The organism is Paenibacillus sp. 102 (genome assembly GCF_039549175.1).
GTDB lineage: Bacteria > Bacillota > Bacilli > Bacillales > Bacillaceae_G > Bacillus_A.
In genome coordinates this window covers 57,672-102,009 of the sequence record NZ_JBCGHT010000015.1, presented here as the reverse complement: position 1 = coordinate 102,009, position 44,338 = coordinate 57,672, and the positions used below count along the sequence as shown (strand labels likewise).

The 44,338-nt window shown below is 35.7% G+C and carries 39 protein-coding genes, 9 tRNA genes, 2 rRNA genes, 3 pseudogenes and 2 riboswitches; of the genes and pseudogenes, 36 read left to right on the top strand and 17 right to left on the bottom strand.

The genetic code is table 11. The annotated features are described in order from the left end of the window. From AAIE21_RS23290 to AAIE21_RS23200, 19 genes and pseudogenes are all read left to right on the top strand, one after another. Nucleotides 1-114 (top strand): 23S ribosomal RNA (locus AAIE21_RS23290); the annotation flags it as partial. A 49-nt stretch (nucleotides 115-163) separates the two neighbouring features. After that, nucleotides 164-279: ribosomal RNA gene (rrf, locus tag AAIE21_RS23285) — 5S ribosomal RNA — on the top strand. A gap of 9 nt (nucleotides 280-288) precedes the next feature. Beyond that, a tRNA-Asn gene (locus AAIE21_RS23280) sits at nucleotides 289-363 on the top strand. A gap of 4 nt (nucleotides 364-367) precedes the next feature. Continuing rightward, nucleotides 368-440 (top strand) — tRNA-Thr (locus AAIE21_RS23275). Between the two features lie 22 nt (nucleotides 441-462). After that, a tRNA-Glu gene (locus AAIE21_RS23270) sits at nucleotides 463-537 on the top strand. Nucleotides 538-542: 5 nt separating this feature from the next. Then, nucleotides 543-618, top strand: a tRNA-Val gene (locus AAIE21_RS23265). 18 nt (nucleotides 619-636) lie between these two features. Then, nucleotides 637-720, top strand: a tRNA-Tyr gene (locus AAIE21_RS23260). A 65-nt stretch (nucleotides 721-785) separates the two neighbouring features. Beyond that, nucleotides 786-860 (top strand) — tRNA-Gln (locus AAIE21_RS23255). Nucleotides 861-865: 5 nt separating this feature from the next. Beyond that, nucleotides 866-941 (top strand) — tRNA-Lys (locus AAIE21_RS23250). Between the two features lie 5 nt (nucleotides 942-946). Further along, nucleotides 947-1,018, top strand: a tRNA-Gly gene (locus AAIE21_RS23245). A gap of 10 nt (nucleotides 1,019-1,028) precedes the next feature. Beyond that, a tRNA-Ala gene (locus AAIE21_RS23240) sits at nucleotides 1,029-1,101 on the top strand. A gap of 162 nt (nucleotides 1,102-1,263) precedes the next feature. Next, nucleotides 1,264-2,409, top strand: coding sequence for a glycerate kinase (locus AAIE21_RS23235; protein ID WP_343268940.1), 1,146 nt, complete (start codon nucleotides 1,264-1,266; stop codon nucleotides 2,407-2,409). Nucleotides 2,410-2,625: 216 nt separating this feature from the next. Beyond that, nucleotides 2,626-3,519: an arginase gene (gene rocF / locus AAIE21_RS23230; RefSeq protein ID WP_343268939.1), complete on the top strand. Its 894-nt coding sequence runs from the start codon at nucleotides 2,626-2,628 to the stop codon at nucleotides 3,517-3,519. A gap of 255 nt (nucleotides 3,520-3,774) precedes the next feature. Continuing rightward, a complete protein-coding gene (gene cdaA / locus AAIE21_RS23225; protein ID WP_343268938.1) occupies nucleotides 3,775-4,602 on the top strand; it encodes a diadenylate cyclase CdaA in 828 nt (275 codons plus the stop codon). Further along, nucleotides 4,595-6,043, top strand: a complete 1,449-nt coding sequence (locus tag AAIE21_RS23220; protein WP_343268937.1) for a CdaR family protein — start codon at nucleotides 4,595-4,597, stop codon at nucleotides 6,041-6,043. Before cdaA ends, AAIE21_RS23220 begins: the two co-directional genes overlap by 8 nt. Beyond that, on the top strand, nucleotides 6,036-7,382 hold the full coding sequence (glmM, locus tag AAIE21_RS23215; RefSeq protein ID WP_343268936.1) for a phosphoglucosamine mutase: 1,347 nt from the start codon (nucleotides 6,036-6,038) through the stop codon (nucleotides 7,380-7,382). The genes AAIE21_RS23220 and glmM overlap by 8 nt, the downstream gene beginning before the upstream one ends. Before the next feature lie 286 nt (nucleotides 7,383-7,668). After that, nucleotides 7,669-7,851 (top strand): annotated as a pseudogene (locus AAIE21_RS23210) (hypothetical protein). Between the two features lie 12 nt (nucleotides 7,852-7,863). Continuing rightward, nucleotides 7,864-9,666, top strand: coding sequence for a glutamine--fructose-6-phosphate transaminase (isomerizing) (glmS, locus tag AAIE21_RS23205; protein WP_343268935.1), 1,803 nt, complete (start codon nucleotides 7,864-7,866; stop codon nucleotides 9,664-9,666). 110 nt (nucleotides 9,667-9,776) lie between these two features. Further along, nucleotides 9,777-9,991, top strand: a pseudogene (locus AAIE21_RS23200) (heteromeric transposase endonuclease subunit TnsA); the annotation flags it as partial. 51 nt (nucleotides 9,992-10,042) lie between these two features. On the opposite strand, the gene AAIE21_RS23195 reads toward AAIE21_RS23200, so the two are convergent. Further along, a complete protein-coding gene (locus AAIE21_RS23195; RefSeq protein WP_343268934.1) occupies nucleotides 10,043-10,711 on the bottom strand; it encodes a DUF4097 family beta strand repeat-containing protein in 669 nt (222 codons plus the stop codon). 393 nt (nucleotides 10,712-11,104) lie between these two features. Here AAIE21_RS23195 and AAIE21_RS23190 point away from each other — a divergent pair, with 393 nt between their 5' ends. From AAIE21_RS23190 to AAIE21_RS23180, 3 genes are all read left to right on the top strand, one after another. Continuing rightward, complete coding sequence (locus AAIE21_RS23190) at nucleotides 11,105-11,248, top strand: hypothetical protein (protein WP_343268933.1); 144 nt, start codon at nucleotides 11,105-11,107, stop codon at nucleotides 11,246-11,248. A gap of 65 nt (nucleotides 11,249-11,313) precedes the next feature. Further along, nucleotides 11,314-12,072, top strand: coding sequence for a MerR family transcriptional regulator (locus tag AAIE21_RS23185; RefSeq protein WP_343268932.1), 759 nt, complete (start codon nucleotides 11,314-11,316; stop codon nucleotides 12,070-12,072). A 10-nt stretch (nucleotides 12,073-12,082) separates the two neighbouring features. Next, complete coding sequence (locus AAIE21_RS23180) at nucleotides 12,083-12,742, top strand: GAP family protein (RefSeq protein WP_343268931.1); 660 nt, start codon at nucleotides 12,083-12,085, stop codon at nucleotides 12,740-12,742. 422 nt (nucleotides 12,743-13,164) lie between these two features. On the opposite strand, the gene AAIE21_RS23175 is transcribed toward AAIE21_RS23180, so the two are convergent. Continuing rightward, nucleotides 13,165-14,298 (bottom strand): DUF3994 domain-containing protein, encoded by a 1,134-nt coding sequence (locus tag AAIE21_RS23175; RefSeq protein WP_343268930.1) that lies wholly within the window; start codon nucleotides 14,296-14,298, stop codon nucleotides 13,165-13,167. A gap of 423 nt (nucleotides 14,299-14,721) precedes the next feature. On the opposite strand from AAIE21_RS23175, the pseudogene AAIE21_RS23170 reads away from it, so the two are divergent. Further along, nucleotides 14,722-15,159 (top strand): annotated as a pseudogene (locus AAIE21_RS23170) (TnsA endonuclease N-terminal domain-containing protein); the annotation flags it as partial. 115 nt (nucleotides 15,160-15,274) lie between these two features. Then, nucleotides 15,275-17,248 (top strand): S9 family peptidase, encoded by a 1,974-nt coding sequence (locus AAIE21_RS23165; RefSeq protein WP_343268929.1) that lies wholly within the window; start codon nucleotides 15,275-15,277, stop codon nucleotides 17,246-17,248. A gap of 556 nt (nucleotides 17,249-17,804) precedes the next feature. On the opposite strand, the gene AAIE21_RS23160 is transcribed toward AAIE21_RS23165, so the two are convergent. Next, the gene (locus AAIE21_RS23160) at nucleotides 17,805-18,278 is read right to left on the bottom strand and encodes an ASCH domain-containing protein (RefSeq protein ID WP_343268928.1); all 474 of its coding nucleotides are present in this window, start codon (nucleotides 18,276-18,278) and stop codon (nucleotides 17,805-17,807) included. Between the two features lie 328 nt (nucleotides 18,279-18,606). Then, nucleotides 18,607-19,530: an NAD(P)-dependent alcohol dehydrogenase gene (locus AAIE21_RS23155; protein WP_343268927.1), complete on the bottom strand. Its 924-nt coding sequence runs from the start codon at nucleotides 19,528-19,530 to the stop codon at nucleotides 18,607-18,609. 193 nt (nucleotides 19,531-19,723) lie between these two features. Next, a riboswitch (SAM riboswitch) is annotated at nucleotides 19,724-19,829 on the top strand. 167 nt (nucleotides 19,830-19,996) lie between these two features. On the opposite strand from AAIE21_RS23155, the gene AAIE21_RS23150 reads away from it, so the two are divergent. Together AAIE21_RS23150 and mmuM are read left to right on the top strand one after the other, a co-directional pair. Continuing rightward, nucleotides 19,997-21,415, top strand: coding sequence for an amino acid permease (locus tag AAIE21_RS23150; RefSeq protein WP_343268926.1), 1,419 nt, complete (start codon nucleotides 19,997-19,999; stop codon nucleotides 21,413-21,415). A 63-nt stretch (nucleotides 21,416-21,478) separates the two neighbouring features. Further along, entirely contained in the window at nucleotides 21,479-22,438 is a 960-nt protein-coding gene (gene mmuM / locus AAIE21_RS23145) for a homocysteine S-methyltransferase (RefSeq protein ID WP_343268944.1), read from the top strand. Between the two features lie 81 nt (nucleotides 22,439-22,519). Here the strand turns inward: mmuM and yknW are convergent, their stop codons facing one another. Further along, nucleotides 22,520-23,200, bottom strand: coding sequence for a YknW family membrane protein (gene yknW / locus AAIE21_RS23140; protein WP_343268925.1), 681 nt, complete (start codon nucleotides 23,198-23,200; stop codon nucleotides 22,520-22,522). A gap of 132 nt (nucleotides 23,201-23,332) precedes the next feature. Between yknW and AAIE21_RS23135 the strand changes: the two genes are divergently transcribed. The 3 genes from AAIE21_RS23135 to AAIE21_RS23125 all read left to right on the top strand — a co-directional run bounded on the left by AAIE21_RS23135 (nucleotide 23,333) and on the right by AAIE21_RS23125 (nucleotide 27,286). Further along, nucleotides 23,333-25,117: a DUF3981 domain-containing protein gene (locus AAIE21_RS23135; protein WP_343268943.1), complete on the top strand. Its 1,785-nt coding sequence runs from the start codon at nucleotides 23,333-23,335 to the stop codon at nucleotides 25,115-25,117. Between the two features lie 121 nt (nucleotides 25,118-25,238). Continuing rightward, nucleotides 25,239-26,498 carry a multidrug effflux MFS transporter gene (locus AAIE21_RS23130; protein WP_343268924.1) on the top strand — a complete coding sequence of 420 codons (1,260 nt, stop codon included), beginning with the start codon at nucleotides 25,239-25,241 and terminating at the stop codon, nucleotides 26,496-26,498. Between the two features lie 284 nt (nucleotides 26,499-26,782). Then, nucleotides 26,783-27,286, top strand: coding sequence for a hypothetical protein (locus tag AAIE21_RS23125; protein ID WP_343268923.1), 504 nt, complete (start codon nucleotides 26,783-26,785; stop codon nucleotides 27,284-27,286). A gap of 17 nt (nucleotides 27,287-27,303) precedes the next feature. Here AAIE21_RS23125 and AAIE21_RS23120 read toward each other — a convergent pair whose 3' ends face one another. After that, a complete protein-coding gene (locus AAIE21_RS23120; RefSeq protein ID WP_343268922.1) occupies nucleotides 27,304-27,519 on the bottom strand; it encodes a DUF3951 domain-containing protein in 216 nt (71 codons plus the stop codon). A 111-nt stretch (nucleotides 27,520-27,630) separates the two neighbouring features. Further along, complete coding sequence (locus tag AAIE21_RS23115) at nucleotides 27,631-28,101, bottom strand: YusW family protein (protein ID WP_343268921.1); 471 nt, start codon at nucleotides 28,099-28,101, stop codon at nucleotides 27,631-27,633. A gap of 166 nt (nucleotides 28,102-28,267) precedes the next feature. Here AAIE21_RS23115 and AAIE21_RS23110 point away from each other — a divergent pair, with 166 nt between their 5' ends. The 4 genes from AAIE21_RS23110 (at nucleotide 28,268) to AAIE21_RS23095 (ending at nucleotide 31,580) form a co-directional block, all read left to right on the top strand. After that, complete coding sequence (locus AAIE21_RS23110; RefSeq protein ID WP_343268919.1) at nucleotides 28,268-29,167, top strand: helix-turn-helix transcriptional regulator; 900 nt, start codon at nucleotides 28,268-28,270, stop codon at nucleotides 29,165-29,167. Nucleotides 29,168-29,187: 20 nt separating this feature from the next. Beyond that, nucleotides 29,188-29,718: a hypothetical protein gene (locus AAIE21_RS23105; protein WP_343268918.1), complete on the top strand. Its 531-nt coding sequence runs from the start codon at nucleotides 29,188-29,190 to the stop codon at nucleotides 29,716-29,718. Nucleotides 29,719-29,805: 87 nt separating this feature from the next. Then, entirely contained in the window at nucleotides 29,806-30,387 is a 582-nt protein-coding gene (locus AAIE21_RS23100; RefSeq protein ID WP_343268917.1) for a TetR/AcrR family transcriptional regulator, read from the top strand. A gap of 53 nt (nucleotides 30,388-30,440) precedes the next feature. Beyond that, nucleotides 30,441-31,580 (top strand): YhgE/Pip domain-containing protein, encoded by a 1,140-nt coding sequence (locus AAIE21_RS23095; protein WP_343268916.1) that lies wholly within the window; start codon nucleotides 30,441-30,443, stop codon nucleotides 31,578-31,580. A gap of 79 nt (nucleotides 31,581-31,659) precedes the next feature. Here AAIE21_RS23095 and AAIE21_RS23090 read toward each other — a convergent pair whose 3' ends face one another. The 7 genes from AAIE21_RS23090 to modA form a co-directional block, all read right to left on the bottom strand. Next, on the bottom strand, nucleotides 31,660-33,300 hold the full coding sequence (locus tag AAIE21_RS23090) for a peptide ABC transporter substrate-binding protein (protein ID WP_343268915.1): 1,641 nt from the start codon (nucleotides 33,298-33,300) through the stop codon (nucleotides 31,660-31,662). A 360-nt stretch (nucleotides 33,301-33,660) separates the two neighbouring features. Beyond that, nucleotides 33,661-35,301 carry a peptide ABC transporter substrate-binding protein gene (locus AAIE21_RS23085; RefSeq protein WP_343268914.1) on the bottom strand — a complete coding sequence of 547 codons (1,641 nt, stop codon included), beginning with the start codon at nucleotides 35,299-35,301 and terminating at the stop codon, nucleotides 33,661-33,663. A gap of 143 nt (nucleotides 35,302-35,444) precedes the next feature. After that, nucleotides 35,445-35,549: riboswitch (SAM riboswitch) on the bottom strand. 160 nt (nucleotides 35,550-35,709) lie between these two features. Then, nucleotides 35,710-36,543, bottom strand: coding sequence for an aldo/keto reductase (locus AAIE21_RS23080; RefSeq protein WP_343268913.1), 834 nt, complete (start codon nucleotides 36,541-36,543; stop codon nucleotides 35,710-35,712). A 1-nt stretch (nucleotide 36,544) separates the two neighbouring features. After that, entirely contained in the window at nucleotides 36,545-37,348 is an 804-nt protein-coding gene (proC, locus tag AAIE21_RS23075) for a pyrroline-5-carboxylate reductase (RefSeq protein WP_343268912.1), read from the bottom strand. A 158-nt stretch (nucleotides 37,349-37,506) separates the two neighbouring features. Continuing rightward, nucleotides 37,507-38,358: a GRP family sugar transporter gene (locus tag AAIE21_RS23070; RefSeq protein WP_343268911.1), complete on the bottom strand. Its 852-nt coding sequence runs from the start codon at nucleotides 38,356-38,358 to the stop codon at nucleotides 37,507-37,509. A 516-nt stretch (nucleotides 38,359-38,874) separates the two neighbouring features. Next, on the bottom strand, nucleotides 38,875-39,549 hold the full coding sequence (modB, locus tag AAIE21_RS23065) for a molybdate ABC transporter permease subunit (protein WP_343268909.1): 675 nt from the start codon (nucleotides 39,547-39,549) through the stop codon (nucleotides 38,875-38,877). Between the two features lie 5 nt (nucleotides 39,550-39,554). After that, the gene (gene modA / locus AAIE21_RS23060; protein WP_343268908.1) at nucleotides 39,555-40,361 is read right to left on the bottom strand and encodes a molybdate ABC transporter substrate-binding protein; all 807 of its coding nucleotides are present in this window, start codon (nucleotides 40,359-40,361) and stop codon (nucleotides 39,555-39,557) included. Nucleotides 40,362-40,504: 143 nt separating this feature from the next. On the opposite strand from modA, the gene AAIE21_RS23055 reads away from it, so the two are divergent. Then, on the top strand, nucleotides 40,505-41,452 hold the full coding sequence (locus AAIE21_RS23055) for a substrate-binding domain-containing protein (protein WP_343268907.1): 948 nt from the start codon (nucleotides 40,505-40,507) through the stop codon (nucleotides 41,450-41,452). 64 nt (nucleotides 41,453-41,516) lie between these two features. Here the strand turns inward: AAIE21_RS23055 and AAIE21_RS23050 are convergent, their stop codons facing one another. After that, nucleotides 41,517-41,621: a DUF3948 family protein gene (locus AAIE21_RS23050; RefSeq protein WP_174102597.1), complete on the bottom strand. Its 105-nt coding sequence runs from the start codon at nucleotides 41,619-41,621 to the stop codon at nucleotides 41,517-41,519. A gap of 255 nt (nucleotides 41,622-41,876) precedes the next feature. Further along, nucleotides 41,877-42,743: a LysR family transcriptional regulator gene (locus tag AAIE21_RS23045; RefSeq protein WP_343268905.1), complete on the bottom strand. Its 867-nt coding sequence runs from the start codon at nucleotides 42,741-42,743 to the stop codon at nucleotides 41,877-41,879. A gap of 138 nt (nucleotides 42,744-42,881) precedes the next feature. Between AAIE21_RS23045 and AAIE21_RS23040 the strand changes: the two genes are divergently transcribed. Both AAIE21_RS23040 and AAIE21_RS23035 read left to right on the top strand, forming a co-directional pair. Further along, nucleotides 42,882-43,850 carry a DMT family transporter gene (locus AAIE21_RS23040; protein ID WP_343268904.1) on the top strand — a complete coding sequence of 323 codons (969 nt, stop codon included), beginning with the start codon at nucleotides 42,882-42,884 and terminating at the stop codon, nucleotides 43,848-43,850. A 28-nt stretch (nucleotides 43,851-43,878) separates the two neighbouring features. Further along, entirely contained in the window at nucleotides 43,879-44,040 is a 162-nt protein-coding gene (locus AAIE21_RS23035) for a YrzO family protein (RefSeq protein WP_343268903.1), read from the top strand. Nucleotides 44,041-44,090: 50 nt separating this feature from the next. On the opposite strand, the gene AAIE21_RS23030 is transcribed toward AAIE21_RS23035, so the two are convergent. Further along, complete coding sequence (locus tag AAIE21_RS23030; RefSeq protein WP_343268902.1) at nucleotides 44,091-44,186, bottom strand: DUF3948 family protein; 96 nt, start codon at nucleotides 44,184-44,186, stop codon at nucleotides 44,091-44,093. Nucleotides 44,187-44,338 lie beyond the last annotated feature (152 nt).

Below are 44,338 nucleotides of genomic sequence, written 5' to 3'. Positions count from 1 at the left end.
TCCCATAGCGTAAGCTAGTAAGATCCCTGAAAGATGATCAGGTTGATAGGTTCGAGGTGGAAGCATGGTGACATGTGGAGCTGACGAATACTAATAGATCGAGGACTTAACCATATAATATGAAGCACTGTTATCTAGTTTTGAAGGAATATACCTTCATAAGTCTGGTAATGATGGCAGAGAGGTCACACCCGTTCCCATACCGAACACGGAAGTTAAGCTCTCTAGCGCCGATGGTAGTTGGGACCTTGTCCCTGTGAGAGTAGGACGTTGCCAGGCTAATATTATTCCGCAGTAGCTCAGTGGTAGAGCTATCGGCTGTTAACCGATCGGTCGTAGGTTCGAGTCCTACCTGCGGAGCCATTATGCTTCCATAGCTCAGCTGGTAGAGCACTTCCATGGTAAGGAAGAGGTCACCGGTTCAAGCCCGGTTGGAAGCTTGCGAAGAGTATTACAACTTTTGGCCCGTTGGTCAAGTGGTTAAGACACCGCCCTTTCACGGCGGTAACACGGGTTCGAATCCCGTACGGGTCACCACTTTTGGAGGATTAGCTCAGCTGGGAGAGCACCTGCCTTACAAGCAGGGGGTCGGCGGTTCGATCCCGTCATCCTCCACCATATATAGTTTATAATGTCGGAGGGGTAGCGAAGTGGCTAAACGCGGCGGACTGTAAATCCGCTCCTTCGGGTTCGGCAGTTCGAATCTGCCCCCCTCCACCATTTTCAAAAAACAACCTGATAAAGGTTTATTTTTTTGAAAAGACAAGCATACTAGTAAGTATTGATGGGCTATAGCCAAGCGGTAAGGCAACGGACTTTGACTCCGTCATGCGCTGGTTCGAATCCAGCTAGCCCAGCCATTTACGAGCCATTAGCTCAGTTGGTAGAGCATCTGACTTTTAATCAGAGGGTCGAAGGTTCGAATCCTTCATGGCTCACCATTTTTGCGGAAGTAGTTCAGTGGTAGAATACAACCTTGCCAAGGTTGGGGTCGCGGGTTCGAATCCCGTCTTCCGCTTTTTTACTTCGGGGCCTTAGCTCAGCTGGGAGAGCGCCTGCCTTGCACGCAGGAGGTCAGCGGTTCGATCCCGCTAGGCTCCATTATAAATTAGAAAAAACCTTACATCAAAAGATGTAAGGTTTTTTGTTTATCCTGCCTAATAAGGACAAGTTTTTATTCATTTCATTTACAATAGAAAGATAGAATGAAATATACAATTTGGATGGAAGTGTGTTTAGATATGGGGAACGGAGGGATAGGTGTTGAAAATTGTTATTGCGTCTGATTCATATAAAGAAAGCTTACGAGCGATGGAAGTATGTAAGGCCATTGAAAAGGGATTTTCTAAAATTTTCCCTCAAGCTGAGTGTGTAAAAATACCAATTGGAGATGGAGGAGAAGGTACCGTCCAATCCCTTGTTGATGCTACAGGTGGAAAGATTATTTCACTTTATGTAACAGGCCCACTTGGAGGGCTTGTAGAGGCGTTTTATGGCATTTCCAAGGATAAAAGCACGGCGTTTATTGAAATGGCAGCAGCATCTGGATTACATCATGTTCCAGTTGAAAAGCGAAATCCTCTCATCACAACAACAAAAGGAACAGGAGAGCTTATATTAGATGCGCTAGATAAAGGCGTACAGCACATTATTTTAGGGCTTGGAGGAAGTGCTACAAACGATGGAGGTACGGGAATGCTCTCTGCCTTAGGTGTAAAGTTTTTAAAGAAGGATGGGCAAGTAATAGAACCCGTCGGTGGAAATTTACAGTCTATTGATTCTTTAGATTTATCGCAATTAGATTCCCGTTTAGCGCATGTAAAACTAGAAGCAGCGTGTGATGTAGATAATCCGTTAACAGGACAAAAAGGAGCATCTTTTGTATTTGCAAAGCAAAAAGGTGCTAGTAGAGAAATGATTGCACAGTTAGATGATAACTTAAAGCATTATGCCTACCTATTAAAACAGCAGTTACATATTGATGTGGAAAAGGTTTCAGGTGCAGGAGCAGCAGGCGGATTAGGCGCTGCAGTTGTTGCTGTACTGAAAGGGGAATTAAGAAAAGGAATTGAAATTGTATTAGACTATACAAATTTTGATGAACACATAAAAGAAGCGGATCTTGTTCTTACAGGTGAAGGAAGAATAGATGTACAAACGGCTTATGGAAAAGCTCCAGTTGGAGTTGCTAGACGTGCAAAGAGGCTGCATATACCCGTTATAGCTATTGGCGGTTCGATGCTCTCTAATCACATTGCAGTTTATAAAGAAGGAATAGATGCTGTATTTGATGCCACACCAAGTCCAATGACACTAGAGGAAGCATATATAGCAGCAAGAGAAAATATAGAAATGACTGCACGGAATATCGCATCCGTATGGAAAATAGCTTCAGAAAGACGTCTCTAATTATAGGAGACGTTTTATTTTTAATTATTTATGAGTACATGTGTAATGTTTTTTTAGAAAAAGGTTCATTTTATACATAAAATAGATGTGGAATATAGATTTTTCTATAGATATGAATGAATAAGGTGTATATACATACAAAAAAATGTCGAGTTGAGTCAGAGTATATAAAAGATTTAAAATATTTAGTGAAGGCATAAAAGGGGGAGACTATCTATGAAGAAAGAAATTTCAATCGTTGGAGTTCCAATGGACTTAGGGCAAATGCGTCGTGGGGTTGATATGGGACCAAGTGCAATTCGTTATGCGGGAGTAATTGAAAGAATTCAAAATATTGGGTATGACGTAGAAGATATCGGAGACCTATGTATTGAAAGAGAACAGGAAATAGATGAAAATACAAAATTAAGAAACCTTACGCAAGTTGCACATGTTTGCGATGAATTAGCAGGTAAGGTTGATCATATTATAGAAGAAGGTCGTTTTCCACTTGTGTTAGGTGGAGATCATAGTATTGCTATTGGAACACTTGCAGGTGTAGCAAAACACTATAAAAATTTAGGGGTTATTTGGTACGATGCACATGGGGATTTAAATACGGAAGAAACATCACCTTCTGGAAACATTCATGGTATGTCACTTGCAGCAAGCTTAGGTTATGGACATCCTTCACTCGTTAATTTATATGAAGCGTATCCTAAGATTAAAAAGGAAAATGTTGTTATTATTGGTGCGCGTGCATTAGATGAAGGCGAAAAAGATTTTATTCGTAAGGAAGGAATTAAAGTATTTACAATGCATGAAATTGATCGTATGGGTATGACGGCTGTTATGGAAGAAACAATTGCTTATTTATCCCATACAGATGGTGTTCATTTATCATTAGATTTAGATGGACTTGATCCACATGATGCGCCAGGAGTTGGGACACCTGTAACTGGTGGACTATCGTATCGTGAAAGCCATTTAGCAATGGAAATGTTAGCAGAGGCTGATATTATCACATCTGCAGAGTTTGTTGAAGTAAATCCAATTCTAGATGAGAAAAATAGAACGGCAACAGTAGCGGTAGCTTTAATGGGTTCTTTATTCGGTGAAAAACTAAAGTAAATGTAAGAAAAGCAGCTGAAATGCTGCTTTTTTTATTTTAAAATGAGAGTATAATAATGAGTTATATTATACTACTCTGCACAAAAAAGTTCGACATCTTACCAATTTCCACCAAGGTGGTAACGTCGTTTGTAATTGTCGTTTCGTTCATGTATGGTATAATTAACTAGTTGTTGTAAATACATACAGATAGAGCAAAATAATAATATTTCAGTATATAAATAAAATTGCTCATAAGTAGGAGGAAGGGTTAGCATGCCTTTTGGAGATATGAACCTTTTGAAATATCTCAGTACGATATTAGATATCGCCGTTGTGTGGTTTGTTATATATAAGCTAATTCTTGTAATCCGAGGCACAAAAGCTGTTCAACTTTTGAAAGGGATTACAGTTATTATTATTGTTCGTATATTGAGTTATTTATTTGAATTGCATACGTTGCAGTGGCTCACAGACCAAGCTTTGACATGGGGATTTTTAGCGATAATTATTATTTTCCAACCGGAGCTTAGACGCGCGCTTGAACAATTAGGAAGAGGAAGCTTGTTCTCACGTGGAATTGGTCAGGAAGAAGAAGAGCATGAAATCGTTGCGAATGCTGTGGCAAAGGCAACCGAATATATGGGTAAACGACGCATTGGTGCGCTTATTACACTATCTAGGGAAACTGGAATGGGAGACTATGTAGAAACTGGGATTCCATTAAATGCGAATGTTTCATCAGAACTACTTATTAATATTTTTATTCCAAATACACCGCTTCATGATGGAGCAGTTATTATGCAAGGAAATACGATTAAAGCAGCAGCTTGCTATTTACCATTATCGGAAAGCCCGTTCATATCAAAAGAATTGGGAACGCGCCACCGGGCTGCGATGGGAGTTAGTGAAGTAACTGATAGCATTACAGTAGTTGTATCAGAAGAAACCGGCCAAATTTCTTTAACTAAAAATGGAGAATTGCATCGTGATTTAAAAGTCGAACAGTTGAAAGAAATGCTTTTGGCAGAGTTCAGTGGAAATGTGGGAACATCTTCTTCATCTTTATGGAATTGGAATTGGAGGAGAAATCGTCATGGATAAGCTAATGGAGAACCACTGGTTTTTAAAAGGAATTTCATTACTATTGGCGTTCATGCTTTACATGTCAACGAATTTGTCAGACAAAAATACGACAGCGAATAAGAGTGCATCGCCTTTTCCAACGGGAGATATAACAGAAACAGTATCTAACATTGTAGTGGCAGTAAACTACGATGAAGATAAATATATTGTAAACGGCATTCCAAAGTATGTAAAAGTGAAATTGGAAGGGCCCAAAAACGTGATTACTGCAGCAAAATCCCAACGGGAGTTTGGTGTATCTTTAGATTTACGTGGATATTCTACTGGAACATATGATGTTCCTTTAAAATATACCGGGATGGAAAACAACTTAAAAGCAACAGTTCAACCAGAGAAAGTTAAAGTTACGATTCAAAATAAGGTGAAAAAATCATTTCCTGTGGAAGTGAAGTATTCAAATGAGAATCAAATGCCGGGTGGTAGTATGGGGGCAAATCCAACGATTAAACCAGGGGCTGTGGAAGTTACCGGTACAGAAGAGGAACTAGCAAAAGTTGCGCTTGTCAGGGCATATATTGATTTGAAGGGGATAACAAAAACAGTAACAAAGACAGCCGAGATTGTACTGTATGATGAAGACGGACGGAAGTTAGACTTACAAGCAACACCGTCTAAAGTAAATGTTACAATCCCAGTTTCAAATCCAACCGCGACAAATAACATTGAAAAAACAGTTCCGTTAACTTATGTGAAAAAAGGAAGTGTGCCGGAAGGGTTAGTTGTTACAAACATCAGTGTCGAACCAAAGGAAGTGACAATATCAGGTCCAAAAGATGTTTTGGACAATATAAAGTCCTTGGAGGGCGTCGAAGTAGATCTTAGTAAAATTACGGAGTCTACAACATTCGATGCCTCTGTTTTATTACCGAAAGGCGTAACAAATGTAAGCCCCAGCCAAGTAAAGGTTTCTGTCGAAGTGCAAAAGCAAAAAAGTACAAAGAATAAGACAATCGACGGTATTTCCATACAAAAAAATGGACTGTCAGATGAATTCACTTTACAGCTACTTTCTCCACAAGATGGAAAGATAAGCGTTGATATTTCAGGAGAAGCAAGTATAGTAGATAAAATAACAGCAGCACAAATAATAGCTTCAATTAATCTACAAAATCTATCTCCTGGGACGCATGATATTCCAATTCAGGTTAGTGGTCCTAATGGTGTTTCAATAGAAGCAAAACAAAAAAATGCGAAGGTAACTCTTGTGAAGAAAGAAAAACCAGATCAAGAAGTACAAGGTAAGCCAGAGCAACCAGATTCACAAAAAGATAAAGAGACTGAAACAGAAAAACCAAAAGAAGAAGATCAAAACAAAGAACCTGAAAAAGAGAATGAAGAAAAACAAGAGGAAACTCAAAAACAAAAAGAGCAAGAAAAAGGAGCGAATAGCAATGGGTAAATATTTTGGTACAGATGGTGTGCGCGGTGTCGCGAATGAGGAATTGACGCCTGAATTAGCGTTTAAAATTGGACGTTTTGGAGGGTATGTATTAACAAAAGATACAGATCGTCCAAAAGTTATTATCGGTCGTGACACACGTGTATCTGGTCATATGCTAGAAGGTGCCTTAGTAGCAGGTCTATTATCAACTGGAGCAGAGGTTATGCGCCTTGGCGTTATTTCAACTCCTGGAGTTGCTTATTTAACAAAAGCATTAGATGCACAAGCAGGTGTTATGATTTCAGCATCTCATAACCCAGTACAAGATAACGGAATTAAATTCTTCGGTTCAGATGGATTTAAACTAACTGATGAGCAAGAAGCCGAAATTGAGGCTTTATTAGATAAAGAAGTAGATGAATTACCACGTCCAACAGGAACAGAACTTGGACAAGTGAACGATTACTTCGAAGGTGGACAAAAATACTTACAATACATTAAACAAACTGTAGAAGAAGATTTCTCAGGCTTACATATTGCTTTAGATTGTGCACATGGGGCAACATCTTCTTTAGCACCATATTTATTTGCAGATTTAGAAGCTGATATTTCTACAATGGGAACTTCACCGAACGGCATGAACATCAATGATGGAGTTGGTTCTACACATCCAGAAGTTCTAGCAGAACTAGTAAAAGAAAAAGGTGCAGATATTGGACTTGCATTCGATGGCGATGGAGACCGTCTAATTGCAGTAGATGAAAAAGGAAACATCGTTGATGGCGATCAAATCATGTATATTTGTGCGAAGTACATGAAAGAAACAGGTCAGTTAAAACATAACACAGTTGTTTCAACAGTTATGAGTAACTTAGGTTTCTATAAAGCGCTGGAAGCAAACGGTATTACAAGTGATAAAACAGCAGTTGGTGATCGCTATGTAATGGAAGAGATGAAACGCGGCGGTTATAACCTTGGTGGTGAACAATCAGGTCATATTATCTTACTTGATTACATTACAACCGGAGATGGAATGTTAAGTGCACTTCAGCTTGTAAACATTATGAAAATGAAGAAAAAACCATTGTCTGAGCTTGCAAGTGAAATGACAAAGTTCCCACAATTATTAGTGAACGTTCGTGTAACAGACAAAAAATTAGCATTAGAAAATGAAAAAATTAAAGAAATCATCCGTGTGGTAGAAGAAGAAATGAACGGAGATGGACGTATTCTTGTTCGCCCTTCTGGAACAGAACCACTTATTCGTGTAATGGCAGAAGCACCAACACAAGAGATTTGTGATGGATATGTCCATCGTATTGTAGAAGTTGTGAAAGCTGAAGTTGGAGCTGAATAATTCGGTAGTTTTATACAAAAAAGGAGCACAAAGCGTGCTCCTTTTTCATATGTTTTATAGACAATGAAAAGTTTTCATTGACGGTTTATGTTGTTTGTTATAAGATTGTCTTGTTCTTTTTCTCAAAGTAAATATAGGAATTATGAAAGCGCCAGAACTACAAGTTGTGTAGTTGACGAGGAGGAGTTTTATCGAGATTTCGGCGGATGACTCCCGGTTGTTCATCACAACCGAAAGCTTTTACTTAAATCACAGAGGTGACTCGGTGGACAAAGGTAAAGGTTTGATGAGAGAAAAGGAACGGATAAATACTAGCTGTATAAGTATATACGGACTGAAACCAATCGAGAGGAAGGTGAAAGCCGTTACAGACTTACAGGGCTAGCAATATGTAATCCGTTTTTTATATATAAATAATGGGATCGGACTATGTCGTTACATGTTCGCAGAGCAATGTAAGCATTTGTAACGGCGACTAAACATGTGTGGAATCGTAGGATTTATTGGAGATCAGGATGCAAAGGAAATTTTATTAAAAGGTTTAGAAAAGCTAGAGTACCGTGGATATGATTCAGCGGGTATTGCAGTACAAACAGAGAACGGTGTTGTTGTATACAAAGAAAAAGGCCGTATTGCAAAACTTCGTGAAATCGTAGATGGGGACGTAGCGGCAAGCGTGGGAATCGGTCACACACGCTGGGCTACACATGGTGTTCCAAGCACAGTAAACGCACATCCGCATCAAAGCACATCAAAACGCTTTACGCTAGTTCATAATGGTGTAATTGAAAACTATGAATTAGTGAAAAAAGAATATCTTCAAGATGTAACGTTTGTAAGTGAAACTGATACAGAAGTTATCGTGCAGCTTATGGAACAGCAAGTAAGCACAGGATTAAGTGTAGAAGATGCATTCCGTAAAACGTTATCCATTTTACATGGTTCTTATGCGATTGGATTACTTGATGCTGAAAATCCAAACATGATTTATGTTGCTAAAAACAAAAGCCCGCTATTAGTAGGTGTTGGTGACAACTTTAATGTTGTTGCGAGCGACGCAATGGCGATGTTACAGGTTACAGATCAATTTATCGAGTTAATGGATAAAGAAATGGTAATCGTAACACAAGAAAGTATTACAATTAAAAACTTACAAGGTGAAACGATTGAGCGTGCACCGTTTACAGCGGAATTAGATGCAAGTGATATTGAAAAGGGAACATATCCTCATTTCATGCTTAAAGAAATTGATGAGCAACCACTTGTAATCCGTAATATTATTCAAAAGTATCAAAATGAAGATGGCGAAATTGAATTAGATGAAGAGATTCGCAGTGCAATTTTAGATAGCGATCGTATTTATATTATTGCATGTGGAACAAGTTATCATGCAGGTCTTGTTGGAAAGCAGTTTATTGAGAAGTTTGCGAAATTACCTGTAGAAGTACACGTAGCAAGTGAATTCTCTTACAATATGCCATTATTAACAGAAAGACCATTCTTCATTTACATTTCACAAAGTGGTGAAACTGCAGATAGCCGTGCAGTACTTGTACAAACAAATGAAATGGGTCATAAAGCATTAACAATTACAAACGTACCAGGTTCTACGCTTTCTCGCGAAGCTGACTATACACTGCCTCTATACGCAGGACCAGAAATTGCAGTTGCTTCTACGAAAGCTTACACAGCTCAGCTTGCAGTGCTTTCAATCCTAGCAGCTGACATTGCGAAAGCAAAAGGTGAAGTTCTTGATTTCGATTTAACACATGAACTAGGTCTTGTAGCGAATGCAATGGTAGTACTTTGTGATCAAAAAGAAGAAATGGATGCACTAGCAAAACAATTTTTAGCAACAACACGCAACTGCTTCTTCATCGGACGTAGCGTCGACTTCTTCGTAGGATTAGAAGGGGCGTTAAAGCTAAAAGAAATCTCTTACATCCAAGCAGAAGGATTTGCTGGTGGAGAATTAAAACACGGTACAATCGCGTTAATTGAACAAGGTACACCAGTTATCGCACTTGCTACGCAAGAGCACGTAAACCTTGGGATTCGTGGTAACGTGAAAGAAGTAGTAGCACGCGGAGCAAACCCATGTATCATCTCAATGAAAGGTTTAGAAATGGAAGGCGATAGCTTCGTACTACCAGCTGTACACGAAGCATTAGCACCGCTTGTAGCAGTTATTCCATTACAACTTATCTCATACTACGCAGCGCTTCACCGTGAGTGTGATGTTGATAAGCCACGTAACTTAGCTAAGTCGGTTACGGTTGAGTAAGAGATTTAGAGAAATAATTTTATTTGTGGCTTTGAAATAAAGTCGTACCGTTTATAAAAAAGATGCACCGTTTTACCCCTTTAGATATTTTTGTCTAAAGGGGTGTTTTTATGTCCAAAAGAAAAAGAACATCTGAAATTGAAAAGTGGATTAAACAAGGGCGAGGTTCAGGTATAGGTCCAGATTAGCAGCTTTAGTTGAAGATTCAAGATGTTTCATCATTGGGTAGATCAACGAGATTAAAGGTATCAAAACGAAGCGTCAGCATGAATTTTTATCAGACTTGGAACGAAACCACTTTTACTTAACAGAATTTTCGTATTTATAGATAGATATCAGAGAGAAATTCCCTCTATTACTTCAAATAGTACCTGTATTATTTCAATGATATATTTCCTGAAGAGGTTTCCAATTGAACTTTATAATCCCCGCTCCCAGACGTTCCTTTTGTTTCTTTTTTCCCTTGTTGATGATTATCCAATACGATGCCGACTGAACATCTCCCGCTGTTAGATTTGAGGAGTAGCGTGGCATCTGGTTCATCCCCATTCAAGGAAACGTCCACATTTCCACTTGTTGTAGTAACGTAAACCTCACTATGAAAGTGAAGGAAGTCAAGTTTTACGTTACCACTACTTCCATTAACTTGCAGGTTGTGTGTTTGCAGCTCTTTACCAATGACGCTGCCAGAAGAGCCATTGACTATGATTTCTCCTGTGAATTCAGTGGGAATTCGAACTTCCAATTGGGGCATCCGGTCGATTTTAAACAGACGGGTTATATCATGTTTTACTTGAATCATTATTTTTCGTTTCCCCTTATTCATTAAAATTCCCGGACCATTGTCGTATAAAAGTAAGTACGCTTCCAATTCATCTATATCCGCTGATACTACATTTATCTTTGTGCTTCCATGATCTATGTGAATGGTATCTATATCTTTAAGGGAAGCCATTTGAAAGTCTTCACTTTCCAAACCTTCCGTACAGGCACTTAAAAACATTACAACAAGAATAACCGACATGACCATAAAGTATTTCTTCATCTTTCAACACTCCTCTCGTTGGATACCATTATAGAAGGTGACGTCACGTTAATTTCAAGTTTTATATAGATTTATTAATGAAAATTTAAAAAAGTCTAAAAACACTTGAAGTTTACGTTGCGTCATTTTGTATACTGTTTAGTAACTACTATATATATCCATTTTGATTTTTCGACATATAAGTCGCGGCTATGGATAACAAAAGCTGACATGTACTCGTTTTTTCTTTGTTTTCACTTGGCATGGTGCACAGGAAAAGGTTCTAACCGCTTCTATGTATGAACGGATGCTCTCTCTCACCTAAAAGAAGGGTTTTATAGCTGTTTTTTAATTTGTATCTATATATTTAGAGATATATAGATACAAGAGAATAGGAAGATAGGAGGTTTTTAGATGAAACAGGGAGATATTATTATTTATGGATGCGTCATTATAGGTGCAGGTATTGGACTGACACTGGATAATGCGTTTCCTGGTGTACTGATTGGCTTGGGAGCAGGATACTTACTTAAAAATCTTTTTCGTAAAGAGGAATAAATGTGGAATGAATAAAACAATTTCAAACGATAGAGTCTTAACATACAGAAAGGTAGGTTTATCAATTGATACACATTAATAAGGTTGGGGAGCTGACAGGTGTTACAGTAAGAACACTGCGTTACTACGATCAAATCGGATTATTAAAACCAGCATCCAAAACAGAGGGTGGCCATCGTTTATATACGAATGAAGAAATAAAAAAACTACAGCAGGTTCAATTTTTAAAAAAGGTTGGATTTCCGTTACATGAGATTAAGAATATGCTCGCTTCCAGTGCGTGGGATTGGTCAGATAGTTTAAAGAGTCAATTATCTTTTGTAATAAAAGAACAGGAAAATTTAAAGGAAATAGAGTTATCCTTACGGGAAATGATACATGGAATCGCGATTGAAGGAGAAGAGAACTGGATCGCGATTCAGAAGATTATGCAATTATCCAGTAAAGATAAGGAAATACAGCAGTATTATCGTGAATCTGTATTTAACGACAGAGAAATAAAACTATGGGAAAAGGTTCCCAATATGACAAGTGATAGCTCTGATTCACTAGAATGGATTGCTCTGATAGGTCAATTAAAGCGTTATATGGAGGACGGTCCAAAAGCACCCAAAGTCCAAAATATCATTAGAAGAATGGATGAAAAGCGCTTAGAGGAGTTTGAAGGTGAGGATGAATTTTTAGATAAGCTGTGGGAAATAAGGATGTCGCCAAAGCAATCAGAGAAACTGAGATTATATCCAATTGACCAGGATGTGCTCGAGTTTATGGATCAGGCATATACCATTTTCATGACTAAAAAGAATAATTCTCAAAAGGAATAAGGGGGGGAGAATGGTGAGTACAGAGCTACTTCTCCTAATAGGGGGATTGGCCCTATTGGACATGCTAAGCCCTACCATATTAGGGGTAACAGTTTATTTGCTTCTAACCGATAAAGAGAGACTTACCAAACGTTTATTGGTTTATTTATTGACGATAGCAGGATTGTATTTTGCTGTTGGAGTTTCACTTATGTTAGGATTAGATTTCTTGCTTGAGATTATTTCTGGCATATTTCAAAATCGAATCGTAAGCTGGACGTTCTTTATTATTGGGCTGATATTGTTCATAGCAAGTTTTTATGTTCCAACAAAGAAAAGTTCAGACCTACCTGCACCAAAATCAAAAAGCATTTTTTCAATGGTTGCTCTGGGATTCACTACTACATTAATTGAAGTAGGTGCTGCATTCCCTTATTTTGGAGCAATTGGCATAATGACTACTTCTAATCTATCGTGGGTGGAGTGGTCTTCTATTTTAGCGGGATACAACTTTATCATGGTGTTGCCTTCCCTCGTGCTACTTCTCTTCTATCTCCTGTTTGGGCGGTGGATGCAAACACTTCTCGAGAATCTTCGAGTGAAAATTACTAATAATACAGGATCAGCCCTTTCGTGGATTATGTGTATAGTTGGACTCATTCTGATTTTTAATAGCCTGGATTATTTGTAGGATGTTTGAGTAACAAAGGCAAAAAATGATTAAACTTTTTTATAAAGACCAATTTTAATTCTGCTGGAGAAGAATCCATTTTGATCAAACTTTTTTCAAAATGGATTTTATTGATTTATCGTAAAATATGGGTTTAGGAGGCATTTTTGATCGAACTTTATTTCAAAGCTACAAGATGTAGATTTGAAATAAAGTCACGATGTTTTTAAGAAAGACGCGAAGTTTATAAAAAAATGCGATGCTTTATCATACTTCATTCAAAGAATTTTATTAACTAAGTATTCATAAATTGCAATCAAATCCTTTTGTTCCTTTCTCAACTTATACTAGTATGAGTTGTGTTTGGGACGATATTGAAGAAAATAAATTAGAACTAACAAAAAAACTCTGTAAAAATTATTACAGAGTTTTTTGCTAATTATTTATTGTTTTGCATATCGAATACGAATGTTATCATCCATATGATAAATTTGTAATGTGTTTCCATCATAGTTTTGTATCTTATACATTACACTGTCATTTGTTAACTTCACTTCTTGACCGTCTTTCAATGCTTGTGTTACTTTTAACGATAACTGGAATGAAGGAACGTCTACCTCATATGTTCCTGTTAAGAAGTCTCTCTTCTCCGGGTAACTACCATTAGCATAAGACTCAAATGTCTTATCACCTTTTAGAACTAACGTAGTTTTCACTCCACTACCAAAGTCAATACCCCAATTCCCTACGATTTCTGTACCATCTTTAATGTAATTCTTCATGTTTGTATAGTTAATTCCTAACTCTTCAGATGTACCAACTGTTCCTACGAATACACCAGTTTTAGCTTGGCTTTTGTCTGTCTCAGATTGACTAGAGTCTGTAGATGGGTTAGTTGAAATAGAGCCACTAGAAGAACTAGAAGGTTTATCTGTAGTTGTACCACCTTTTACTTCGGCTCTTAACTTATCGAATGTAGGTTTCCAAATACGTTTCGCTTCACTTAGCTTTGCATTTGCTTTATCTAAGATTTCCTTATCAGTTTCTAAATTGAAACCTTTACTGTTAAATAACTTCTCTATTTCACCGAATGTTTCTCTTAGTTTAACTGTAGCTTTTTCAATCTCTTTTTGGTCGTCTTTATGATTTGTTGGTGCATAAATTTTCTCTATCTTATCAAATACTTTATAGATGTCTTTAATACTATCTAATACCTCTGCTTTTGACTTACTTCCGTTTCTCATATCTTTTACAGAAGCATCATAGTAATCAAAGCGTCTTAACATATCTTGTTCAATGTCTAGTAAATATTGTGCATAATCTTCATCTAAAACTCGAACCTTTTGAACATCTTTACTATCATCTTTCGAATTGGAAGATTTTTCATTTGTTTTAGACTCTTTACTTTCTGACTTAGCTGAACTTGTTTCTTCCGTCTTAGTTTCCTTACTTTCTTGTTTACTAGATTCAGCATTTGTTTTTTCTTTGTCCCCAAATAAACTACTACAAGCTGACATAGAAAATGCTAATCCAGATGCTAGTAAAATTTTACCTGTACTTCTTTTTAAATTCTTCATATGATTCTCCCTCTCAAAACATAAAACAGATGCGCTTTAGCCCCTTTAAAACTAGAAGACATACCCCTTCTATATTTATCCTAAAATACCTTTCTATGTATATTATTTTACAAGGAATTACAGATATGGTCAAAATTTATTCTAAATTTACGATGTTCATAAAACAGATGTGATGCTTTATTCCTTCAAGTAAAAAATTCTAAGTGAGTTTTGATTAAACTTTTTTATAAAAATCTCATACTTAGTTAAAAAGATTAACTCCATTTTGATTAATCTTTTTTTCAAAATGGAGTTTTTGTTGTTGCTGTTAAATAAGGGTTTGTGACTTCATTTTTATCAAACTTTATTCTAAAGCAACAAGATTTGAAATAAAGTTGCACCGTTTCCACCCCTTTAGATATGATTATCTAAAGGGGTGTTTTTATGTCGGAAAGAAAAAGAACATCTGAGATCGAACAGTGGATTAAACAAGGTCGAGGGACTGGTATTGGAGTAGATTATAAACCTTGGTTAAAGATTCAAGATGTATCTTCAAAGGGTCGTTCAACTCGTTTAAAAGGAATAAAAACAAACAGAAAGCATGAATTTCTGTCGGATTTGGAAAAAAAATATTTTTATTTAACTGAATATTCGAACTCTGTTGTTGATATCCGAGAACAATTTCCTTTATTACCGTTAGAAGAAACCATTGTTATTACAAATGAGTTAGGTATAAATCATCCTACTGACCCTAAAACTGGTATTCCGATTGTGATGACAACGGATTTTTTATTAACAGTTAATAAGGGATACAATGTGACTGAAGTAGCTCGTACAATCAAAATGAAGGATGAATTACTGAAGGAACGTGTACTTGAAAAGCATTGAAGGTCAAGGTATTACAGTGGTGAAAGCTAAACACAGTTCTAAAGGGGTTCAGCGTAGGGCAGAGGTTTTATTGAACAAATTAGATTACTAGACACGAGGGGGGTTATTGATGAAAATGAATGAAAAAACATATCTAAGTATAGAAGAGATTATTTCATTACCAACCTTATCAGGTACAAACATAAGTGATGATGGCAAAAACGTAGCATTTGTCAAGAAGACAGCTAACTGGAAAGACAATAAATATAGGAATCATGTATGGATATATGAAAAAGATAAGGGACAGAGTTACCCATTAACAACTAGGGATATAGATAGTACATACCCATTATGGTCTCCAGATTCTAGGAATATCGCATACCTTAGCCCAGTTGGTGACGGGGATAATAAGAAAAATCAGATCTTTGTTAAGTCAATAGATGGTTATAGTGGGGTTCAAATTACTGATGAGAAAGAAGGAGTCAGTAATTTCAAGTGGGAGCCTACTGGCAAGGGTTTTTATTATGTTGCACAGTCAAAAGAATCTGAGGCGATAAAGAAACGTAAGGAACTATATGGGAATTTTCATCATATAGGTAAGGAATACCAGAATAATTGTTTATATTACATTGAAGTAGAAAAAGTGATACAAAATGATAAATATGAACACGAAAATAGCGTTGTTTATCAACTAACTGATGGGAAGGATTTTCATATCCATGAATTTGATATTTCAAATGATGGGAAAAAGGTTGTATTTATGGCTACACCAAGCTCAAATATGGGAGATTATATTAATGGAGATCTATACATACTGGATATTAAAGCTGGAGAGCTACAAAAGATGAATATAGATAAGTTGTTGGGAGGGAGCGTTTGCTTTTCTCCTGAAGGCAGCAAAATATGTTACTCAGCAAGCATAAGGGAGAAGGATTACTATAAGACCCATATACAAGACAGTACATTAGAGATATATGATATTAATAATGGAGAGCTAATTCAACCTTTAACAGATTTTGATAGTACGGTTATTCCATTACGGTGGACAGCTAAAGGAATTTTAATTAGATGGCAGAATAAAACTAATTATCTTATTGGGTTGCTATCTGAGGATGGAACTGTGGAAATGTTAAGCGAAAAAGTAGATAGCTTTATAATGGATGCTTCTATAACAAGGGATGGAAATCATATATCCTATAATAAGGCTATAACAAATGAAACCTTTGAAATCTATTTAGACGATAAAAAAATAACGAATGAAAATAGCTTTTTCAAAGGAAAGCTTAAATGTAACAGGGAAATAATCTCATGGCAAAGTAGTGATGGTCTTGAAATAGAGGGAGTTTTATCAACCCCAGTAGAGTTTGACGCAAATAAAAAATATCCCTTATTAGTGGTAATCCATGGTGGTCCGGCTTGGGCATCCTTTCCAATATTTTCAGACTGTTTTAATGAGAAATATCCTATTGAACAGTTTATCGAAAAAGGCTTTATAGTTTTAGAACCAAACTACAGGGGAAGTTCTGGTTATGGTAATGAATTCTTAAAAGCAAACTATAGAAAACTGGGAATTGCTAACTACGATGATGTTATATCTGGAGTGGATAAACTAGTTGACAAAGGGATTGCAGATAAAGGTAGAGTAGGAGTTATGGGATGGAGCAACGGAGGATATATATCAGCTTTCTGTTCTACATTTAGTAGTAGATTTAAAGCTATTTCAGTTGGAGGTGGAATTACTAATTGGAGTACCCATTATGTAAATACAGATATACCTTACTTTATTAGGATGTATTTAGGAGATAATCCATGGAATGATCCAGAGATATATACTAAAACATCACCAATGATATATATTAAATCAGCCTGTACTCCCACCTTAATCCAACATGGCGAAAAGGATGCAAGAGTTCCAACTCCAAATGCATATGAGCTATATCAAGGATTAAGGGATATGGAAGTTGATACAGAATTAATTATATTTAAAGGAATGGCATATAGTTCTGACCAGCCAGGAATTAATGTGGCTATTATGAAGCAGAATTTGATGTGGTTTTCACACTATATTCTTGGAGAAAGTATGAAAGATTTTAGGGTTTTATAATGGTTGCCACTGTATAATACTCTAGCAACTACATTGACTTACAATTGTATAGCAACGTTATGGCATTAAGCTCCCTGTACCTTTGTAGTAGGGGTACGGAAACGATTCGTGTAAAAACTGCAATAGGATAAAAACGTGGCTCAGATATGGAAATTTACATATTTGCCACGTTTTCTTCTTATAAAAGATTAATTAGACCTAGAAGGAAAAGTAGAGATAAGAAATGGATACTTCAGTACAACTGATTTATCTACAGGACAAAAAAAGATATATTAAATAAAATGCTCAAACTTCTTTCAAAATTTAGCTCTTGTTTTTTGCTGAAAAAACAATACTTCACACAAGGTTTTGATCAAACTTTTTTTAACACCTACAAGATTTGTTCACGAATAATAAAGTTGTTAAAAAAATAATAAAGTCCTTTAAAAATAAGATCGTTGTTTAAAAATATGGTATAAAATCGGATTTTTATAACATATTTTTTGTATAACAACAGAAAGAATGTTTTGATTTCACCTAATATAATGTTAAATTATGTACATGATTTTTCTTCAATTTATAATCTATCTTTATAAATATCCATTACCTTAAAGGTTTGACAAACTAGTAATAAGTCTGGAGTAAAAGTAAGTCCATACTGGCTTAATTCCCAAGTGAAAAATTTAACATGCTCACTGTACCAATAATCATAGCTTAAATCTCCTGCACCCTCAGATCTTGCAAAATCATTTGTTACTTCATTCATTTTTAAAAAATCGATCTTTGTATATTTTATAATTGCTAATGGATTATTGTCTCCATCCAATACAATATCGTACTGACCAACTTTTTGAATTTCTTCTCCTTCAAGCCCGTATACACAATGCGCAGCGCATGTTCCTGTTTTGATTCCTTTAACAACTAAACTTCCTAGTTCATCTCCCATTTCTTTGGAACCATCTCCAAACATCCATGCATCTGGAACACTCATGTTTAACTCATTTTCTCTAGCGTACATATGCCAATATTCTTCTATCTTATTAACCGACATTAGTCACTTACCCCCTTGGTAGTTAAATATCGTGAATTTAACATGCAACCTATTATCTGTCAATATTTTAGAAGAACATGTAATATAACTACATCAACCTAATCATATATAGATACAAGATCTTAAGTTATATTTGTGGGCAATAATCAATTATTTGCTATCCGAAAATCAAACGATCTTATTATTCCTAATAATTGTAGAACGAAAGAATCTGTTAGTTTTTTAAACAATTTTAATAACCATCTATCTGTTATACGATAGATGGTTACTATATTTCTAAGCAGAGAATTAAACAACTTTATTACAAACCAACACCAGGGGAGTTTTGTTAGGTTTTGTCATTATGATCTAAGGTTATTACTACATTTCCCTTCTTATGTCCTGTTTCTACGTATCTATGTGCTTCAGGAATTTGTTCTAGTGGATAACGTCTATCGATGACGGATGTTATTTTCTCTGCCTCGATAAGTTCTTTGAGGAAAAGTAAATCTTCAGTACGTACTTTTGCTATCATTCCTTCGACTGACACGTATGTCCCGTTCGAAGTGAGTGCGTTCTTGCAATTAGATTTGGTGTTTTTCCCGACTGCATCAAAGATAATCTCATAGCGTTCTTCTCTTTCTGTAAAATCTTCTTTCGTGTAATCAATTACGTTATCAGCTCCTAAAGATTTTACTAACTCTAAATTTGTAGTACTACAGACCCCGGTAACTTCTGCCCCAAAGTATTTGGCAAGCTGTACCGCGGAAGTTCCTACGGCTCCAGAAGCTCCATAGATAAGAACTTTTTGTCCACTTTGGATAGTTGCTTTTCTAAGAAAATGTAATGCTGAAGTTCCACCAAAAAGAACAGCAGCGGCTTCCTCATAATTCATGTTTTCCGGTCTCATTGCTAACAATCCATCTTCAGGTATACATGTGTACTCAGCGTAAGCCCCAAAACTCATTCCCGTTAATGCAAAAATTTGATCCCCTTTCTTGAATTGTGTTACATTTTTTCCTATTGATTCAATTTCTCCTGCCAATTCTACCCCCAATATAGGTTTTCTCGGCTTTCTAAGACCTAGGATGATTCGCATGGGAATCCAGTACAAAAGAGGACTATTGAAACCTCGAATTCTACAGTCCCCAGATGTTACTGTTGTCGCATGAATTTTTACTAGTACCTCATTATCCTTGGGGATAGGTTTTTCGACCTCTTTGAGTTGGAGAACATCAGGTGATCCGTATTTTGTGCATACAATTGCTTTCATAACGATCCTCCTTTAATCATTTTAATCCATGATATTTTCTCTATTTTAAAAAAATGCTCTTTTCTATTGTTCTTTTATAGAATTTATTTCACTTTAGTGGATATATGATGTGATAGATTTAGAACTTGCATGTTGACATAAAAATCATTCAGGAATATAATTTTTATTAATTTAAAAATTCAATAAATAAATTCACTTATCAAGAGAGACTGAGGGACAGGCCCTATGACGTCCGGCAACCTCCGAAATTCGGAACGGTGCCACTTCCTGCAGAATGGATTCATTCTGAGAGATAAGCCATCATATAATTTTTATGGACGATGCCTCTTTCAGATGAAAGAGGCTTTTTTATGTTGTAAAGGAGGGGGAGTATAAAATTTAATAGTTTTTTGAATGGATATAACTGTTTCCAAGCATTTTTAATGCTATATTGCACGGAAAAATAATTAGAAGAGGTTGAATTATTATGGAATATACAAATGAAGATAGTCAAACAAAGCTGCAAAGAACGATGAAGAGTAGACATTTATTTATGCTTTCATTAGGGGGAGTAATTGGAACAGGGCTTTTTCTAAGTTCGGGATACACGATTAATCAAGCAGGCCCAATCGGAACAATGATTGCATATTTAATTGGTGGTTTGATTATGTATTTGGTGATGTTATGTCTTGGAGAGTTATCGGTTTCAATGCCAGTTACTGGGGCTTTTCATACATACGCAACGAAATATATAGGACCTGGGACTGGCTTTACGATTGCCTGGATGTATTGGCTTACCTGGACTGTTGCATTAGGTTCGGAATTTACGGCTTCAGGTCTACTTATGCAAAGGTGGTTTCCCGATACTTCGGTTTGGATGTGGAGTGCAATATTTGCTGCGACCATTTTCCTTTCCAATGCTTTTTCAGCAAAATTCTTTGCAGAATCAGAGTTTTGGTTTTCCAGTATTAAAGTAGTCACCATATTATTATTTATTATTTTAGGTGTGGGAGCTATGTTTGGTATTCTTTCTATGAAAGATGTATCTTCAGCACCTATGCTATCAAACTTTATTGGGGAAGATGGGCCTTTTCCCAATGGTTTCTTTCCAATTTTCATGACTATGCTTTCAGTAAGTTTTGCTTTTTCAGGAACAGAATTGATTGGTATTGCGGCTGGAGAGAGTATAGACCCAGAGAAAAATGTACCGCGGGCAATCAAAAATACTGTTTGGAGACTCTTTATCTTCTTTATTGGTACAATCTTTGTTCTTTCAGGATTAATTCCTTGGAAAGAAGCTGGAGTAATTGAAAGTCCATTCGTTGTAGTCTTTGATAGGATTGGTGTACCTTATGCCGCGGATATTATGAATTTTGTTATTTTGACGGCATTACTTTCAGCTGCGAACTCAGGGTTATATGCCTCATCTCGTATGCTGTGGTCCCTTTCAAAAGAGAAGATGATCAATCCTTCTTTTGCAAAATTAACATCGAAAGGAATACCTCTTCAAGCTTTAATTGTTAGCATGATCGGTGGATGTTTATCCCTTTTTTCTAGTATAGTTGCACCTGATACCGTGTATATCGTTCTTGTATCTATTTCGGGTTTTGCGGTGGTCGTTGTTTGGATGGGAATTGCAGCTTCACAGTTTATGTTTCGGAGACGTTTCTTAGAACAAGGTAATTATGTGGAGGATTTGAAATATAGAACCCCTCTTTATCCAATCGTTCCTATTGCGGCTTTTCTATTATGTTTTGCATCTTGCATTGGTATAGCTTTTGATCCTAATCAAAGGATAGCTCTTTATTGTGGTATTCCGTTTTTAGCTTTATGTTACTTTACGTACTACTTAAAAAATAATAGAAATCGCCCGCGGGCAATAAAAAAATTGAATGACGCAAGATAATGGACTCTTTTTGGTTAAAGCTCTTTGGATTTTAAAATCATTATGAAAAGGTGTGTGATTCCTATGAATAATTATCGTAACGTAAATCCGATAGAAAATATTTTACGAGAATTTCCATTGATGATACTAGATGGTGCAATGGCTACGGAGCTTGAGCGTCATGGCTATGATTTGAATGATAATCTTTGGTCCGCAAAAGTTCTTATAGAAAATCCAGAGATTATAAAACAAATACATATGGATTATTTTAGAGTAGGTGCGGATTGTGCGATTACTGCCAGTTATCAAACAACTGCCCAGGGTTTTATCAAAAGGGGATTGAGTGAGGCAGAAGCATTCCAGCTTATCAAAAAATCTGTTCAGATAGCTACAGAAGCTAGAGATGAATTTTGGTCAGACAGTAGTAATCATTTTAACCGCCCAAAACCTTTGGTTGCAGCATCAATCGGGCCATATGGTGCCTTTCTAGCTGACGGCTCGGAGTATCGAGGGGATTATAATGTAACGGAAGATGAATTAATGGATTTTCATAGAGAGCGTATGGAAATCCTTATTCATGCTGGGGCAGATGTCCTTGCTTGTGAAACGATCCCGTGTTTAATAGAAGCTAAGGCAATTGCTAGATTATTAGAAGGGTTTTCGGGAACTTATGCGTGGATTAGTTTCAGTGCAAAGGATGAACTACATATTTGTAGTGGAGAATTAATTACAGATTGTGCAAAATGGTTGGATAAGAGTGAACAAGTAGTAGCTGTGGGAATAAACTGCACACAACCTCGATATATTCCGCCTCTTATAAAAGAAATACGTCACCAAACTAACAAACCAATTGTGGTGTATCCAAATTTAGGTGAAGAGTATGATCCGAAAACTAAGACCTGGCATGGAGCATCAGTTCAAGAGGACTATGGGACTAGTGCTCAAATTTGGCATGAATGTGGAGCGCAATTAATTGGTGGATGTTGCAGGACGAAACCTGAAGATATAAAGAGAATTGTAGATTGGGCACGAGAAAAATTATAAAACATGTGGATGAAAAAGAAGATCGTAAAACCTGTCCTTAAAAAGAGTGGGTTTTACGATCTTTATTGTTCATATTTTAGGTTAATGCATCTGTGTAATCCCCTGCATAATCCCACCTATACTCATTAAAGCAGTTGTAATGATAAATAACACAATCACAAGTACCATAACTTTCTTTCTATGTAATCCCGTTAAAATATATAACCCCATACCTAAAACGATATAGTACCAAATGGCGAACACATCTACTCTTTGTACCATAGTATGTAAGATGAGGTTATCGCTTAGTAGGGGGGCTAAACTCGTATAGGAAATTTGATAATCTCCTAGTAAAACAGCGATAGTCCCATTTACTAAAATACCGAGTTTCATAATAAATACGGAATAGAGCGTAACGCAAAGTAATTCTTTATAAGTCGTGTCGACTCCAAAAAAGATCATGATGTTTTTATAGAAGATAGGAGTGCAAAATATGGATATAATGCCGCTAACTGCAGTAAAGCCGAAAGTAGTTAAGAAAGTAATATGAGTAGAGATTTGAAAAGTAGAATTACTATTCATTTGTTTTATTGCAGGATTATTTAGTGTGACATATGAGATAAGAGCGCTCGTAATAATTGTTAAAAGTGAAATAATGAATAATGGTAGGAGAATGGGCTTTTGTGTACGCATCCTTTGGAATTGTAGTGTAGGTGAAGTGATCATGCTGAATATAGACGGTTTTTTGGTAAGATCATCGTTTAATGCTGTATTTGTTTCCATGATTAATCCTTTCTTTTCAGGTATTCATTTCTAATTTTATCATAAAAATGTTTCATATTTCCATTTTCACCTCATTAATCCTTATTTAGTAGGATTAAATATAAAACACAATAAAAGGAGATATTGCCTTTGATTAAATTTTTAGTTTTAGCCATTCTCACGTTGTTTTTGATTCCATGGACAAGGAGTGGTAAGGCACTTCGTACAGTGGATAAAGAAGAATCTGAGAAAGTTGTAAAGAAAAAGAAACCACCAATTGAGAAAGCTATAAAGAAAAAGAAAGCACCGATTAAGAAAGTTAGAAAGAAAAAGAAAGCACTGATTTTAGTTATTCCGATCCTGCTTTGGATTGGTATTGTAATCTATGAATATTTCTGGTTAATCGATGACCGTATGGACTCGATTCTTACGCATTATTCGGTTGTAATTGCAGTGTTAATTGGAGTAGGCCTCGTTTTTCAAGAGAAAAAAGGAAGATTAGAAGTGAAGTTAAAAGCAATAGCGATGCTTGCTTTACTTGTATTTTACGGCTATTTCGGTTACTTGCATGATATAGTAATCTCGCAAAATAAATATGATTCTGTTGTGAAAGTAGAAAAGGATATTTCAGAGCCATTTACTGAAAATGAACAACCGTTTACTGTTCCTCCGAAAACGGCAGAAAATAAGATGAAAAAGGTATTTGGGGATATTCCAAAAGTCGCGTATTTTGAATTAGGGGAGCTTACACCGCAAATGGTGAAGGGAGAAGCATTGTATGTAGCTCCAATTGAAGTTTCTGGATTCTTTAAGGCGCGCAAGGCTGAAACAATTCCGGGTTATGTGACGATGTCAGGTACAAATCCTGATGCGGAAGCGACATTACACCTCGGTTATAAAATGAAATATGTACCAAGTATGTTCTTCGGTAATAAATTGGAACGTGTTGTTCGAAAAGCAGAACCAAACCTTATCTTCAAAGGAAAACCGAAATTTGAAGTGGATGATAAAGGAAAACCGTACTATACAATGACATATGGTGAATTTATTTCAGGTCGATCTGGATTTGAAGTAAAAGGCGTTGTAGTTGTGGATGCACAAACGGGTGATTTGAAAAAATATGATAAAGAGCAAGCACCTAAGTTTATTGATGGCGTCCTAAATCATGAAACAGCATCAACGTTAAATACGTATTTCGGTAAGTTCATACATGGTTTTTGGAACACGAAATTTTCTCAAAGTGATGTAAAGATTCCAACTGAATGGGGAACGAAGGAAGGAGTTACACCGATATTTGGGAAGGATGGCAAACTGTATTACTTTACAGATTTTACTTCTCCAAAAGAAGGTATCGATTCTGCTTTAGGTTACTCCTTAGTGGATGCACGTACTGGAAAGCTTTATTACTATAATGGAAAAGAAGTAAAAGGGATTATGGATGGTTCAGCTGCTACAGAAGTGGTGGATAATTCTTTTAGGAGAGAGAAATGGCATGGAACAATGCCTGTAATTTATAATGTATACGGCAAACCGTCTTGGATTGTGCCTGTGATTGATGACGGAGGGTTAGTACGTGCTTATACCGTAATCTATGCTTCGAATGCCAAAGTATTTGCAACAGGTTCAACGCAAAAAGAAGCGCTTGAGAAATATAAAAGTGTGTTAACAGGAAGTGGCGATTCCTCCCGTCCAACTTCTAGTGGAAAAGAAGCACAAAAAGAAGGCGTTGTACAACGCGTCTATAAAGAAAAATCAGGTGAAAACACAATTGTATTTGTATTGCTAGAAAATGAGCAAAAGGTATTTATGATTTCAGCAAAAGACTTCCCGTACGCTATGTTTACAGAAGTGGGAGATACAATTCAAATCACATATTTAGACACGGGAGAAACGATGTCTTCTGTATCTAAATTTACAAATGGCAACTTGAAAAAGTAAAGCGATAGAGATTCTATCGCTTTTTTTCTTTTCGTTACATAGGAAAGTACGATATACTTGACGTATATTTAACGTTGTAACTATAATTGTTACGATGTGAAGTTTATATTAGAAAGGGTGAATGATGGAAGTGAATGAAGTTAATCATGATGTATATAAACCTGTAAAAGCAAACAGGTTATGGATGATTCTTGTATTAGGGACACTTACAGCAATTGGACCATTGTCCATTGATATGTATTTACCTTCGTTACCAAAGTTAACGGATGATTTACAAACGAATGCTTCTCTCGCTCAGCTTACTTTAACAGCTTGTTTACTAGGACTTTCGGTTGGACAGCTATTTGTTGGATCAATTAGTGATATTTATGGACGGCGCAAACCACTTATTATTGCTCTTATTATTTATGTTGCCTCTTCTTTGCTTTGCGCTGTTGCACCATCTATTTGGAGTTTAGTTCTTTTACGTTTCTTACAAGGAGCTTCAGGTTCAGCTGGGATTGTTATATCGCGTGCGATGGTACGTGATATGTACTCAGGGTCTGAGATGACGAAGTTTTTCTCACTGCTTATGTTAGTAAACGGAGCAGCACCGATTTTAGCGCCGATTATTGGAGGGCAGTTATTGCAGTTTACATCATGGCGCGGGGTTTTTATCGTTCTTGGAGCGATAAGTGTCTTTATGTTAGTATCCGCTACTTTTGTATTACGTGAGACATTACCTCTTGAAGAGAGGGAAACAGGCGGCCTGGCAGGAACATTATCAACATATGGAAAGTTATTAAAAGACCGTTTATTTATGGGGTATGCTTTATCCCAAGGTTTAGTGTCAGCGGCGATGTTTGCTTATATTTCGGGATCACCGTTTGTGCTGCAAAATATATACGGAGCAACACCACAAGCATTTAGTTTATTCTTTGCTATTAATGGTATTGGTATTATTATTGCCAGCCAAGTTACCGGTCGTTTAGCAGGAAAGCTAAGTGAGAAAACATTATTTGTGGTAGGTATCGGAATTGCTGCTATTGGTGGGCTTTCCTTACTTCTCACGATTGTACTAGGAATAGGATTAATTGGTGTTTTATGCTCATTATTTCTTGTCGTATCAAGTGTTGGAGTTGTATCAACAACAGGTTTTTCACTCGCGATGAGAAATCAAAAACAAGCGGCCGGAACAGCTTCGGCTTTACTTGGATTGTTACAATTTATTTCTGGAGCACTTGTTGCACCTTTAGTAGGGATTGGAGGTAGTAACACTGCACTTCCTATGGGTATTGTGATTGCTCTTTGTGAAGTGGGCGCAGTTTTATGTTATATCTTTATGGCAAATCGTAGTGAAAAGCAGTTAGTACTTCAAGAAAAGCAAGATATAGAAGCATAGGAGAAATATAAAGAGCCGCAATTTAAGTTGCGGCTCTTTAGCATTATTTTTTCGAACGAACAAGTAACCAAACAAAATATGGCCCACCAATAAGAGCTGTAAAGACTCCAACAGGAATTTCTAAAGAAAGGATTGTGAAGATCTTGGTCGTATAAAGTGACGGTACTGTGACAAAGATGATGATATATATTTAAAAGTAAGTTCATAAGTGTAAAATTTGAATTGTTCTCGTTATAATAACAAGAGGAGATAAGTAGTAGACGTAGATAAAAGGAGAGTAACAGATGAAGAAAGTATGGGGTATTGCCTTGCTTGGAAGTATGCTCCTTCTAGCAGGATGTAATGGAAACAAGGATGTAAAAGAATCAAAAGAAAAAGTAGAGCAGTCAACTGCTCAGTCAGAAGATATGAAAGCATATCGTGATGTGCATAAGAAATATGATGAGAAGATGAATAAAGAGTTAAATGAATCTCTGAAATTATGGGAAGAAGCAAAAGAAAAAGGTGGGAAAGCATTAGTTCACCCGAAGTTTAAAGAAGATGTACAAAAAGTAACAACAAGTATGCTAGAAGATATTGATCATGTTCGTAAAGAAATTCGTGTTCCGGAATCAAAAGAACAAGAACATAAGCTATATATTGGCTTCTTAGATGAAACAGAACAAGCAATAAAAAAGTTAGAGAAATTAGCGAAAGACGAAGATTCATCATTAATTCGTGATATTGAAGTCCACTTTTCAACAGCTTCAACGTACTATAAACGTTTTCAAAAAGAATTTCAAAAATAACCTTGCGATACGCAAGGTTATTTTTTCTTCTTTCCATCCCCATCTTCATCTTCGGCTACTAAGACCTTTTGTTCTTCATGAAATTCTGAAATTGTTTGGCCGGTCATGTTATCAAAGGGAGTATAGAAAGAAGTGATACTTTTCTTTTTTATAAATAATTTATAAAAGCCGATTAGAACTAAAATTACAATTGTTAACGGTAATCCTATAACAGCCATAAGTAAAGGATCCATCGTAAATCTCCTTTTTATATCTGGTTTAGAATACATGATTGTTTCTGAACCAAGTTTACGACATGCGAAAAAAATAAGCAAAAATAAAGAAGTAGGCAACCGCCTACTTCTTTATTTTATTTCCTTCTTATACTCTTTCTTCGTTCCATCTGAGAAAACAACTTCTAAATCAAATTTTTGATAGTCTTTGTCCAGTTGGAATACGTCTACCACTTGATCAATTACTTCTTGATCTGGAGTGTCTTTATCAAATTTTAACTTTTGAAGAAGAGGACCTAGTTTTGTTACAGCTTCATCACCTGTTAACTTTGCATCTGTTTTATGATCTTCAATTTTAGCTTCCATTTGTTTTTCATTTGCTTTATTTTTGTAGTCTGCTTCATAATCTTTTTTCGTATCTTGATAGTCAGTATCTAAACTGAATTCATTAAAACTAAGCTTTAAATCTTGCGTTGCTTCCTGCTTTGTTTCTTCAGTTGTTTTCTTGTTATCAGATGCTGCATTGTCCTGATTATTTGGAGTACAACCTGTCATTATGGGTACAAGCATAAGAGTTAATAAAATCGATAGTAAAATTCTCATTGTATATGCCTCCTTATTTTATCTTTCTATATAAGTTTTTCCCATTTTTATGTAATTATGTGTGTTTTGAATAAATTATTTCCTTTACCATACAAGATATTTCGCAATTTAAATCAAAAATAATTTGTATGTATATGGTAAATTTGGAGTGTAAGGAGGGGTTAAAATGTATGGAGAATATGAAGAGGTTATGAACAAGGCTGTTTTGTATATTGAAGAATATTTAAATGAAGAGCTTACAACAGAAAAAGTTGCTTCCTATAGCGCTATATCCATGTATCATTTTCATCGTATTTTTCAAAGTTATCTAGGAATGAGCGTTGCCGAATATGTGCGAAAAAGAAGGCTAACGCATGCGGCGCAAACATTAGTAATGACAGAAAGGCCAGTTCTTGATATTGCAATTCAATATGGTTTTTCTTCACAAGAAGCATTTACAAGGGCATTTAAACGTATGTTTCATTTGCCACCAAAAAGATATCGTACATATTTTCAATCGTTTTATATAGAAAGGGAGGGAATTTCAATGCAAAAAGGATTACCAAAAGGATGGGTATTAAGCGGAAGTCACCCTACAGAATACGAAATGGGATTAGATTATGAGACTGTTCATCAAGGAAGAGCATCAGCTTATATACAAGCGAGAGAAGGTGTTACACATGGCGGGTTTACAACGTTGATGCAAATGTTTAAAGCGGACAAATATAGGGGGACGCGTTTGCGTCTAACGGCTTTTATTAAAAGTGAGAATGTAAAAGATTGGGCAGGGCTGTGGATGCGTGTAGATGGAAAAGATACAGAGCCATTAGCAATGGATAATATGCAAAATCGCCCTATTAAAAATACAACAAACTGGCAGCCGTATTCAGTTGTTCTAGATATAAAAGAAGAAGCGCTTGGTATTGCATTTGGTATTTTATTATCAGGAAAAGGTTGTATATGGGCTGATAGCTTTCGATTAGATGAAGTGGATGAAAAAGTGCCTTCGACAGATCTAGCGGAAAACTTTTATGAGACTCTTTCTGGAGAACCTATAAATTTACAGTTTGAAGATATAGAAGAATAAGAAAAGGTGAGAAAAAACACATGTGGAAAATGATATTCTATTCGATATCGGAATTATTGAAATTAGAAACGTCTCTTTATTTCTTTATATGGTTTTTTGCGTTATTTGTAATGGGTGTACTGAGTGAAATGATAGAAGTAATAGGGAAAAGAAAACCAATTTTATCTTCTCTATTAAAGGCTAGTATAGAATGCTTTCTCGCATTAATAATCTGTATCGGCATTGGGATGCTATTATTTCGTATCATACATTTTATATTTCCAAGTCAAATTGAACCCTACGATATTATTTATGGAAGATGGCTAGCATTTCTTTCATTAACTTTATTTTCAATTATTGGTTTTTTAGTGAAAATCACAAAACAAAAGACAAGGATATGGTTGAAACCAACAGGAGTCATTGCTCAATTCGTCTTTTTTAGTATGAGTATATGGATAGCAATTACTATGTTTTATCCATCTTTACATATGAGTATGTTAGTGATGCTCTTATTTAGTTTTATATTAACTGTATTTCAGTTTTTCGTCTGTTTATACGAATATCGTTCTTAGTTATTTACAAAAAGTGGATTGACAATAATTAGAAAAGTTATATAATCTAAATGTAAGTGATCACTTGCATAAGGAAGAGAGGATTGTATGGTGCGCACAAAGACAGCAGAAAAAATTATTCAAGCAGCAATTGAGTTAGTGAAAGAAAAAGGATATAAAGCAGCGACAACAAAAGAAATCGCAATGCGTGCTGGCGTCAATGAAGTAACCATATTTCGTAATTTTAAAAATAAAAAGGGCATCATTGAAGCAGCTGTTTATGAATTTTCATATGTGCCGCATTTAAAACAGTTTTTACAAACAGAAATTGTGTGGGAATTAGAAACGGATTTGAAAAATTTAGCAAGGCACTATCATAAATTTTTGAATGAAGCGAAAGACATCATTTCTATCGGTATACGTGAAACAGGCGAATTTCCTGAATTAGATGATGAAATTTCTAAGATACCAAAAGGACTAAAAGAAGAATTGATGATTTATTTTGAAAAGATGCAGCAAAAGGGAAAAATTATTGATACAAATATTGAAGCACAAGTAATGAACTTCATATGGATTAATTTTGGTTATTTTCTATCCAAATTACGCTTTGAAAATCGACTTATAGAAATCAATGATGAGAATTTTATTGAAAATAATATAGTGTTATATGCTAGGGCGTTAAGACCCTAGTATTTATTGAAAATCGAATGCAAGTATGTACTTGCTTGCTAAAGGATGAGAAGATGGATACATTGAAAAAGTTTTTTAAAATACCAGGTACGTATGTAGGGATTGTAGTGGCATTGGCTTTCCAATTTATTTTCTTTTGCGTCTGGTTAACAGGATATGATGGAGTAAACGAAAGAGCGGATCAAATGAAAATTGCTATTGTGAATCAGGATACGAACATGGGAAGTAAAATGGCAGAAGGTTTACAGAAGAACTTACCTTTTCAAGTAACGAAAGAGAAGTCTATGGAAAAAGCAAAAGAAGAAATGGATGAACATGCATACGATATGGTTATTGAAATTCCTGCTTCTTTTTCAAAGGATATAAGTGAACAAGGAAAGACAGATTTAAACTTTCATATTAATCAGGCAAACGCTATGATGGCAAAGCAGATGATGGAAGGAGTCGCAAAACAAGTTCGTGATAATGTAAATAAAGAGGTATCAAGCTATAAACGGCAAGTAGTTGCTGGAAAATTACAAGCTGCGGGACCAGGAAGTGTAGAAGCAATAAAAGGATTAACAGAAGACTCAGTTGGATTTACGATTCATAAAGTGAATGATGCAAAAGGATTTTCTGTAAATATGGTACCGCTTATGATCGTGTTAGCTTCATTTGTAGGAGCCATGATTATGAGTATGGAGTTATCTAAAGTGGCAAAACAAGTAGGGGGAGATTGGAGCAATTTTCTTTCACGACAAGTGATTAACGGTATATTATCCATTCTACTTGCGTGCATTACAATTGGATTAATGAAAGGCTTTCAGGTTGAAGCTCAAGAAACGATAGGGAATGTATGGCTATTCCAAACCATTGTCTTTTTTGCTTTCCTATCATTAACTCAAATGTTCCTTACTTTATTCGGAAATGCAGGCATGTTATTTAATATTGTTTCCCTCTCATTACAACTTGTAAGTTCTGGTGTGATGGTACCGCATGCTATGTTATCAAAAACATATCAAACAATCGGTGAATTATTTCCTGCGACATATGCCGCGAATGGTTATTTTACGATAGTATTTGGCGGTGGGAATTTGAACAAGAATATTATTTCTCTATTATTTATAATTGTCATTACCCAAATGGTATCGCTAGTTGCTGTAGGGATATCAGTAATAGTAAAAGGGAAGAAACAATTAGTAAAAGAAGTATAAAGAAAAAGGAATCCTGTTGAAGGATTCCTTTTTCTTTTCATTGAAGCTTTCGCTAAAATGCCATTGTATAAGAGGTGTTTTACTTCTCAACTTTTGCCCATTTGTAGTTAAATTCGCCACCAAAATCAGTTGTTACAAGACCTTTCACATAAGAACATTGTAAGTAAGAACGACCTTGTTGGTATAAAGGAGCAACAGCGGCATCCTTCAATAAGATCTTCTCAGCTTGTTTCAATGCTTCCCAACGAGCTTTTTCATCACCAGCTAAATCAGTTTTTACTTTATGAATTAACTCATCGTATCCTTTGTTAGAGTATTTATCAAAGTTATAAGCACTATCTGTTGTAAATAGGTCTAAGAATGAAATTGGATCTGCAAAATCAGGACCCCATCCGTCAATTCCAATTTCGTAATCACCACTTAGTAATAATTTTAATTGTTGTTTACGAGGTTGAGGTTTTAATTTAATTGTTAAGCCATCAAGATTTTTCTCAAGTTCACCTTTTAAATATTCGCCAGTTTTTTGTGCGATAGAATTGTCACTTGTTAATAGCTCAATTGTTACTTTATCAATTCCTAATTCTTGTTTTGCTTTTTTCCAATTTTCTTTTGCTAATTTTACGTCGTCTTTCACTAATGGACCGTTTTCTTCGCGGAAGTATTTTCCGTCAGGACTTTTTGCAAATTTAGCAGGAACAAAGCCTTCAGCAGGAATAGCACCGTTATTTAAAATTGTATTTACGTACGCTTTTTTGTTCATTGCTTGGCTAATAGCATGTCGAGCATTTGTATTTTGTAATACTGCATTCTTTTGATTTAAGCGTAAAAATTGAACTCCTACTTCAGCACGTTCTTTAAAGTTTGGATCTTGCTTATATTTATCAACAAATGATTCTGTTAGAGCAACACGATCGATTTGCTTGGATTCATATAAGTTTACTGCTGTTGATTTTTCTTTCAGGATATTGAAGTTAATTTCTTCTAGATTAACTGTTTTTGTGTCCCAGTAATTTGGGTTTTTCTTAAACTTAAAGCTTTGTTCATGTTTCCAATCCTCTAATGTGAAGGCGCCGTTATAAATTAAATGATTTGTTTCTAAAGCGTATTGATTCCCTTGAGCTTTAAAGTATTCTTCATTAATAGGTAAAAATGTTGTGAACGTTGTTAGGCTTAAGAAATAAGGAACAGGTTGTTCTAATTGAACTTCTAATGTTTTATCATCAATAGCTTTCACTCCTAGTTGATCAGGAGTAAGCTCTTTCTTATTTACTTGCTTTGCATTTTTAATATCGAATAATAAAAATGCATATTCAGCAGCTGTATCAGGATTCACAGCACGTTGCCATGCGAAGACGAAATCTTTCGCTGTAACAGGTGTACCGTTTGACCACTTTGCATCGCGAAGGTGGAATGTATACTTTGTTTTATCTGGGCTAACGTCATAAGATTCAGCAACCCCAGGAACAGGTTTATTATCTTCGCCAAGGTTATATAAACCTTCAAAAACATTTCTTAGTACAATTCCAGATTCACCATCTGTAGATTTAGCAGAATCCATAGTTGGAATTTCAGAAGCGAATGGGAAGTTTAATACTTGCTTATCTGGTGCTTTATCATTTGCTTTTGCATTACTTGTATTCTCTTTATTTCCCCCACAAGCAGTTAATAATAAACTTGCTCCAAGAACCGATGCGACAACTGGTACAACTTTTTTCTTCATCCTTTTTTCCTCCCTAAATGTGTTGTTCATAACGTCATAATTTGTATGTCTTAAAGCATGATGTGAGGAAGAAAAAAAGAATAACCTATTTATTCTATCTATTTATAGGTGATTTAGTTTTCTATATGTATATACATGTAGAGGTGCGATCTCTTGTCATATCTCGCAAGCTAGTAGACATTACAATTTGAATAATGAAATATTTTATTTCTTTGATTATTTAGAATATTAACACTGGTAAGAATGGTATGTCAACGAAAAAAATAGCAAGTTCACTTTTTTGATATATTATTTCACAAAAAAACAAACCCTCTTAGTTAAGGAGGGTCTGTTTTTGTATTCTACTATTTGTGTTTCGTTTTATTTTTCAATTTTAGCCCATTTGAAATTAAGTGGTCCCGCAAAATCAACTTCAACTACTCCTTTTACATAAGAACGTTCTAAGTATGTTGTTCCATTTTGATAAAGAGGAGAGATAACGGCATCTTTAAATAAGATTTTTTCTGCTTGTTTTAAAGCTTCCCAACGTGCTTTTTCATCACCAGCTAAGTCGGTTTTAACTTTTTGGATTAAGTCATCAAATTCCTTGTTGGAATAGTGATCTAAGTTGTATGAGTTATCAGTTGAAAATAACTCTAAGAATGTAATTGGATCAGCAAAATCCGGGCTCCATCCGTCAATAGCGATCTCATAATTTCCTTGTAGTAATAATGTGACTTGTTGTTTACGTGGTTGAGGCTTAACATTTACTGTTAATCCTTCTAAATTTTTCTCTAGTTGTTCTTTTAAATATTCACCTGTTTTTCTAGGTAGATCGCCATCACTTGTTAATAATTCAATTGAAATTTTATCAGATCCTAATTCTTGTTTTGCTTGTTTCCAAAATTGTTGCGCTTCTTTTGTATTTTCTTTTGTTAAATTACCATTCTCTTCACGGAAGTCTTTCCCATTTGGCCCTTTGGCGAAATTTTTTGGCACTAGAGAATAGGAAGGTAGAGAGCCATCATTTAAAAGCACATTTACAAATGCTTTCTTATCTATCGATTTATCGATTGCTTGACGAACATTTATATTTTGTAATGTTTTATTTTTCTGGTTCATACGTACGAATTGTACCCCAACATCTGGTCGTTCTTTAAAGTTACTATCTTTGCGATATTTATCAACAAGATCAGATGTTAAAGTAAGTCGATCAATTTGTTTTGATTCATATAAATTAACAGCTGTTGAATGATCTTTGACAACATTAAAATTAATTTCTTCAAGTTTCACATTATCCTTATCCCAATAGTTGGTATTTTTCTTAAACTTAAAGCTTTGTTCATGTTTCCAATCACTTAATGTAAAGGCACCGTTATAAAGAATCGTGTTATCCTCTAATGCATATTTATCACCTTGTGATTTGAAGAATGCTTCATTAATTGGTAAGAATGTTGGAAATGCCGTTAAACTAATAAAGTATGGAACAGGGCGCTCTAATTCAACTTCAAAGGTGTGGTCATCGATTGCTTTTACACCGAGCTGATCAGCCGGAAGTTCTTTACTATTAATCTTTTTTGCATTTTTTATATCAAAGAATAAAAATGCATATTCAGAAGCAGTTGCTGGGTCAACTGCACGTTGCCAAGCAAAGACGAAATCTTTTGCTGTAACAGGAGTGCCGTTTGACCATTTCGAATCTCGTAAATGGAACGTATATTTTGTTTTATCAGAACTTACGTCATGAGATTTTGCCACACCAGGAACAGGCTTATTTCCTTCACCGAGGTTATATAAACCTTCAAATACATTTCTCATTACTTGACCAGAGTCAGTATCTGTAGCACGTGCAGTGTCCATTGTACGAATCTCTGTACCAGTGGCTAAGTTCAATACTTGTTTATCAGGAGCTTTATCCTTTGCTTTTGCTCCACTTGCTTCGTCTTTATAGCTACCGCATCCTGTTAATAAAATACTTGCTCCTAAAACAGATGCCACAGCAGGTACAAATTTCTTTTTCATGTAAAATTCCTCCCTAAAATTGTTTGGTTATTCAAAAAGAGTGATGAACAATTTATGAGGGAAAGAAAAACTCCCTCTTTTCTTATCGAGAAAGAGGGAGTTTTGTTTACAAGGCATGTACCTGTATATAAACGAAGTCCCTCATTCTATCTTTCAAGCATAATGCTTGCAGGAAGTGGCACAGTATTCAAAGTGAACCTGTTGCCGAGGTTTCAAAGGGCCAGTCCCTCCACCTCTCTTGATACAATGAGTAAACAATTTGTATTAATTTTTCGTTTCTTTGATTATTCAAAATCTTACACCTAGGCGAATGAACTGTCAATAAAATGAAATATAGTTTAAATTTTCAGTTTTCTAGGTGCGGTATAAAAAGAAGAGTCACTGTGCAATTACACAGTGACTCTCATTTTAAAAATCGAAATTATCAGGGTCTGGACCAACACGATGATTTTCATTTAATGATTGAATTGCCTTCATATCTTCAGCGTTTAATTCAAAATCAAAGATGTTTGCATTTTCGATAATACGATGTTCTTTAATTGATTTAGGAATTGTTACAACTTCATTTTGTAGATCCCAGCGTAAAATGATTTGTGCTGTTGATTTGTTATATTTTGTAGCAATTTCTTGCAATGTTGAATGGTCAAGTAATTGACCTTGCATTAATGGTGACCATGCTTCTAGTTGAATAGTATGCTCTTTACAGAAAGAGTGAAGTTCTCCTTGTGTTAAGCGTGGATGATATTCAACTTGATTAATCATCGGTTTAATTTCAGCGATTTCTAGAACATCTTGTAAGTGGTGGATTTGGAAATTGCTGACACCAATAGCACGAACACGACCGTCTTTATAAAGTTTCTCTAATGCTTTCCATGTTTCTGTATATTTTCCTTTTACAGGCCAGTGCACTAAGTATAGATCTAAGTATTCCAAGCCTAATTTTTGTAATGTTGATTCGAAAGCCTGTAATGTTGATTCATAGCCTTGATCACTATTCCATACTTTTGATGTGATGAATAATTCTTCACGTGAAACTCCACATTCACGAATTGCCTGTCCAACGCCAACTTCATTTTTATACACTGCAGCTGTATCGATGCTGCGGTATCCGTTTTTAATAGCTGTTTTTACAGAATCAACTACCTGTGTACCATCTTCAACTTTAAAAACACCTAAACCAAACCAAGGCATTTTTACACCATTATGTAATGTTGTGCAATCTTTTAAGCTTGTTACTGTCATATTAATTCCCCCTAGCTTTTTTATTTGTTGCTTCAATTGCTTGGTGAATCATCTTTGAAAAATTATATTCATATAAAACTTTTAAACCTTCTGCTGTTGAGCCACCTGGTGTTGTCACTTGTTCACGAAGCATAGCTGGATCTTGTTCTTGCTCGAGCATAGCAGCGGAGCCAGCGAGCATTTGAATAACAAGGTGTTTGGCTGTTGCTTCATCGATTCCATAGCTTTTTGTTGCTTCAATTAACCCTTCAGCAAAGTGGTAAAGGAAGGCAGGTGCACTTCCAGTAACAGCGGTCAGTTGATGAACTTCTTCTTCCGTGCATAGCTGTGCTGTACCAATTCCCTTTAAGAGTAGTTGCAGTGTTTCTTGATGTTCATCATTTACGAAATGCCCTATTGTATATAGAGAAATAGACTTTCCAATTGTTGCAGCTGTATTTGGCATAATCCAGGCAACAGGTGTACCTTGAGGAAGTTTTTCTTCTAAATACGATGGACCAATTCCTGCAGCAACCGTTACAACAAACTGATGGGTTAGAAGAGGTGATAATTCTGCTAATAACTCTTCATGTGCAGCTGGTGGCATCGCTAAAACAATGGTATCTGCATTTCTAATATGCTTCTTCCAATCATTTGTAATTGAGATATCATATTTTTCTTCTAATTGTTTGAGTTTCTCTATGTTACTTCGATTGGATACAATAATTTCTTCGATGTATTCATTACTTGTTTTGAGCAGTCCGGCGAAGATCGCTTCCGCCATACGACCGGCACCAATAAATAAAATTCTATTTTTCTTTGGCATATCCTTTATTCCTTCCTGCTTAGAATATGTTATAAAAACGATAACATTTTGGAGAGATTTTTGTAAAAAGAAAAGCCTTATAAAGAGATTTTAATCATTCATAATAGGAAACCCCCAAAGCGGATGTGCTTCGGGGGTTTGATTCATAGCTTGTGTAATTATGCTTTTGTCATACCAAGTAGAACAGCACCGCCGATAATTAGAACACTACCTAGTGCAATAAATATCATTTGACGCCTTGTTTTCTTTTCGCCTAAGAAGACAATTGCACCGAATGTAGAGATAACGATACCAGTTTGAGATAATGGGAAACTTGTTGCTACTCCAACCTTTGGTAAAGAAAGAAGTAAGAATAAGTTACCTGTTCCCCAAAGTAGACCAGATAAAGCATTACGAATTGCATATTTGTTAAATGGCTTATGTTTAGACGTCAGTACAACTGCACCAACAAACATACCGACTGCTTGTGGTAAAATAGCAGACCAACCATCGATATTGTACCAACGAATAATAATTACATATACAAGGTAGCCGAAAGTAGAAACAATTAAAGTTAAAAGTCCTTTTTTCAATTGTCCTGGCGGCTGTGCATTTTCTTTATCATCTAATGAAGTGAAGACAACGCCGACTACAATTAAAAGGATTGCAATCGTTCCCATAATGATCGTAGTAGTAGTAGTCCACTCACGGAAAGCGATAACGCCAAAGATAGAAGTTGCAACAAGTTGCATCCCAGTTGAAATTGTTACAGTTGTAGAAACACCTAGCTTTTCAACGGTTTTTAATTGGTTAGCTTGTCCTAAAGCCCAGAATAAACCTGAAATAAAACCGACAATTAAGATTGTCATAGTTAAAGCTGGTTGAGTAAATACATACATAATTGTTGCAAAGAATAAAGCACCGATTGTCATACCTAACGTTTGGCTATATGCACCGCCGCCCATTTTTACGCTTACTAATAAAATGTTCCCCCATGCAATTGCAGGAAGAAGCGCTAATAAAATGTCCATTACAAGACTCCCTTCGTATTGTTATGTTAATATAATCAAAATCGTTCTAACGATCGGTAATTCCCCACATGAAATGTAGGAGATTACCGATCGTTAAAACATGATGAAGAATTCACAGTATAAATGCGTTTTCATTTCTTCATTTTTTCAAACACCTAAATATAATAACAGGAAAGTGCCCTTTTTAGAAAGTAAATTCAAATAGAATGTATATTTTTATAAATATTAAAATTCTGTTATTTTACCAAAATAAAAAAGACCTCAATTTGAGGTCTTTTTTTAAAGGGGGTTGGGGAAATAAAGTTACTTAGCTCTTTTTAACGAATGGGAAGAGGGGGGACAACCTCATTCCCATCGGCTTTACTTTATGACTTAATTATATGAAACACGGGCAATAATAACTATCGAATTAGCTTACAGTAGGATTACAATTTTGTAAGGTAGAAATAAATTGTTTCATTCTACAAAACAATTTATTTTTCGGGAAATAAAAAGCAGCTTTTGTCGAAAGCTGCTTTAAGAAGTAGTGATTCTTTTATTAATCAGTTGAATGCACAATAAGAAAATGAGTGACATACCGACTGTTATGATGACTAGTGTCCAAGCAAGATCCATATTACTTGCATCAATTGCCATATAAATAGCCGTTGGAATCGTTTGGGTTTTGCCCGGAATGTTACCAGCAAACATAAGGGTTGCTCCAAACTCACCAAGTGCGCGTACAAAGCTTAAAATCATTCCGCTAAGTAGCGCAGGAAATGCAAGTGGTAGTGTGACGTGTAAAAAGACTTGATATTCACTTGCTCCAAGATCGCGGGCACCATCTTCAATTTGCTTGTTTGCAATAGAAAACCCTGTCTTTGCTGATTGATACATCAGTGGGAATGAAACGACTGTTGAAGCGATGACAGCTGCCCATGATGTAAACATAATAGAGTGTTGAAATAATGATTCGATCCACTTTCCAACAGGGCTGTTATTCCCAAAAATAATAATGAGAAAGAACCCAATAACAGTTGGCGGAAGTACCATCGGTAACAGAAAAATAGTTTCTAATAACACTTTATAACGCCATGAGGAGCGAGCTAATACTCGTCCGATAACTGTGCCAAAAATCATAACAATAATGGTGGCGAGTGCAGCTACTCGTAAGGAAAGAAAAACAGGCGACCAAAGTGTATCAAATGTCATAGTAGTTACGATAGGATTGTAAATCCATATTTTTTAAAGATAGATTGTGCATCTTTTGACTGTAAATATTCATAAAATGAAGTCGCCTCTTTCTTATGCTTTGATTCTTTTATAACGCCTACAGGATAATGAATCGGTTCATGAGAATTAGCAGGTGCTGCATTTGTAATTTTTACTTTGTCTGAAATAAGAGCATCTGTTTTGTATACAATGCCAGCGTCTACATTACCTGTTTCTACATATGTTAACACTTGGCGGACGTCTTTTGTTAATACGATTTTGTTTTGAAGGTCGTTCCATAAGTTTTCATGTGTAAGAGAAGCTTTTGCATATTTTCCAGCTGGGACAGATTCAGGTGTACCAATTGCTAGTTTCTTCACTTTTTCTTCCTTCAATTCTTGAAATGTTTTAATGGAGCTTTCTTTTGGAACGACTAAAACGAGTTCATTTCCAAGAAGGTTTTTCCCCTCTTTTTCATTAATAAATCCTTTTTTGACAAGCGTTTGAAATTTATCTTCTGCTGCAGAGAAGAATAAATCAGCAGGAGCACCTTGTTCAATTTGTTGCTGAAGTGCACCAGAACCGCCAAAGTTAAAGGAAAGTTTTATATTTGGTTCTTTTTGTTTATATTGTTTTTCAATTTCTTTGAAAGCATCTTGTAAACTGGCAGCTGCAGATATTGTAAGTTCAACTGTTTTTTCTTCTTTTGCGTTTGTCTGGTCCTTCTTCGTTTCGTTCGTACATGCCACGCTAAAAACAAGAAGGAAAGAGAGCATAAGTACCCCAATGTACCGTAATGTGAATTTGTTCATGCGTATAATCCCCTTTCTTTATATCCTATTTAATTATAACTAATTATATCTAATTATATCTAATTATAAATAGTTATAATTAGATATAATGTGAAATAAATCACTTTTTGAAAAAATAGGAGAAATTTTCTTTCTTTGTTACAATGAAAAGAGAAAGTGAGGAATCGTCTATGGATCATCATTCCTACACAACGGAAGAGGTAGCAAATCGACTAAAAGTCTCAAAGTTAACAGTGTATGATTTAATTAAAAAAGGTGAACTGCCTTCTTACAGGGTTGGTAGACAAATGCGCATTGATGCGGTGGACTTAGAACAATATATTAAACAAATGAAAACAGGGAAAGTACAGACTGCTTCTATGAAAATAGAAGAGAAGAATAGAGAATCTTCCTGTGTAATTAGTGGACAAGAACTAACATTAGATATGCTAGCAAAACATCTTGAAAGACTTTTACCAGGTCCTAGTATGCTGCGGGCTTATCAGGGGAGTTTAATGAGTTTAATTAAAATGTCTCAAGGAGAAGGAAGTATCGTTAGTTTACATTTGTTTGATGGCGATACAAGAGAATATAACATTCCATATGTAAAACGGATTTTAGTTGGACAACCATGTATTGTGATGAACTTATTAGCAAGAAATGTTGGGTTTTATGTACAAAAAGGAAATCCAAAAGAAATACAAACGTGGGCTGACCTGAATCATTCATCTATTCAATTTGTGAATCGTGACAAAGGATCCGGAATTCGTGTACTAGTAGATGAGCAGGTGAGAATTCAAAATTTGGCGAAAGCAACTATTCGAGGTTATGATTCGGAAGAGTCGAATCATCTTGGTGTTGCTTCGCAGATTGCTAACGGGAAAGCTGATGTTGGCGTAGGGGCAGAAAAGATAGCACAAATTGTGAATGTAGATTTTATTCCACTTATGAAAGAACAATATGACTTGGTAATTTTAAAAAATAAAGAAAACGAACAACTTATTGAAGCAGTAAAAGAAATATTGCAATCGACAGAATTTCAAAATGAACTGCGAGCAATTGGTGGGTACGATATAAGTAAAACAGGTCAAATTATATATGAAACGAATTGAAAAAGCTGCTTGTCTTATAGACGAGCAGCTTTTTCTCTATATAAAGGGGTTAGGGGAAACAATTTTATAAGACAAGACCTTGAGCAAGTGCGTAAATAAAAGCTGTAAGAAGAGCCGAGCCACTTGCAAGTCCGATAAAGTCAAATTTGTTAAAAGTAATATTGTTCATAGTTATCTCTCCTTATTTGCTTAAAGTGGTAGCAACCGCTTTTGCATCGATTAGAGCAGATAGCACCATGCCCATTGTATTTAGAAATTTGTTTGTTTTCATTTTGTTCATCATGCGTATCCGCTCCTTTTCGAATTGTTGTTGCCCTTGTTTCTGTCTTAATTATATGAAATGTGGGCAGGAGTAACTATCGAATTAGCTTACGGGAGGATTACAGTTTTGTAAGAAAAAAAGAAATTCGTGTAAGAGTGTCTCTTAAAGCATATTGATATGATGGTGCTCTTCAATTGTCTTTAAAAAACTCTTCATTGAGTTGGTCAGATAGGTATCTTTCCGCCGTATAAAGACTGTTGAAATGCTCCCATATTTTTCAGGAATCGGGTGGCAGTGAACTTTGCCTATAGTAGAAAGGTGCTTAACAGCGGATTCTGGAACAAGAGTAATCCCAAGCCCTAATGCAACGCTGTTTAAAATCGTTTCTAGTATGTTAAATTCCATAATTCTTTTTGGAAGCAATCCTTCATCTTTGAGCCAGCGTTCTAGTTTGGAACGATAGCCGCATCCTTGGTTAAAGACAAGAAGTGGTGTTGTAATAAACTCCTCTATATGAAAAGCTTTATTTTTTGTGACAAGAACAAGCTTTTCAGTACAAACATCGTATTGTTCTAATAGTGGGTGTTTAATGGGTCCTGATATGAAAGCACCATCTAATTGATGATCAATTACTTTTCTCATAAGTTTCTCTGTTAAACCAGCTTGTAGCGATAAATCGACGTTTGGGTACTTTTTGTAGTAAGAAGATAGGATGGTAGGTAATGTACTTACTGTTTCGACTGTACCGATTTTTAAAATACCAGATGGTACACTGCTATCTAAAAAGACTTGTTTTAGTTCATCGACATCTTGCAAAATTTTATTGACGTAAGTGAGCATCTTTCTTCCTTCTGCAGTTAATGTCATACCTCGTTTATGTCGATAAAAGAGCGGTGTTTTCAATTCATTTTCTAGTTGTTTAATACGAGCTGTCACGTTAGACTGCACATAATTTAATTCCTTTGCGGCATTGCTAACACTTCCATAATCGGCAACACTTTGGAAAATTTGTAAATCTCGTAGTTCCATTCCGCATTCCCCCTTGTTGTCAAATATCATTATAAGTGATAGATAGCATCATTTTGAATCATTTTACGTGATATATTTTTTCTTTTACAATTCTCATTGTGCAATGCAGCGAGAATTACATAGAAACGGGGGATTACGGTGAGAAAAGGTCAAATGATAATAGGTGCACTGGCATGTTTAATTGCAAGCATGTCATGGGGAGCGATGTTTCCAGTTGCAGATCATGCACTAGAGTATATAGATCCATTTTACTTTTCGTTTATTCGTTATGGGGCAGTAGCGATAGTATTAGTTTTATTATTATTGATGAAAGAAGGCAAGCAGGCATTTCGTTTAGAAGGGAAAGGGAAGCTACTCGTCTTCTTCGGAACGATGGCGTTTACTGTATATAATGTGCTTATTTTCTTAGGTCAAATGTTGATGGGGAAACCTGGCGTTATGGTAGCGTCTATTATGGAGGCGCTTATGCCGATGATTTCAATTGGTATTCTATGGGGATATAAGCAGATAAAGCCGAAGAAGTACATGATGACAAGTATGGTTATTGCTTTTATTGGAGCTGTTTTTGTGATTACAAAAGGTGATATGAGTTTCTTCCTTACATTGAAAGATAATCTATTTTCGTTAGTATTTATTTTTATTGGTGTTGTGGGATGGGTAATCTACACGATGGGTGGCCAATCATTTAGTGGCTGGTCGACACTTCGCTATTCTACATTGACATGTGTATTTGGTACCGCTGTAACAGGTGTTATAACGATGAGCATTACACTGTTAGGGTATGTGCCAGTACCGAGCACGGAAACGATTTCTATCGTCAAGTACGATTTATTATTTATGATGACATTACCAGGTATTGTAGCGCTACTTGCTTGGAACTACGGTGTGAAAATTTTATCATCTATTAATGGGATTTTATTTATTAACTTTGTGCCCATTACTACATTGGTCATTATGATGATGCAAGGGTATAAAATAACAACTTTTGATATAGTAGGAACATTACTTGTTATTACAGCTCTTATTCGAAATAACGTATGTCAGCGTAAAGAAGAAACCAAGAATAAGAACATTTTACAAGAGGAGCCGTTGCGCCGAGCTGTCTAATAGATAATGCAGTTGGAGGATTTTTTATATGTTAGAGAGTCTATTGTTTTTCTTTGCGATTGGAATTGCCTGTGAGCTGGCAGCGATTAATCGAAATGGTCGTAAGAAGATAAAACAACAAGCAGAAATGATACAGCTTTTAAAAGAATTACATAAAAAAAAGCATCATAAGAAAGACGACCGGGCATAGACGGTCGTCTTTCTATTACTATCTATATAAAGGGGAAAGGGGACACAAAGTTAAATGAGCGTAGTAGCATAAATGAAAGCTGTAAGAAGAGCTGAGCCACTAGCTAGTCCGATAAAATCTAATTTGTTAAAAGTAATGTTGTTCATCATAATCTCTCCTTACTTGTTTAATGAAGTAGCAACTGATTTCGCATCGATCAGAGCAGACAACACCATACTCATTGTATTTACGAATTTGTTTGATTTCATTTTGTTCATCATGTGTATCCGCTCCTTTTCGAATAGTTGTTTGTTACTTT

Coding starts and splice junctions, on each gene's coding strand:
- AAIE21_RS23090 (WP_343268915.1), bottom strand. CDS start 33,300: ATGAAGAAAAAAGTTGTACCAGTTGTCGCATCGGTTCTTGGAGCAAGT.
- AAIE21_RS23050 (WP_174102597.1), bottom strand. CDS start 41,621: ATGAACAATATTACTTTTAACAAATTTGACTTTATCGGACTTGCAAGT.
- AAIE21_RS23165 (WP_343268929.1), top strand. CDS start 15,275: ATGAAAATGAATGAAAAAACATATCTAAGTATAGAAGAGATTATTTCA.
- AAIE21_RS23195 (WP_343268934.1), bottom strand. CDS start 10,711: ATGAAGAAATACTTTATGGTCATGTCGGTTATTCTTGTTGTAATGTTT.
- glmM (WP_343268936.1), top strand. CDS start 6,036: ATGGGTAAATATTTTGGTACAGATGGTGTGCGCGGTGTCGCGAATGAG.
- modA (WP_343268908.1), bottom strand. CDS start 40,361: ATGAACAAATTCACATTACGGTACATTGGGGTACTTATGCTCTCTTTC.
- AAIE21_RS23070 (WP_343268911.1), bottom strand. CDS start 38,358: ATGGACATTTTATTAGCGCTTCTTCCTGCAATTGCATGGGGGAACATT.
- AAIE21_RS23160 (WP_343268928.1), bottom strand. CDS start 18,278: ATGTCGGTTAATAAGATAGAAGAATATTGGCATATGTACGCTAGAGAA.
- AAIE21_RS23030 (WP_343268902.1), bottom strand. CDS start 44,186: ATGAACAACATTACTTTTAACAAATTAGATTTTATCGGACTAGCTAGT.
- cdaA (WP_343268938.1), top strand. CDS start 3,775: ATGCCTTTTGGAGATATGAACCTTTTGAAATATCTCAGTACGATATTA.
- AAIE21_RS23115 (WP_343268921.1), bottom strand. CDS start 28,101: ATGAGAATTTTACTATCGATTTTATTAACTCTTATGCTTGTACCCATA.
- rocF (WP_343268939.1), top strand. CDS start 2,626: ATGAAGAAAGAAATTTCAATCGTTGGAGTTCCAATGGACTTAGGGCAA.
- AAIE21_RS23175 (WP_343268930.1), bottom strand. CDS start 14,298: ATGAAGAATTTAAAAAGAAGTACAGGTAAAATTTTACTAGCATCTGGA.
- AAIE21_RS23125 (WP_343268923.1), top strand. CDS start 26,783: ATGAAGAAAGTATGGGGTATTGCCTTGCTTGGAAGTATGCTCCTTCTA.
- AAIE21_RS23190 (WP_343268933.1), top strand. CDS start 11,105: ATGAAACAGGGAGATATTATTATTTATGGATGCGTCATTATAGGTGCA.
- AAIE21_RS23045 (WP_343268905.1), bottom strand. CDS start 42,743: ATGGAACTACGAGATTTACAAATTTTCCAAAGTGTTGCCGATTATGGA.
- AAIE21_RS23105 (WP_343268918.1), top strand. CDS start 29,188: ATGTGGAAAATGATATTCTATTCGATATCGGAATTATTGAAATTAGAA.
- glmS (WP_343268935.1), top strand. CDS start 7,864: ATGTGTGGAATCGTAGGATTTATTGGAGATCAGGATGCAAAGGAAATT.
- AAIE21_RS23080 (WP_343268913.1), bottom strand. CDS start 36,543: ATGACAGTAACAAGCTTAAAAGATTGCACAACATTACATAATGGTGTA.
- AAIE21_RS23035 (WP_343268903.1), top strand. CDS start 43,879: ATGTTAGAGAGTCTATTGTTTTTCTTTGCGATTGGAATTGCCTGTGAG.
- AAIE21_RS23130 (WP_343268924.1), top strand. CDS start 25,239: ATGATGGAAGTGAATGAAGTTAATCATGATGTATATAAACCTGTAAAA.
- AAIE21_RS23085 (WP_343268914.1), bottom strand. CDS start 35,301: ATGAAAAAGAAATTTGTACCTGCTGTGGCATCTGTTTTAGGAGCAAGT.
- AAIE21_RS23220 (WP_343268937.1), top strand. CDS start 4,595: ATGGATAAGCTAATGGAGAACCACTGGTTTTTAAAAGGAATTTCATTA.
- AAIE21_RS23155 (WP_343268927.1), bottom strand. CDS start 19,530: ATGAAAGCAATTGTATGCACAAAATACGGATCACCTGATGTTCTCCAA.
- AAIE21_RS23100 (WP_343268917.1), top strand. CDS start 29,806: ATGGTGCGCACAAAGACAGCAGAAAAAATTATTCAAGCAGCAATTGAG.
- AAIE21_RS23110 (WP_343268919.1), top strand. CDS start 28,268: ATGTATGGAGAATATGAAGAGGTTATGAACAAGGCTGTTTTGTATATT.
- mmuM (WP_343268944.1), top strand. CDS start 21,479: ATGAATAATTATCGTAACGTAAATCCGATAGAAAATATTTTACGAGAA.
- AAIE21_RS23180 (WP_343268931.1), top strand. CDS start 12,083: ATGGTGAGTACAGAGCTACTTCTCCTAATAGGGGGATTGGCCCTATTG.
- AAIE21_RS23055 (WP_343268907.1), top strand. CDS start 40,505: ATGAAAAGAGAAAGTGAGGAATCGTCTATGGATCATCATTCCTACACA.
- yknW (WP_343268925.1), bottom strand. CDS start 23,200: ATGGAAACAAATACAGCATTAAACGATGATCTTACCAAAAAACCGTCT.
- modB (WP_343268909.1), bottom strand. CDS start 39,549: ATGACATTTGATACACTTTGGTCGCCTGTTTTTCTTTCCTTACGAGTA.
- proC (WP_343268912.1), bottom strand. CDS start 37,348: ATGCCAAAGAAAAATAGAATTTTATTTATTGGTGCCGGTCGTATGGCG.
- AAIE21_RS23150 (WP_343268926.1), top strand. CDS start 19,997: ATGGAATATACAAATGAAGATAGTCAAACAAAGCTGCAAAGAACGATG.
- AAIE21_RS23120 (WP_343268922.1), bottom strand. CDS start 27,519: ATGGATCCTTTACTTATGGCTGTTATAGGATTACCGTTAACAATTGTA.
- AAIE21_RS23095 (WP_343268916.1), top strand. CDS start 30,441: ATGGATACATTGAAAAAGTTTTTTAAAATACCAGGTACGTATGTAGGG.